Origin of the sequence: Sulfitobacter sp. SK012, assembly GCF_003352085.1 — a bacterium.
Classification (GTDB): domain Bacteria; phylum Pseudomonadota; class Alphaproteobacteria; order Rhodobacterales; family Rhodobacteraceae; genus Sulfitobacter.
The window spans coordinates 2688902-2746226 of sequence record NZ_CP025804.1 but is presented as its reverse complement, the minus strand read 5'-3'; the positions used below and the strand labels follow the sequence as shown (position 1 = coordinate 2746226).

The following is a 57325-nucleotide window of genomic DNA, read 5'->3' as shown; positions in this document are numbered from 1 at the left end:
GCGAAAACTGTAATTTTCGGCCCCGTCAGGTTTGCTGCTGGCCCCATAGCCGCGCAAATCGGCCGCAATCACCGTAAAATGCTCGGCTAGGATCGGCGCGATGGCGTGCCACATGGCATGGGTTTGCGGAAATCCGTGCAGCAGCAGAACCGCCGGGCCACTGCCACCACGCGCATAGGCGATCTGTTGGCCGTTCGCATCGGCCACATGGCCCGAAAAGCCAGGGATGATCGTCGCCGTCATCTTATGTCACAGCGTCGAGAATCCGTGCCCAGCTGCGGATGCCTTTGTGAAAACTCTCAACGTCGTATTTTTCATTCGGTGAGTGGATTTGGTCGTCATCCTTGCCGAAGCCTACCAGCATTGGTTCGGTGCCCAATATGGTCTGGAAATGACCTCCGATCGGGATTGAACCGCCGCAGCCCACATAGGCTGCCGGGATGCCCCATTCTTCGCTGAGCGCTTTGCGTGCGGCCTCAAACATTGGGTCGGATGTTTCAACCGCGGATGCGCCGCTGGCACCGTGGCCTTTCCATTCGGCGGTGCAATCTGGTGGCAACATGCCCTCAACCATCGCACGGAAACTTTCGCGGATCGCAGGGGCGTTTTGGTTGCCCACAAGGCGAAAGCTGATCTTCGCATGGGCCTTTGAGGGCAAAACCGTTTTGAACCCGTCGCCCTCATAGCCACCCCAAATGCCGTTCACATCACAGGTAGGCCGCGACCAGATCATCTCTAGTGGCGTGCGGTCCTGTTCGCCGGCGGGATGCGAAAGACCCACATCGCCAAGGAATTTGGCGTGATCAAACGAAAGTCCCTGCCACTGTGCCTCAAGATCATCGGGCAGGTCAGGGACGTCGTCGTAGAAACCGGGCACGGTCACGCGCCCTTGATCGTCATGCAGGGACGCAATGATGCGTGTCAAAACGCGAATGGGGTTCATCGCAATGCCACCATACATGCCCGAATGGAGGTCCTTATCAGGTGCTGTGATGGTCAACTCTTCGCCCAACAACCCGCGCAGCATGGTGACGATGGCGGGTGTGCGGCTTTCAAAAAGGCCGGTGTCACAAATCAGAGCGATGTCTGATTTCAACTCTTCAGCGTTATCTTTCATGAAAGGCACCAAGGACGGCGAACCTGATTCTTCTTCGCCCTCAAAAAAGAACGTAATGCGGCACGGCCAATCGCCTTTAACAGCCTTCCATGCGCGCAATGCCTCGATAAACGTCATCAACTGGCCTTTGTCATCGGATGATCCACGCCCCCGGATAACGCGGCCCGCTTTTGTGTCCTCAATCTGCGGATCAAACGGGTCACAATCCCAGAGGTTCAGCGGATCGACCGGTTGAACATCATAGTGACCGTAAAAAAGCAGATGCGGTTTGCCGTTTTCCGGGCCCACATGGCCCACAACCATCGGATGACCCGGGGTAGGGCGCTTTTCCGCGTCGATGCCCAGTGTGGCAAGGTCAGCCACCAGCCAATCGGCTGCGCTGTCGCAATCGCCCTTGAAGGCAGGATCGGTTGAGATCGACTTGATGCGCAGCAGGTCTAGCAGGCGCTCCAACGCATGGGGCAGGTCATCGTCAATCTGGGATAAAACGGCATCAAGGGACATCTGTTGCGCTCCGGTACAAGTTATTTCCGGCACATTATCAGTGCGCAGTGGGGTGTCCAGAGCGACGCGTTACGCGCTGCGTGACAAAAGTGTTGTGCCTCCAAAAACGATAACCGTTTCAACCACTAGAATGCCCAGACACGTCAACGACAGGCCGCCGTGACGAAGCAACAAAAGCTCGGTTGCGACCGCGACGGTTAATCCCGCTGCAATGACACTGGCGGGCATGGTGGCTGGTGTCACGGAGTGGCGTCTTGGCCCCGCATTGGCAAAGGTGAGGCTGAGGAAAAGTATCGTCAAAAGGCTGAGGGCAGCAAAACTTGCATATATCTGTAGCATGATAATGGGTCCTAAAATTATGGGGCAGCAGACGCCCCGAATCGTGAAATGGGTAGAATTTGGCGCGTTACGGGTAAAAACTTGGCGCTGCACCGGAAGGATAGGCAAAGCGTTTGATACCCCTGATCGCGAGGGCATTTCCGGTGATTTTGAGTAAATTCAGGGGAGTAAGCCCTTGGTTAGTTAGCGCCATAATGGTCTCAGTTTGCAAAGGGGGGGGGGGCAAAAATCTGCGCCCAGATAAAATAACATCAGATAAAATACGCCGTGAAAAATACAGCGTTGGAAAGTTTGAATACCATAAGGTTAACACAAAATTCGCTACGGCGAAGTAAGGAATTCCTTAGCCCTAGACCTAAATCACTAGCCTGTGACAACTTGCGCCGGCTAAAGGCATTGAACGAACTGCCAGCGTTCTGTAATCATTCTAAGGACTCGATAGGTTTTGCGCCCTGCGCGTATGCCGACCACAGACCGGAGACTGGCCGTGAATTACACAGAAAAGCTTGATCAGGCGATTGCACGGTTGCACGACGAAGGGCGCTACCGGACGTTCATCGATATCGAGCGGCGCAACGGTCAATTCCCGCATGCGGTACGCACGCGCCCTGATGGCTCTGAACAAGACATCACCGTTTGGTGTGGCAACGACTATCTCGGCATGGGGCAACACCCCGTTGTGCTTGAAGCGATGCACGAGGCGATTGAGGCCACGGGCGCAGGTTCGGGCGGAACACGCAACATTTCCGGCACAACCGTCTATCACAAGCGGCTCGAGGCAGAGCTGGCGGATTTGCATGGCAAGGAAGGCGCACTGCTGTTTACATCGGCCTATATTGCCAATGACGCGACTCTCAGCACGCTGCCTAAGCTCTTTCCGGGGCTGATTATTTATTCTGACGAACGCAACCACGCCAGCATGATCGAAGGGGTCCGCCGCAATGGCGGGGCCAAGCGGATTTTCCGGCACAATGATCTAGAGCACCTGCGCGAATTGCTTGCTGCGGATGATCCTGATGCGCCCAAGGTTATTGCGTTCGAATCGATCTATTCTATGGATGGCGATTTTGGACCGATCGAAGCCATTTGTGACCTCGCGGAAGAGTTTGGCGCACTGACATATATCGACGAAGTGCACGCCGTGGGCATGTACGGACCGCGTGGGGCAGGGGTCGCAGAACGCGACCGCCTGATGCACCGCCTTGATATTATCAACGGCACTTTGGCCAAGGCATTTGGCGTCATGGGCGGCTATATCGCCGCGTCAGCCAAGATGTGTGACGCAATTCGGTCCTATGCGCCGGGCTTTATCTTTACCACGTCCTTACCACCTGCTGTGGCGGCCGGTGCGGCGGCATCTGTTGCCTTTCTGAAGGGTGCGCATGAACTGCGCCATGAGCATCAAACCCAAGCCAAGGTTTTGAAACTGCGCCTAAAAGGATTGGGGCTTCCTATTATCGATCACGGCAGCCACATCGTGCCAGTGATGGTTGGCAACCCAATCCACACCAAGCTGTTGTCGGATATGCTGCTTGAAGAGCATGGCATTTACGTCCAGCCGATTAACTATCCAACCGTACCCAAGGGTACGGAGCGGTTGCGCTTTACCCCCTCGCCAGTACACGGCCCGCGGGAAATGGATGCGCTGGTGCGCGCAATGGATGGCTTGTGGTCGCATTGTGCGCTGAATCGCGCCGAAGAGGCTGGATGACCTACTAACTGTCGTCAATCGCATTGCTTTATGCTATCGATGAGGGAACAAGAGGCCGAGGTCGAATCGAGGCAGGGTTCGAGAATTGGCGCGATGGCAGGTAAGTGAGTGGGATTTTGGCATGATCGGGCGTTGGTCCTCCAAAAGTAGTGAAGAAAATGATGTCGAACCAAAGGGTTTCGACGCATTTGAATTGCGCCTTGGGGATGTTATGCGCGGCGAACGCGCTACATTGGGCAAATCGCTGCTCGACGTTCAGCGCGAATTGCGTATCAAAGCCTCCTATATCGCCGCCATCGAAAACGCGGACCCTGACGCCTTTGACACACCCGGATTTATCGCAGGTTATGTGCGCTCCTATGCGCGTTATCTTGGCATGGACCCCGATGTTGCATTTTCAACGTTCTGCACCGAATCCGGTTTTTCTGTTGCGCACGGCATGTCCGCCGAAGCGTCGGTGATTAAGAAACCAACGCGCGAACAGCGTTTGGCGAGAAACGGCGAGACTGACATTTTCTCGCGCCCCTCAACACCGTTTGTCCCCTCAGGTGACAGCCTGATGAGCCGCATCGAGCCTTCTGCCATCGGATCGTCAGTTGTTTTGCTGGCGTTGATTGGTGCCATTGGGTTTGGTGGCTGGTCCGTGCTGAAAGAAGTCCAGCGCGTTCAGGTATCGCCCGTCGATCAGACGCCAGTTGTGCTTTCAGATCTGGATCCGCTTGACGGTGCATTGGCCGCAACGCCTGAATCTGGTGTTGAGTCTGGTGTTGAGACAGACACGAATATTGCGTTTAATGCCCCACGCGTTGAAGCGCTGGATCGTCTCTACCGCCCGCAGGCATTGGATATTCCTGTGCTTGTCGCCCGTGACGCGGCCATCTCGACCCTCGATCCCCGTACGAGCGGTGTTTTTAGAACGCCGACGCCAACGGCTCCTGGCATTGCCATTGCTGGGGTAGATCAGATTGGTGCACCAGATGTTGGCGATTTTCTGACCGCTCAACTGAATGGCACCGCATCGACAACGACGGCTGGCCCTCCGGGCGTTGCCGTACCGCAGGTTCTTGAAGGCGCGGCCCCTGCTGTGCAGATCGTCGCCACCGGCGAGACATGGGTGCGTGTACGTGCCGCTGACGGTACCAACCTATTCGAGAGCGTGATGCAAAAGGGCGATACCTACAACGTGCCCTCGCTCGAAGAGCCACCGACCCTGCGCACCGGCCAAAGCGGCGCGGTCTATTTTGTTATGAATGGTCAGTACTTTGGCCCCGCGGGCGACAATGGCAGCATCACGTCGAACGTGCCTTTGCAGGAACAACAGCTGGCTGAGTTGTACCAGCCTGCTATGCCGGCTGATGATAGCGCGTTGGCGACACTGGTCGCTGAATTGCAAAGCACCACATTGTCGCAAGACGACAATTAAGCCGCGCTAAGCCTTCCCATCCCATTGCGACCAGATGCTTGGATGACTAGGTTCGCCTTAACGCTGACCCTCGTGACAAAGGTGCCGACATGTCGCTGAACCACATCCGCCCCTGGCGCAATATTTACCGCCGCAAATCCCGCCAAATCATGGTGGGCAATGTCCCTGTTGGGGGAGATGCGCCGATAACGGTCCAGACAATGACCAATACACTCACGACAGATGTCAAAGGTACAATCGCGCAGGTACAGGCCGCAGCGGATGCAGGCGCAGACATTGTGCGCATTTCGGTGCCCGACGAGGCATCGTCAAAGGCGCTGAAATTGATCGTTCCCGAAGTGTCCGTTCCCATCGTGGCGGACATCCATTTCCACTACAAACGCGGCATCGAAGCGGCAGAGGCGGGCGCGGCTTGCCTGCGGATCAATCCCGGCAACATCGGGGATGAAAAACGCGTCAAAGAAGTTATCAGAGCTGCGCGCGACAACAATTGTTCGATCCGCATTGGCGTGAATGCTGGCAGTTTGGAAAAACACCTGCTGGAAAAATACGCTGAGCCGTGTCCTGATGCGATGGTGGAATCTGGCCTTGATCACATCAAAATCCTTCAGGACAACGATTTTCACGAATTCAAGATCAGCTGCAAAGCATCTGACGTGTTTATGGCCGCAGCCGCCTATCAAGCACTGGCAGAAGCCACAGATGCGCCCATACACCTTGGCATTACCGAAGCAGGCGGTTTGATCAGCGGAACGGTCAAATCGGCCATTGGCATGGGCAATCTGCTGTGGATGGGGATTGGCGATACGATCCGTGTCAGCCTGTCCGCCGATCCGGTCGAAGAGGTCAAGATGGGGTTTGAAATCCTCAAGTCGCTGGGTCTGCGACATCGCGGCGTCAACATCATCTCATGCCCATCCTGCGCACGGCAGGGATTTGACGTCATCAAGACCGTCGAGGCATTGGAAAAGCGGCTTGAGCATATCAAGACGCCCATGAGTCTGTCGATCATCGGCTGTGTGGTCAACGGGCCGGGCGAAGCGCTGATGACGGATGTAGGTTTCACTGGCGGTGGCGCCGGGGCTGGCATGGTCTATCTGGCTGGCAAGCAGAGCCATAAGCTGAGCAATGAAGGCATGATCGAACATATCGTCGAACAGGTCGAAGCCCGCGCTGCAGTCATCGATGCACAAACGAAAGAAGCGGCGGAGTAACCCGCCGCTTTGCTTTAGCGCCACATCGCAAGATATTGTTTAGTTACGCTTTTCGGCGATCAATGCTTGCATCTGATCGTAGGGCAAGTAGCCGCGCAGCATCTCGTCTTGTAGTACAAAAGTTGGCGTGCCCGAAATCGCCAGCTTAGAAGCCAGCGCGCGGGTCGCGGTGATCTCGGCTGAGACTTCATCGCTGTTCATGTGTGCCTCGATCGCGTCTGCATCCAACTCAAAGGTTGTCGCAAGACGGCGCAGAGCAGGCAGCGTCACATCACCGTTAAAGGCCATCAGCGCATCGTTCATTGCCTTGTAGCTGTCACCGCCCGCAAGTTGCTTGGTGGCCACCGCAAAACGGGACGCGAGTACTGATTGCTCGCCCAAAATAGGCAGTTCCTTGACGATCAGTTTGATGTTGCCGTCGGTCGCCAAGAGCTTTGTCACTTCGTTATGCGCGCGTTTGCAGTACGGGCAACGGTAATCCATGAACTCAACGAGCACGATGTCGCCATCCGGATTGCCACCCACAAAGGAATACCCGTCGTCAAAAATATCCGCGGCATTGTCGGTCACCAGCGTCACGTCGGCTTGCAAGGCGGTTTCGGCCTCGCGGTTTTGCAAAACTTCAATGGCTTCGCGGATCACTTCGGGATTATCCAGAAGATAGGCGCGGACCTCGGCGCGAAACTGTGCGCGTTCCGCGTCAGAATATTCCTTGAGTGCTTGTGCTGTGGCGGGCAAGGCCAGCGTCAGGACAAGGGCTGTGCTTACAGCAAATTGACCAAAAAAGGGACGGTTCAACATAAGGCTCACTTTCGTTTTGCAGCGCGTTCAGAGGCAATCAACACATCCTGCGCCCGTTGCCAAGGGCCGGAGCCGCGTGGCAACGGCCCGCTCGCGCGTTTGGCATGGGTACCGGCATCTTTCAGACGACCCGAAAAGACTTTAGGCGTACCGCCCAGTCTCTGTGGGTTGGCACCGGCGGCTTTCATATAGCGTACACCAGATTGATCCGCCGAAGCTTCTTCGGGCCGGGCATTGGCAATATGTGGAGCTTCACGGGTAATATCCTGTTGCAGCATCGGCGCTGAGCTGAGTTTGTTGACCAGCCCATAGTGAATGAAGATAGCATCATTGCGAATGACAAAGGCGTTGGGTGAACTGTCACTAACCAGCAAAACCTTGACCTGGTTGGGGTTCAGACCCACAGCTCCCGACACCGGGGCCGCGATCTGTTTCAATGCAAATTCAATATCCGCATCACGAAGCAGCCCGACCGCCTGCGCAGGCTGGGCCAACACCAGCAAGAGCAGCAGTGCAGGGATTGACGCCAAGAGCCGCATACGGTGAAAGATCATGACAGACATTTAGGAGAAGCCCGTTGCGCATTTCAACCCGTTCTGCTGTCGATCCCTTCATTGTGATGGATGTAATGCAGGCTGCTGCTGCTGCCGAAGCTGCGGGGCGACACATTATCCACATGGAGGTTGGGCAACCCGGCACCGGCGCACCAAAAGGCGCGCGTGATGCGCTGACCCGCACGATGGAAGAAGGCCCGCTTGGCTATACCGTCGCGCTGGGTTTACCAGCCCTGCGCGCGCGCATCGCGCAGATGTATGGGGATTGGTACAACGTCGATCTTGATCCTGCCCGCATTGTGATAACGCCTGGGTCCTCAGGTGCGTTTATCCTCGCTTTTACGGCGCTTTTTGATACCGGTGACCGTGTTGGCATTGGCGCGCCGGGCTATCCCAGCTACCGCCAGATTTTGCGGGCACTTGCCCTGAAACCTATTGATCTGCCCGCCATGGCCGAGAACCGTTATCAACCTGTGCCACAAGATTTTGCCGCGATGGACCTTGCGGGGCTCTTGGTCGCGTCGCCTGCCAACCCGACGGGCACAATGCTGGACCGACCCGCCATGACGGCACTTATCGAGGCATGTCAGGGGCAGGGGGCCTCGTTTATCTCAGACGAGATTTATCACGGTGTCGAATACGAGAAGAAGGCCGTGAGCGCGCTTGAGATCACCAATGATGCCTATGTCATCAACTCTTTCTCCAAGTATTTCTCAATGACGGGCTGGCGCGTGGGGTGGATGGTTGTGCCCGAAGATCATGTGCGGGTGGTTGAGCGGATCACTCAAAATATGTTCATCTGCGCGCCGCACGCCAGTCAGGTTGCCGCCCTCGCTGCGATGGATTGCGAAGAAGAACTGCAGACCAATATGGATGTGTACCGCAAAAACCGCGCGCTGATGCTCGACGGGCTACCGGATGCCGGATTTGACCGGATCGCGCCGCCTGATGGGGCGTTTTACGTCTATGCTGATGTGAGCGAAATCACTGATGACAGCCGTTTGTTGGCGGCCGAAATCCTCGAAAAAGCGGGCGTCGCGGTGACGCCAGGCCTCGATTTTGATCCCGCAAGAGGGCATACTACGCTACGGTTTTCTTATGCGCGCAGCACTGCGGACATCTCGGAAGGGCTTGAACGGCTCAAGACATTTATGGCCTGCCGCTGACCCTCTGGTTCGTGCGCGGCGTTCCTGATATGCACGGCGTAACAGCCCCCAGAAAACGAAGGGCAGAGCGGTAGCATGCGGCATATATTGATCTTATTTTTGCTGGTTTTTGGGCCAGCCAACACCGTGTCGGCCCAAGAGCTGACGGCCTTGGCGCGTGTGGATTCCGCCCCAAGCATGATCGAAGACGGCTGGTTTGGCCGTACCCATCTGACGCTGCACTTAAGCCAAGGCGTGCCGTTCCGGGTCTTCATGCTGGATGAGCCGCCTCGGCTTGTGGTCGATTTTCGCGAGGCCGATTGGCGCGGTGTCAATGCCAGCGACATCCTGACAGAACCGGGGCGCATCACCGCGTTGCGCTTTGGTGCGTTTCAACCCGGTTGGTCACGTTTGGTCGCCGATTTGTCTGAGCCAATGCTGCCCGAAGTGATCGCAATGCCTGTGGGCCGCGACGACGGGCGTGCGATCCTTGAAATCACGCTCAAAACCACAGACCAAGCTGCATTCAGCGCGCGTGCGGGCACACCCAAGGACCAAGGCTGGACAGAAGCGATCGTTGCGCCGCCAGCGCAGCCTGACGCCAAGCAAGACCGGTTTACCGTCGTGCTAGACCCCGGACATGGCGGCATTGATCCCGGTGCGGAACGTGGCGATGTGGTCGAAAAGGACCTGATGTTGTCGTTCGCCCGCGCCTTGGCCGACACCTTGCGCCGCGACGAAATCGAAGTTGTCCTGACCCGCGATGCGGATATTTTTGTGGCGCTGGAGCATCGCGTGGCATTGGCCCATCAAGCGCAGGGCGATTTGTTCATTTCCCTGCACGCCGACAGCCTGAGCCAAGGCGGGGCAAAGGGGGCCACAGTTTATATTCTATCGGACCAAGCGAGCGATGCGGCGACCGAACACCTTGCGTCGCGCCACAATCGATCTGACATTATCGCCGGCTCTGATTTGACTGGCTCGGACGATCAGGTGGCCAGCGTGCTGTTGGATTTGGCCCGGCAAGAAACCGAGCCGCGTTCAGCCATGCTCGCAGACACCTTGGCCAAGTCCATGGCCGAGGCTGGTGGGCCAATGAACCGCCGACCTCTGCGCCGCGCCGGGTTTTCGGTGCTGAAATCTGCGGACATCCCATCGGTGCTGCTTGAACTAGGTTTTCTAAGCTCAAAACGAGACCTCACAAACCTGCGCGACCCTGTTTGGCGCGCGATTATGGTTGCGGCCCTTGCGGATGGGATTCGGTCTTGGCGCGATGCAGATGCGGCACGCGCGGCTCTTGTGCGCCAATAAGCCGCGCATTGGGCGGTAATCCGCACCATTTGCGCAGCCTTGTGTTTTGACCATGCCGTCGCATCGGCGTATAGAAAACCCAACTCTCAGACATTCAAAGGTCGTGATCTAGTGTTCCGTTTTATCCTGTCTTTCTTCGGTGGTATCTTTACCACCATCACCATGAGCATCGGCGCAATCGCGTTGACCATTGGTGCGGTTTTTTGGATGTACGGTCGGGATTTGCCGAGCCACGAAGTGCTGAGCCAATACACGCCCCCCACAATCAGCCGAATTTACTCTGGCCAGGGTCGTTTGATCGACGAATTCGCCAAGGAACGCCGCCTTTTTGCACCAGCAGATACGATCCCTGCGCTGGTCAAACAGGCTTTTATTTCGGCTGAGGACAAGAATTTCTACACCCACGAAGGCTATGATCTTCGCGGTATCGGTGCCGCGGCCTTTGACGCGGTGCAAAGCCGGGGCAAAGACGTGCGCGGTGCTTCGACGATTACTCAGCAGGTGATGAAAAACTTCTTGCTGGATGGCAGCCGTCAAGCTGAACGAAAGATCAAAGAAATAATCCTCGCGGCGCGGGTTGAGCAAGCGATGACCAAGGAAAAAATTCTTGAGCTCTACCTCAATGAGATTTTCCTCGGACAGAACTCCTATGGTGTGGCTGCGGCGTCGCAGACATATTTCAACAAAAATCTGTCTGAACTAGCCCCCCATGAGGCCGCATTCCTTGCGTCGCTGCCCAAGGCACCGTCAGATTATCATCCCGTTCGCCAGAAGGAACGCCTGGTTAACCGTCGGAACTTTGTTCTGCGCGAGATGATGGAAAACGGCTATCTTGATGAGGCCGTGTATGAGGCCGAGCGCAATGCACCTCTGCTATCGGTCCAAAATGGTGATTTTGAGAGCTTCAAATCATCGCTGCCGCCACGTGATTACTTTACGGATGAAATTCGCCGTCAACTGTCTGTCGACTTTGGCGAGGGCGAGTTCTTTACCGGTGGTCTGACCGTGCGCGCGACAATCGATAATGAGATGCAGCCGATTGCGGCGCACGCGCTGCAACTCCAACTCGAGCAATACGACCGAGGACAGGGTATCTGGCGCGGTACGCGCCTGAAGATCCCTGCCGAAGAGCTGGTGGATGAGGCAACATGGCGTGAGGCGCTGGCAAACCTGCGTGTACCCCGCGATATTTCGCTAGAATCCAAGTGGTATCCTGCGGTCGTGCTTGAGATTGGTGCCAATGAGGCACGTATCGGGATCGAGAATATAGACAACGCAGAGGGCGGCAACTGGATCCCTGCAAAGGACGTGCAGTGGGCCCGCAAACGTCTGGAAAACGGCAAGCTGGCCAAACGCGCAAAGGTCGCGGGCGATTTGGTTGCCGTAGGCGATGTGGTGCTGGTGCGCCGTATGGTTGCCGACGACGACGGCAGTTTCATCCGCTGGACATTGCGTCAGGTGCCCGAAGTGCAGGGCGGCTTTGTCGCGATGGACGTCGACACTGGCCGCGTGATCGCCATGCAGGGCGGGTTTTCGTATCAGGCCAGTGTGTTCAACCGCGCCACGCAGGCGAAACGCCAACCCGGATCAAGCTTTAAGCCGTTCGTCTATGCTTCTGCGCTCGACAGTGGCTATACGCCCGCGACAATCGTTGTGGACGCGCCCATTGAAATCAACACACCGCAAGGCGTGTGGCGGCCTAAAAACGCGTCTAACCGTTTTTATGGACCAGCGCCACTTCGGACCGGTATTGAACAATCTCGGAACCTGATGACGATCCGTTTGGCCCAAGAAGTCGGCATGGATGTGGTCGGTGGGTACGCGGAACGCTTTGGTGTTTATGATGATCTGTCACCTGTGCTCGCAAACGCGCTTGGCTCCCAAGAAACCACGCTTTATCAGATGGTTGCAGCCTATGCCATGTTCGCAAATGGGGGCGAGCGGGTTGAGCCGACGCTGGTGGACCGGGTGCAGGACCGCTATGGCCGCACGGTTTACAAGCATGACCAGCGCATATGCAACGACTGCAAACTCACATCGCTTGCACCTGGGCTTGCGCCGCGCGTTATCTCGAACCGCGAGCAGGTCATGGACCCAATTACGGCCTATCAGTTGACGTCAATGATGCGCGGCGTGGTTGAGCGTGGCACGGCCCGCAAGGCTGTGAACCTGCCTGTGCCAATCGCTGGCAAGACCGGGACGACCAATGATGAAAAGGACGCATGGTTTGTTGGCTTTTCGTCCAACATCGTTGCGGGTTGCTACATTGGATATGACACGCCGCGCCCGATGGGCCGGGGGGCTGGGGGCGGCGCGCTTTGCGCACCGGTATTCCAACGGTTTATGTCTCAGGCGATTACAAAATATGGTGGTGGCGAATTCGAAGTGCCCGAAGGATGCGCATTCATTAACATCGACCGCTTCTCTGGATCACGTTTGAGCGAAACTGCAAGCGGCCCGAATGTTGTGTCTGAGTGTTTCCGCGACGGCGAGTTCATCAACTTTGGTATTACTTTTGACGGCGGCTTTGCGATGGGTGCGGATTTGCCCTTGGTTGATGGCGTCGGCCTCGTGAGCAAAGAAGTCACCACATCAACCGGCCAAAAGGCAACCGTTGGCCCCAAAGCCAGCTTTGGCTCGCTCAGCTCTGGCGGTCTTTACTAGAACTAGTCGACCAGTTTCTGGTCGAGGCCTAGCGGGTTGAGATACTCTTGGACCAAAGATCGTTCGATCTCTGGCAAAGTATCATCGAAATATCGGAATGTTCGGATGTCACGCAGTTGCGACACTGGTCTGGTACCTTTGGCCTCCTGATCGACATAGCGGGCGAAATCACCTGTGAACTTTTCTACCGCATGGTCGAGCTTTTTGGTGTCGATTTCTTCTCTTCCGGCAGTAAGAAAATCGATCACATCAGCTACTGATTTATGCGGATTAGTATAGAGATTTCCGTAGCTCAGTGCATGCACGCGACAACTCGAGGGCAGGTTCGGATCAAGGCACCATTTGAACACGAAACCCTTCCAGTACTCGAGGGCTTTGGGCAGAAACATCTGCCAGTGCTCGCGGGTGTCCTGTAGCTGTTTGTGGTGAACTTGAAATTCAAAAAACGATTGTACGGACTCAAGTGGATGCCGGTATTGTACCAGATACTGTGCTGCCGGCGTGATTGGTATGCCAGTGTTGCCTTTCATGAGGTCAAAGTCGTGATCCTTGACATAGTTTGCCTCGGCGACAACATCATTCGTGTCGGTGTGAGCCTTCCCGAAGATTAGGCGAGGTCCAAAGTAAGCCTTGCTCATATTGCGCAAAAAACGATGGCCGGATCGAGGGTAGCATGGGTTCAGGGTGCGCAGGATTGGGGGCATGGACTTTCCGTGTTTCGGCTATGCCCGTTCAGCGGGCTATCACGTTGGTGATAGCGGCAAACACGGGCTCCGTCCAACGCTCAACTGGCGTGTTTTCCCTGCCTGCGCCGGGCCGTCCCGTCGCTTGCGGCGCGGTGTCCGTCGCGGTATAGAGCGGGGCCGCGCAGGCTCACTCGCGCGGTGGTCAAAAAGAGGACTGAAATGCGCGCAGAGGCCCAGAACACCGCCGACCAGATCGGGAAGTCGCTTGAGCTTTTGGCGCAACGCCTGAACGTCGAGACGGCCACCTACCGGCTTGAAGAATTCAATGCCCGCGTCGAGGACCCCAAACTGTGGGATGATCCTGAGGCTGCGCAAAAACTGATGCGCGATCGTCAAGCGCTGGTTGACGCAATCGCCACCTATGATGGCATCAAACAAGAGCTGTCTGACAACGTTGAGCTGATCGAGATGGGCGAGATGGAGGACGACTACGAGGTTGTCTCCGAAGCCGAAGCTGCGCTGAAAAAGCTCTCGGTCAAGGCTGCACAAAAGGAACTGGAAGCGCTGCTTGACGGTGAAGCGGACGCCAATGATACGTTTCTTGAGATCAACTCCGGGGCAGGCGGCACGGAAAGCTGCGATTGGGCCAGTATGCTCGCGCGGATGTATATCCGTTGGGCTGAGAAAAAAGGCTATTCCGTTGAGCTGCAATCCGAGAGTGCTGGTGAAGAAGCGGGCATTAAATCGGCTTCGTATAAAATTAGTGGGCATAATGCCTATGGTTGGTTGAAATCGGAATCTGGTGTGCACCGTTTGGTTCGAATTTCACCGTTTGATTCCGCAGCGAAGCGGCACACGTCTTTTACCTCCGTAAAGGTGTATCCGGTGGTGGATGACAACATCGAGATTGAGGTGAACCAATCCGATATCCGTATCGATACCTACCGCTCATCCGGTGCGGGCGGCCAGCACGTCAACACAACAGATTCCGCGGTCCGCATTACCCACCACCCGACCGGCATCGTTGTGACCAGTTCGGAAAAGTCGCAGCACCAAAACCGCGATATCGCGATGAAGGCCCTGAAATCTCGTCTTTACCAGATCGAGCTCGATAAGCGCTCAGCGATGGTGAACGAGGTGCATGAAAACGCCGGTGACGCGGGCTGGGGCAACCAGATCCGGTCATATGTGTTGCAACCGTACCAGATGGTCAAAGACCTGCGCACCAATTACGAGACGTCTGATACCAAAGGCGTTCTCGACGGTGATCTGGACGGTTTGATGGGGGCGACATTGGCGCTGGCCGTGTCAGGAAAAAGCCGCGCTGAAGCGCAAGGCAACTAACGGTAGGGGGCCCGCGCCGGGTCCAACGGGGCTTCACGGCCCGCATCAATCAATTCTTGCCGTAGTTTGCCGGTATCTGGATGGTTCATTTCCAGCGCAAAGACATGCGCATGGGTCAGAAAAAATGCTTTGGCCTGCATATCATCTGCGTGTTCAGCAGCTTTGCCATAAAGCCTAACCAAAGCGGCGGTATCACCGGCTGCATGTGCGGCCAGCAGCTGCGCATCGAGTGCGCTCACTCCGCCGCCTGAGGGGGCGCACGATGACGCTGCAGTTGTGCCGCGACCCAGTCGTGGAAAAGATGCGTGGGCCCGTCCATCGCAGGTGAAAACCGCCCGCCGTCAAACTGTGGACCGTGGCGTCCGCGCTGCATTCCCTCAACCACAAAGATATCTTCGGCAAAGACCTCTTTCCACTGCTCAGTGTTGCGCGCCCGCAAATCCGCGTCCGTTTGAGGGTGCGCATAATACAAGTGGATATTCTCAGCCGTCCGGTCCGGCCCTTCCGGGACAAGCACGATGGCAAAGGTATGATCGCGGTGCACACCCAGCAAAACATTGGGATAGGCAGTGATGTATTCGGCCGCTGTGTCCCATTTTGCATCAAGGCCCTCAAAATCGGGAAACCGGACACCGTCCGCACCGGTCAACTGGCGGTAAACAAGCGTGCCTTGGCCCGAATAGCTGCCGGGCGCTTCGATGTGATAATGATCCTCCAGCCGCGAATAGCTGTTCAGGCCCGGATGCACCCATGGCAGATGATAGCTTTCGCAGTAATTCTCGACGGCAAGCTTCCAGTTGCAATTGACCTCAAGCTCAAACCGACTGTCTGGTCCGCCATGATAGATAGGTTTGTCGAACTCGGCCCACCTGGCAATCAGATCGGCATTTACGACCTCAAATGAAGGAGCCGTACCCGAGACGTTGATCCAGATCACATCCATCCAAATATGGCTGCGGATTTCAATGAGACCCAAAAGCGCGCGGTCTATCCCTTCATGGGTGTTTCGACCGGGCCCGCCCACATGAGGCGTGCTGACCAGACGGCCGTCCGTTGAATAACACCAACTGTGGTAGGGGCACCGGATCGCACCTTCGATCTTGCGCGGGGTGTCCACGAGGATCATGCCCCGGTGACGGCAGGTGTTTTGAAAAACCCGGATTTCGCCCGCCTTATCGCGAACCATCAGCAGCGGTATACTCAGGAATGTGACAGGCACTGCATCGCCAATGTCAGGAACATCAGCGCCGACACCAAGCCCAGCCCAATTATCAAAAAGCACTGCCTGACGTTCTTCGTCAAAGACATTTGGGTCAATGTAATGGGCATTTGGCAGGCCATTCGCCTGCGCCAAGGGGCGGCGTACGTGGCTTAGATCAGAGGGGGCGTGGTCCATGTTGCTCTCCTGAAGACAGGTTGAGCGTAGCACAGGCCGTTGAGTTCAAGATATCCGCGAGCGACCCGATTTTGTTGCGGGCGACATCAGGTGATCTGGTTAGGAAAATGAGGTGTCGGGGCGTAACAGCCGATTGTGGAAGGGCATCAGGTCTTCCTTGGGAATAAAGCCGGTGTTGCGCGCCGCGGGCAAAACATCGGACATTTTAGTGCCAATGTACTCATATACCAACCGCGTGGCCCGCACGCCGCCCACCGTTTCAGGGACGGTACGAGTTACATAGCCAAGCCAATAGTTGTTCTCAAACGACGGCACCTGATTGAGGTAGTTGAAAGAGCACGTCATCGCATTCAGCCGCGAAACCAAGATCACCAATCCGGATTCTTGGCGCATGACCAGCCCCCGAAATTCGCGTGATGCGGCGTCAGTTGGCAATCCCTGCATCTCCATGGCTGCCTTTGTCTCATAGCCGCGCATATAGGTGTTGGCACCGGACCTCTTGATTTGTACGAGGCCCGCCACAAAGGTTCCGTGATCTACAAAACTGCGGCGTGAAAACCGGTAGAACCCGCTGGGAAACATCTCTTCGGGGATAGATTTCACACCAGAGCCTACGAAATCGCGCAAGAACGGGTTCTCGATAGGGTCATCACCGCCACCAATCTGGTCGATTGGTTCCAATAATACCCGCGCATCGACGCCAAAAAACACACAAATGCGGTCCAATACATCGGGCCGCGGAAAGCTCTCTCCGGACAGGTATCGGTTAAACTGTGTCCGGTTGATCCCCAGTTGCCGCGCCAAATCGGAAACGGAAGCATATTTAGCGCCAAGAGTGCGCAAGTTTGCGCCGAACATATTACGCAGTTGGGCAGGGGTCCGCTGAGGTATCGACATTTATTCGAACAATAGCTCCGTTTTGGTCTGGCTAGCCAGTCAGTGTGGTGTCAACAGCAACAAAAAACCGCATTTGATGCTAATTGACGTCAGTTGTGATCGTAACTGTGTCATTTCGTACTTTGCTCCGACACAAATTGCAAGCGGACGTAGCACAATAGGGATGTCGCAACACGCTAAGGTATTGTTAGCAATTAGAGGTAGAAACTTATTTGGTGGGCATGTCATGTTTGGTGTAGTTCTCTGGAGCGACGTAGAGGACCGAAAAGCGGTTTTCTGGTGTGAAGATCATGGGGATTTGGCGTTTTATCAGGAGGTGGAAAGCCCATTGATAAACGGCGATTTTTTCGATGCAGGGGATATGGTGCACTTTGACGTTTTTGTGCACCAACGGTTGCGCAAAGCCAGCAACGCGCATCTCGTTCAAGAAGGTGCCTGCGAGGGGCTGCCAAATGATCTACGGGGCACTGCCGTGAAAGAGCCGCCGTTGACGCGGCCTCATCACCAAGCGTCCGCAACAGTCTTGCCTTTTGTGCCACCGGCGCGAATGCACGCCGACAGCGAAAACCGCCTAAAGGCCTAGCGGCTACGTGCCGTCACTCGCCTCGGGGCAGGGCGGCAACGCCGGTTCGTGCAACTTCGGACAGGCCCAAGGGGCGCATCAGATCGGCAAAAGCATCGATTTTCTCAGGCGCGCCTGTGATTTCAAACACAAAACTGTTGAGCGTGCTGTCGACAACATTGGCGCGAAAAATATCTGCCATCCGTAGCGCCTCGACACGTTTGTCGCCTGTGCCCGTTACCTTGAACATCGCCAACTCGCGTTCAACGCTGGCACCTTCAACGGTAAGATCATGCACATCATACACGGACACAATCCGGCCAAGCTGAGCCTTGATTTGCTCAATTACTTGCGGCGTGCCTGATGTCACGATGGTGATGCGGCTTAGATGTCCTGCCTGGTCCACTTCGGCCACGGTCAGGCTGTCGATGTTATAGCCGCGGCCAGAAAAAAGCCCAATCACACGTGCCAGCACACCCGGCTCGTTTTCCACCAGCACTGCGAGGGTGTGCCGCTCGATCACGTCGGAAAAGTTTGGCTTTAGGTTATAGGCAGAATGGGACGTCGCCCCTTTTTTCAGTTTTAGCGCTGACATGCGTTACTTCCTTCTAAATCTTGCGCCAGAAATCCCTTGGATCCCCGGCCGTTTTCTGATGCGAAAACGGGTTAAACCAGCACTGAACCTTTGGCGTCGATCACACCTTGGGTATCGGCCTCGCCCAGCAGCATCTCGTTATGTGCCTTGCCTGATGGGATCATCGGAAAGCAGTTCTCGTGCTTTTCGACGCAGCAATCAAAGATCACCGGGCCATCGTGGTTCAACATTTCCATGATCGCATCGTCCAGATCCGCTGGGTCTGAACACAAAATACCCTTTGCACCAAACGCTTCGGCCAATTTCACGAAATCGGGCAATGCTTCGGACCAGCTTTGGGAATACCGTTCGCCATGCAGCAATTCCTGCCACTGGCGTACCATGCCCAGACGTTCGTTGTTCAGGATGAACTGTTTGACTGGCAGGCCGTATTGCATGGCCGTACCCATTTCTTGCATGTTCATCAGCCAGGATGCTTCTCCGGCCACGTTGATCACAAGGCTGTCGCGATGCGCCATTTGCACGCCGATGCTGGCTGGAAAGCCGTACCCCATCGTGCCCAAACCGCCAGATGTCATCCAGCGGTTCGGATCCTCGAACCCAAGGTATTGCGCAGCCCACATTTGGTGCTGGCCAACTTCGGTGGTGATATAGCGATCATAGTCTTTGGTCAGAGCCTCTAGCCGCGAAAGCGCGTATTGCGGTCTGATGATCTTGCCTTCTTGCTTGAACTTCAAGCAATCAACCGCTTGCCACTCTTCGATCTGTTTCCACCATTTGGCCAAGCCTTCGCCGTTGGTTTTGCGACCGCGCGACTTCCAAACCTTCAACAGGTCTTCAAGCACGTGACCCACATCGCCAACGATCGGAATATCGACGCGGATGACCTTGTTGATGGACGACGGATCAATATCGATATGGGCTTTGATCGAATTGGGGCTGAAGCTGTCGATGACACCGGTAATGCGGTCGTCAAACCGGGCACCGATGTTGATCATCAAATCGCAGTCATGCATCGCCATGTTGGCCTCATAAAGACCGTGCATGCCCAACATCCCAAGCCATTTGTCGCCCGACGCCGGATAGGATCCCAGACCCATCAACGTTGAAGTGATCGGAAAGCCGGTGGCCTGAACCAATTCACGCAAGAGCTGGCTGGCACCGGGGCCCGAGTTGATCACGCCGCCACCTGTATAGAACAACGGGCGCTTGGCTTTTTCCATCGCAGCCACCAGTTCGGTGATTTCTTCCATGTCGCCTTTGACCTTGGGTTGATACCGCGAGGTCGAAGGTTTCTTTGGCGTATAGGTGCCGGTGGCGAACTGTACGTCCTTAGGAATATCTACCAACACGGGGCCAGGCCGACCCGAAATGGCCACATGAAACGCCTCGTGGATCACGCCAGACAGCAGGTCGGTTTCTTTAACCAGCCAATTGTGCTTGGTGCAGGGGCGGGTGATGCCAACGGTGTCGGCCTCCTGAAAGGCGTCTGAGCCGATCATAAATGTGGGCACTTGGCCGGTCAGCACGACAATCGGAATACTATCGAGCAAGGCATCCGTCAGGCCGGTCACCGCATTGGTGGCACCGGGCCCGGAGGTCACAAGGCACACACCCGGTTTGCCGGTTGAGCGCGCATAGCCTTCGGCGGCATGCACCGCACCTTGTTCGTGACGCACCAAAACATGCTGAATGCTGTTTTGCTGGAAAATGGCATCATAGATCGGCAAGACAGCCCCGCCGGGATATCCGAATACGGTGTCGACGCCCTGATCAATTAGGGCCTGCACGATCATCTGCGCTCCGGTCATTTGGCGGCTCATTGTCTTGTCCTTCTTCTTTTGACGTGTCGTATATTGGTTCGGTTAGAGAGTGGCAGATTGATCGGCGCATAAAAAAGCCCCCGGTTTTGGCGGGGGCGCATGGGGACTGAAAGGGTCAACCGTTACCGGCCCATGCGCTTTCTTTCTACAATGACGACGAGGCACAACATGCCGAAAATCTCCGTTAAAGTCAGCTGGACATTATGATCGTAGCTGCGCACCGTCAACAGGCAATTGAATGAAAAAAGTGTCTCACGGAAGGTTTTTTGTGAACTAAAGTTGCGCGAGATTGCGGTATTTTGGTTTTATCGGAAAATATCAACCAGTTTTTGCCCGTTTTTGAACCACACAATCTGCTCAGGATCACAGTTGGCCGCGCTTGCGGTAATTCCTAGGCTTTTAGAGGTGGAACGGGACATATCGAGTGAATTGCCTCGTGCTTAGGAAATCAGGGCCATATCGCCGCGCGCGGCTTGCGCCAAAGTCTGGATTTCTTCTGCAAGTGATTTGAATTCTTGCGCAATCACGATCAGTCCCTTGCCGACATCGCCAGCGCGCGTGGCTTCGACACTGGCGTTCAATGATACCAATCGTACATGTTTGCCAATCCGCTCCAGCCGGTACAAGCGTTCTGACAGCGCCTTTGCGGCCTGCGTCGCACTTGCCAGCTCTAGGTCGTGTCGCATCTGGAAGTCGCTCCAAAGGGCATCGGCCATATGTGTAACAGCATCAAAGTATACATCCCGCGCAAAATTCATGTGCCGTTGGAAGCAGGCGTATTGGGTGCTGGTTTTCTGCTCAGTGACCCACAGCAGATCTTTATTCAAAGGCTCCATCGCGGTGATGATCTCTAAAACTTCGGGCTTTTGTTGCGCTACGCTGTGGACCCAACGGCTAAGCGCAGGGGTTGCTCCGGGTAAAAGAGCACCATGGGTTAGGGTGGCATTGACCTTGGTGATCGTGGCGATTTCGTCGTGCAAGATAGCCAAATAGCGGTCGCGGTCGATCTGAAGGGTTTGTTGGCCGGGTTCTTGGGCACGCAAAAGGCTACTAAAAAGCCCCAATCGTACAGCGCGCGCGCGCAACGTGGCTACCATATCGATGGCGCGGCGAATGGACTCGGATGCTTTGTGATCGAATTCATCAGATTTGTTAGGGGGCGCGCAGATGTCCATGGTTGGGTAAAATGCAGATAAACCACTAAGAAACTGTTAGGCGGTTAAAAACTGCTGCCGGTGCCCTGTAACACGCCATGTTCAAGCGCATATCTTGTCAGCCCGGCGGTGCTTGAAATACCCAATTTGCGTTTGATGTTCTTGCGGTGCGTCTCGACGGTGCGAACCGAGATATCAAGCGTGTGCGCAACCTGCTTGTTTGATTGACCCTGTGCCAGTTGCAGCAAGATGGTTTGCTCGCGCCCTGTCAAAGCCTCGCGGGCACCGCTTTCTTTGGGCTCGAGCGACCCTTGTGCGCCTGTGCATAGATAACGTTCCCCAGCCATGACAGTGTCGATGGCAAGCTTGATTTCATCGGTCGGAACATCCTTTAGGATATAGCCCATTGCCCCATGGCTGAGTGCTGAGGCGATATATTCGGGATTATCGTGCATGGTCAGGATCACAACGCGGGTGCCGGGACGGCGTTCCAGAACAATCTCTGTCGCGCCCAATCCGCCAAGTTCCGGCATGTTGAGGTCCATCAAGATCACATCAGGGTCCAGCGCCTCCAACTGATCGACCATCGCGCGACCATTGGTAAGCGTGCCGGTGACCTCAACGTCGTCATAGCTTTCTAGAATGGACTGGATGCCCTCTGCGACCATGGGGTGGTCGTCAACGATCACAATGCGGATCTTATCGGTCATGCAGTGGTCTTTCCTGTGCTTTGTCGCGCATTGGCCCTGCGGGCGTCGGCAGGGTCGGGGGGCAGCATATGGCTTAAAGGGACGGTCGCTTCAATAGAGGTGCCTATTCCGGAAACCGGGCGCAGTAGCAGCGTACCGCCCAGTTGCTCCATACGTTCTTGCATATTGCGCAAGCCTAGACCGGGTGTATGACGGCGCGCATCAAAGCCGCTGCCGTTGTCGGAGATCTGCAAACTGGCCCCGTGCCGATGCCCGCGCAGCGTGACGTCGACATGGGTTGCAGAAGCATGCCGCTCAATATTGGTCAGCGCTTCCTGGGCAATACGGTAGAGTGCGATCTTGGCCTCGTTGTCCAACCGGTTGCGAAACACGGCCGTCTCGTAGGTGCATTTGATGTTGGTGCGTGTCGCGAAATCTTCGGTGAGCGTTTTGAGCGCGGGGCCAAGCCCCAGATCATCCAATACACCCGGGCGCAGATCGCGGCTTATGCGGCGGACTTCGGAAATGGCCTCGCCCAAAGTGGCGATCCCTTTGCCCAAAGGCTCTGCCGCACTGCCGTCGCCCCGGTCGAGCCTACGCCGCGCATTATCCAGCGCATAGCGCACGCCCACCAGTATTTGGCTGATCCCGTCATGGAGTTCGCGCGCCACGCGGCCACGTTCCTCTTCTTGGGCATCAAACACCCGCTGCGTGAGTTTCTTGAGCTTGGCATCCGCAAGACGACGTTCGCGTAAATTGATGACCATCCCTGTGCCGAACACGGCCAGAAGGGCGGCCAACGTGATCGCGCCAATATAGACGAATGTCCGCTGGACCCGCGCCTCAACGTCCGCACGCGCTGTGGCTACCGAAGCCAGCACGTCATCGATGAAAACGCCCGTGCCAACCACCCACTGCCAGTCTTGCAGCCCAGTAACATAGGCAATCATCCGCGCCTCTTCACCGGTAGAGGGCTTGGGCCATAAAAAGCTGTGATACCCCGCGCCGTTGCGTGCTGTCTGGATCAAAGCATCGACAACAGGGGTGCCTTCACTATCAGTTTGCCCAGCCCAGTTTAGGTTGATGCGCGCGGTTTCACGCGGGCTGACCAACACTGTGCCGTCATAGTCATAGACAAAGAACTGCCCATCATCGCCATAGATCATGGCCGCCAAAATCTGCGCCACCGCGCGCTTGGCGGCGATGTCCTCAGGCGCAGCAGAGCCATAGATGAAATAGAACCCGTTTCGCGCTTGGGTCACATAGTTGCGCAACTCGGCTTTCTTGGCCTCAATCAGCTGCGTCTCTAATGCTCGGATTTCTTCTTGGGCCACGGCACGGCTTTGCACGGCGACCAATGCAGCGATTGCCGCCACGGCCGCGATCAGCGGGACAGTGGCCAGCAAGGTCAGCTTTTGGGCATAGCTGGGCACAAAAAGAGAAAGCAAACGGCGCATCTCGATTCGATACGCGTAATTGGGCGCGAATCAAAGGGCAGGGACCCAATGTGGGGTGAAATTACGGCCAATCACCCCCTGATTTGCCTGTTTTACCTTTTAAAAACAGAATCAAACACTGATCTAAGCAGTACTAGGTATTTTAAATCCCACAGACGCCGTTAGGGTGAGCGAACTTGAAACGACCCGCGCGCACGAAGCGCAAAAGGCGGGCGCATCTATCCGGGAGGAATACTTATATGGATCGTCGTTCATTTTTGAAGACATCTGCAATCGGCGGCACAGCCGCAGCTACCACGACTTTGGCGGCACCAGCGTATGCACAAGGCAAGCGCACACTGACAATGGTTACATCATGGCCACGCGGTTTTGCCGTTCTGGACGATGCGGCCAGCTACCTCAACACGATGGTCAACGAAATGTCTGACGGCACGCTGACAATCGACAAAAAAGCCCCCGGTGAGTTGGTCGGCGCGTTCGAAGTTTTCGACGCCGTATCTTCTGGTCAGGCTGACATGTACCACTCTGCCGATTACTATTTCATCGGTCAGCACCCAGCCTATGCTTATTACACTGCGGTACCTTTTGGCGGTACAGCACAAGAGCTGACAAACTGGTACCACCACGGTGGCGGCCATGAGTTGCACAACGAGCTGGGCGAGATCTTCAACCTGAAGTCCTTCCTTGCGGGTAACTCCGGTTCACAGTCTGGTGGTTGGTTCCGCAATGAGATCAACTCTGCGGCAGACTTCAACGGTCTGAAATTCCGTATGCCTGGTCTTGGCGGTAAAGTACTGGGTAAACTGGGCGCTTCCGTTCAGAACATCCCGGGCGGCGAATTGTACCAAGCGCTTTCTTCTGGCGCGCTGGACGGTCTGGAGTGGGTTGGTCCATTTGCGGACGAACGCGCCGGCTTCCAAGAAGTCGCAAAAGTCTACTACACAGCGGGCTTCCACGAGCCAGGCTCCGGTCTTGCCGCCGCCGTTAACCTTGATGTCTTCAACGAGCTGTCCACAGCGCACCAGAAGATCATCGAATATGCAGCGATGGCGACAACACACACACAGCTGGCAGAAACGCTTGCAAACAACGGTGCCGCACTTGGCCGCCTGCAGCAGCAGGGTGTGAAAACCATGCAGTTCTCTGACGATGTCTGGGATGCATTTGGTAAAGCTTCTGCTGAAGTCATGGACGAAAACATGGGTGACGAACTGTTTGCACGTACACGTGAGAGCTTTGAAACGTCGCTCACATCTTCCGCCGAATGGCTGTCCAAGTCCGACGCATTCTACGTCGAGCAGCGCGAGCGTGTGCGCAACAAGGGCTAAGCCCAAATCGTTTCAAGGGCCGCGCATCATGCCGCGGCCCTTGATCCACATATAAGATACGACAGTGCAGATGCTGGAAAACGGCACAAACTCAAGTACCTAACGCGCGCGACTTGCGTGACCCGGGGAGGGGACACATGGCAGACGAGATCGTATGTTCGGGATTTTTCCGTGCAGCTGAGGGCGCAAAGCTCAGCTGCCTCGATAAATTCCAAGATAGTGGCTTTGTCCAATTTGTGACGGGCAATGTATTGGAAGCGTTCTACAATTTCTTCGCGGCGCTGTTTAATCCGGGCATGTGGCTAAATTGGTCTGACTCTCAATCCATGATGCGCTTTATCTACTATGGCGGCTCGGTTGAGCTGTTTTTTGTTTTGACCGTAGCGCTCGTGATCCTCACGATCGTTGGTATCCGCAAGCGCGAGGTCATGTGGGGCGTTGTGCGTGGGCTTGAAGGGTTCGCCAATGGCATGGGGCGTCTGTTTGCATGGGCGGGCCTGATCATGGTGGTCCAGCAAATTATCATCGTGTTCATGCAACGGATTTTCACCCGCCCTGACATCTCCATCGGGTTTGGTATTCCACTGCAGTTTGACATCAGCTGGTTCGCCGAAGAACTAAAACTTTTCAACGCGTTGGTGGTCTGTCTTTGTGTGAGCTACACCTTTGTTCAAGGCGGCCACGTACGTGTGGACCTGTTTTACGCGGGGGCAAAGTTCCGCACCAAAAAAATCGTGGATATGTTCGGTGCACTTTTCTTCATGTTGCCCTTCGCGATTATAACGTGGATGTACGGTTGGTATTTTCTTTGGCGCCATCTGGTGACGCCGAACCCATCCGCCTCTGACAGTCTGGACCTTTTGTTGCGCAAAGCACGTCTGCTGAAATGGAACGTGGAGACGATTGGCTTCTCGCCAAACGGGTTCAACGGCTACTTCCTGTTCAAAGTCTTGCTTTGCATGTTCTGTATAATGGTGATGCTGCAAGCGATTGCTCTGTTTTACCGCTCGTACTGCGAGCTTCGCGAAGGCGAAGACAGCGCAGGTAAATATCTCGACAAGGACACCCTTGGCGAAGGCGAAGAAGCCTATGAGGGAGCACACTGATGTTTTTTGGTCTGGACGGGGTCGAAATAGGCCTGATTATCGTCTTTGCTTGCCTCTTTGGCGGCATTCTATCTGGCTTTCCAGTGGCGTTTGCCATTGGTGGTGCAGGTATCATCTCATTCGGTATCATTGCCGGGTTGGACAGCGCAGGTCTGCTTATCCACCAAGCAATTGACACGTCCTCGGACGCCTACCGCGCGCTGATCAATTCAGGGATCAAAGAAGATACGGTATCGCTGTTTCGATACCCCGATTTGCCTCAAATAGGTGAGCCGGTATTCCCGTCAGGCTGGGAAGTCGCTCTTGATCGTAACGTATCGTTCATTGTGAACCGCATGAACGAACGGGTGTTGGCAGGCCAGTCCATCGAGACATTGTTGGCCGTGTTGATGTTTGTTCTGATGGGCATCACGCTGGAGCGCTCCAAGATTGCGAATGACCTGCTGACCACGATGGCCAAAGTGTTCGGGCCTCTGCCCGGCGGTCTTGCCGTTTCGGTGGTGGTTGTGGGTGCATTTCTTGCCGCCTCAACGGGTATTGTGGGTGCCACAGTTGTTACCATGGGCTTGCTTGCTTTGCCTACAATGTTGCGCAGCAATTACTCGCCTGAATTGGCGACTGGTGTGATCGCGGCGTCTGGCACTTTGGGTCAGATTATTCCGCCCTCCATCGTGATCGTTCTGCTGGGCACGCTCGCGGGTGATTTATACTCATCTGCACAAGAGGCGCGCGCGTCCTCGCTAGGCTGTACCGATGCGTTGACCTATCTAGGAGAACCAGCGGTTGTTTCGGTTGGCACCTTGTTCCAGGCGGCCTTGTTGCCCGGTATCATGCTTGCTTTACTCTATGCGCTTTATGCCTTTGGCTATGCACTGTTAAATCCTGAGCGTGCACCCGCGGTGCCGATGGGCTCTACCAATTCCGAACCTGTGACGCGCTCAGAAGCATTCACATGGTTTGTTGGCGCGCCTGTGCTGATCATTGTTGGTACAATCATCCTCGGCAATCTCGGTTTTGTTGGCTCCCAAGATACGCGGATTTCCAGCTTTACCGATATTGGCCAAAGCGCTGATCTGCGCACTAACGTGGGCGATGATTGCAAAGCCGCGATGATAGATCTGCACGGCCAAGAACGCTGGGACCTCGCGGTTGCTGAGCAAAAGGTGATCGATGATGCGGGCGGTTTGGTGGCGAGTGAGAGGCTCACCGAAGAGCAATACGCGCAAGCCCAGGCAGATAAGATCAACTTTGCGGCCCCCGTCGGTACAGGCATTGCGATCATGATGATCCTGTTGAGCCTGATCCTGACAACGGCGCGGGGTGTGTCACCATCTTCTGAAGTGAGGCCCCTGATCATCGGTGGCATTGGTGTTGTGCTGTTGTTGTTGGTCGATATCTTGCTGGTTTCGGCGAACACAACGCCGGGCACCATGGTGGTGTTGATGGCGTTGCCGTTTGCTGCCGTGATGTACGGCGTTATCTATGCGGCCAAACTTTGCGCCGCGAATGAACTTATCCGCGTGGTCTTTCCACCACTGGTGTTGATCGTGGCCGTGCTGGGGTCGATCCTTGGCGGGATCACCAACCCGACCCCAGCGGCGGCACTTGGGGCAGGCGGGGCGATCATGCTGGCGGCCTACCGCAAGCTCAAGGATCTGGACCGTTCACCCAAGGTGATCCTCTGGTCCACCCTAGCAATCGTGATCAGCATTCTTGTGGGGGTGAACTTTGATCTGCGCATAAACCAAGACGGGGTGAGCTTTGAATCATGGGTCGCATTCTTTGTGGCCTATGGTGCGTATCTCTACGCTGTGTTCGGTCTGCTGTTCGCCTGCTGGATCCTCTTTACCTCTGGCATCCTGACACCAGTGGTGCGTGAAACGGCCAAGGTAACCTCGATGGTGTTCACCATCCTGATCGGCTCGCAGCTGTTGAACCTTGTGGTCATCAGCTTTGGCGGGGAACACTACATCCAGCAGTTCCTCAAGTCCTTCGACAATGAACTCACCGTCTTTTTGATCGTGATGTTGGTGTTGTTCTTCTTGGGCTTTGTGCTCGATTTCCTTGAGATCATCTACATCGTGATCCCGATCGTCGGCCCGGTCATCTATGGCGGTACGTTCGATCCCAAATGGGTCACGATCATGATAGCGGTGAACCTGCAAACATCGTTCCTGACACCGCCCTTTGGCTTTGCGCTCTTTTACTTGCGCGGTGTTGCGCCGCCAAGTGTCACCACTGCGCATATCTACCGTGGCATCATCCCGTTTGTGCTGATCCAAGTGGCTGGGCTCGCGATCTTGTGGTCGTTCCCGTCCATCGTGACCATCATTCCGGATTTGATCCCGAATTGATTTGATCTACCCGATCCATCTGATCCAAGTGAGAGGCCGCCTGACGGGCGGCCTCATTCTTTTGTGAAGATCTCCAAGTTTGGCGGCAATTAATCCGCTGGTGCGCCGCGCAAGCCGGCTCGGACCCAATGCGAGCCAAGCGCCGAACGCGCCTCTTCAAGGGGGGAACATCCCACCACCCGGTCGTGAAAATTTTAGGAAAAGCTTAGCGGTTTGGACGCGCCAAATCGGGCAAAGATATATTCGCCACTTGTTCTGCAATGGGATCATTGCTCAAGGGGTGCACCTTTGCTTGGAATTCTTCTGGGTTGCGCATCTTTTGCCAACTTCCGCCCATATAGACCTCGAGGCCTGAGAACTTGGCCTTGTAGCCCATCTTTTGGCTGCCTGGGACCCAATAGCCAAGGTAGACATAGGGCAGTCCTGCAGCGCGGGCGATTTCAATGTGATCAAGGATGATATAATTGCCCAACCCGTCGCTCGGCCGGTCAGGGGTGTAGAATGAATACACCATACTCACCCCGTCCCCCAGAACATCTGTCAGGCAGACACCCACCAGTTCATCTGTCTCGGCATCCGTATATTCAATCACTCGGCTGCGGATCGGCGTCTCTTCGACCATCGCGGCGAATTCGAACACATCCATATCCGCCATGCCGCCATCCGCGTGGCGGCTGTCGAGGTAGCGACGAAAGAGAGTGTATTGGTCTTCAGTGGCCCAAGGTGACGTCGCACTGCGCGTCAGACCGGCATTGCGCCGGATGGTGCGGCGCTGGCTTTTGGTCGGTGCAAACGCGCTGACATCGATCCGGGCCGACAAACAGGCGGCACAATCGGTGCACGATGGTCGGTAAAGTACATTTTGGCTGCGTCTAAACCCTTGGCCCGATAGGCTGTCGTTCAAACGCGCGGCGTTTTCGCCCTGTAGGGCGGTGAACAGCTTACGCTCCATCCGTCCTTCAAGGTAAGGACAAGGCTGTGGAGCCGTCACATAAAATTGCGGAGCTATGGGAAGTGAATGGCGCATTAGAATCCGTCTATAATGCCCAAAGCATAACAAGGCGGTTGCAACGCGCCAAGCTCTGATTTGCCGCGCTGTGCCTTAACCTTGTGCGCGGCGGTTCATCGCAACCGTCCCCAATGCCAGATCGCTCAGGCCTTGGCGGCGCTCGGTTGTGCACATCAGTACAATCGACACCAGTTGTAGGATCGGTAGTGCCATCGAGATCGAATAGCCCAACGTGTGAAAGAAAGCTTTTGGTAAATCAAAGGGGCGGTCGTCGCTGTCGCGCAGCTCAATCGCCATGAGCCACATACCCGGTGTCGCTGACATCCGCGAGATAGATATGACGCGATAAGCAAAGCCGACAACCAGCATCAGAAAGGGGAAAAAGAACAACCCCGTAAAGGCCGTGAAAGGGATAATCACAAGGCAGAGCAGCACGATAAGCACCATGTCGAGGACCCAAGCGAAAAAACGCTTGGTCGGTACATTTTCGTAGAATTGCGGCTGATCAATAGGGTCTGGGGACACGGGGGTAGGGCTCCGGTGTAGGTGGGCGTCACAAGGCCCCCCGTTTTGATACGGGAGGCCGGCGTTTTCAAGATGGTTTAGGCCGTTGCGGCATCGTCATTGCGCTTGGCACGTTCGTCCATGAACTGATCAAACTCAGACTTGTCCTTGGCTTCACGCAGGCGCTCAAGGAAGCTCTCGAAGTTGTTCTGCTCTTCTTCAAGGCGGCGCAACGTGTCGGCTTTGTAGGTGTCAAAAGCCTTGTTGCCGGTTGGGCGTGCCGCTGAGAATGTAGCACGGGTGCGGCGGGCGCAGGACGAGGATGAGAACATGCGTTTGCTCCAGATCATATATAGCATAAGGGCGAGGCCGACTGGCCAGAAGAAGATGTAACCAAGTACCATTGCGGCAATCCAGGCACTTTTGCCTTTGTCATCCAGCCAGTTTTCAGCGCGTGAAAACCAGCCTCCGCGAGGGGTGTAGCCAGCATTTTGTGTCAGTGTAGACATGTTTGTAGCCTTTCTGTTGGCGGTTCAGTTTTTCTGAGGAAAGGCTGTTAATGTAAATGCCCTTCACATCAACCAATATTGGGATTGGAAGGGCATTCGACAAGTGGTTATGTGAAGGTAATTTACATTAACTCTGAATTGGTAGTAAATTCAGATAGTTGCGCGTTAGAAATTTCTGACATTTTCGCCGGTTCAAGCCCGAAAACATGGTGCGGCGTGCCTGCAGCAGCCCAAATTTGAGCAAATCCGAGCAATTTGGCGTCCATCCATTTGCGTGTGTCACCGATGTGACCCACCGGCGATACGCCGCCGATGGCAAAGCCCGTTTGCTCACGTACGTCTGTCGCTTGCGCTTTGCCTAACGGTTCTCCTGCGAGGGCCGCCGCAAGTTCGAGATCAACTTGCGCGCCTCCACAGGTAATGAATAGGACAACGTCGCCCGACGTTTCACCGCGCAGGACAATCGACTTGGCGATCTGATCTACATCGCAGCCAAGGGCCGCAGCGGCGTCGGCTGCCGTCCGAGCCATCGCTGTCTCTCGAATGTCAGGGCAGATCCCCGCGGCTTCAAGGGCCGCACGTACACGTTTCAAACTTTTGCTCATGGCCGTTAACCTGCATATCGAGCAGGATGTGTGCAAGCCCATTGACGCCCCCCGGCACAGCCCGCAATGCTAACTTCATGACTGACGTTGCCCTTTCCCGCGCGCTGACCCGCTGTCCGCGTATTTTTAACAAGGCCCGTGCCGAAGACGCGCAGGTCCTTGCCGCCGGGTTTGATCCTGCTTTGCACGATGCCATAATCGGGATGGCCTCGACGTCACCTTATCTTATGCAGCTGTTGACGAAGGAAATCGCGTGGCTTGAGGCCGCTGTGAATGCACCCAAAACGGCGCTGGCGTCCCAGATCGCCGCCTTGCCCGAAGTGCCCCCAGATCAGTTGGCCAACACCTTGCGCCAAGGCAAACGACGCATGGCGTTGCTCACGGCACTCGCCGATTTGGGCGGCGCATGGTCGCTTGCTGAAGTGACTGGTGCCCTGACGGATTATGCGGATGCAGCTTGCGGCGCGGCCCTGCGCGCAGGTGTGGCGGCACAAATTAAGCGCGGCAAACTACCTGGCATGACCGAGGATGACCTCGAACAGGCAGGCGGCATGGTTGTGCTCGCGATGGGGAAAATGGGCGCGCACGAGCTGAATTATTCGTCTGATATCGACTTGATTTGCCTCTTTGACGAAACTCGCTTTGAGCACGCTGATTTTCACGATGCCCGTGCCGCCTTGATCAAAGCAACCCGCACGATGAGTGGCTTGCTGAGCGATCTGACCGCTGAAGGCTATGTCTTTCGGACTGATCTGCGCTTGCGCCCTGACCCTGCTGTCACGCCGGTTTGTCTGGGGATGGAAGCCGCGGAGCGTTATTACGAGAGCCTTGGCCGCACATGGGAACGCGCCGCGTATATCAAAGCGCGGCCCTGTGCTGGCGATATCGCAGCGGGAGATCGGTTCTTGGAGGGGTTGCGGCCCTTCGTTTGGCGCCGGCATCTGGATTTCGCCGCCATCCAAGACGCCCATGATATGCGCCTCGCGATCCGTGAGCACAAAGGTCTTGGCGGTCCGATCACGCTGCCGGGCCATAACATGAAGCTGGGACGGGGCGGCATACGCGAAATAGAGTTTTTCACGCAAACCCGGCAATTGATTGCAGGCGGGCGCGATGCGGAGTTGCGCGTGCGTGGCACCGTGCAAGGACTGTCGGTTCTTGCCGCCAAGGATTGGGTGCCGGACACGACAAGCCTTGAGTTGGCAGATCACTATACGTTTCACCGCACGGTCGAGCACCGTATGCAGATGGTTCAGGACGCACAGACCCACCAACTTCCCAAGACGGATGAAGGCTTTGATCGGCTGGCGGCGATGATGGACCGTGACGTTACAGAGCTGCGCACCGAACTGACAGAGCGGCTCGGGGCGGTGCACGGGCTGACCGAAGGCTTTTTTGCTGCCTCGCGCGCCACACCCGAAGCCGAGCCACCCGAACATGTCTTTGACGCTGCGGTTCTGGACCGGTGGCCAAGTTATCCCGCGCTGCGCAGCGAGCGTGGCTCTGCCATTTTTGAACGGTTAAAACCCACGCTGTTGGCCAAGCTGGCCGAAGCCGGAAAACCCGCCGAAGCATTGCTGGCATTTGACGGTTTTCTCGCAGGATTGCCCGCCGGGGTGCAACTTTTTTCATTATTGCGTGCCAATCCTCAACTTTCGGATTTGCTGATTGATATTGTCACGGCTTCTCCGGCCTTGGCCACGTATCTTGCGCGCAATGCTGCCGTCCTAGACGCCGTTATCGGTGGGGATTTCTTTTCTGAATGGCCGGGGCAGGCGACCCTGACGGAAAACCTCACAACCCGCTTAGAAGCCGAGCAGGATTACGAAAGCCAGCTTGATAGTGCTCGTGTTTGGGCCCGCGAATGGCATTTCCGTATCGGGGTTCACCACCTGCGGGGGCTGACTGATGCGCAGGCGGCTGGGGTGCAATACAGCGACTTGGCGCGTGCTGTCCTTGCAGCGATCTGGCCAGTTGTGATTACTGAATTTTCCAGACGCTTTGGACCTCCTCCGGGGCAGGGTGCTGTGATCCTTGGTATGGGTTCACTGGGTGCTGGGCAATTGACGGCAACCTCTGACTTGGATGTGATTGTCATTTATGACCCGGCGGATGTAGAGGCCTCGACCGGTCCGCGCTCGCTGCCTTCGCGGCAATATTATGCGCGCCTGACGCAAGCGATGATCACGGCAATGACTGCACCTATGTCGCAAGGTCGGCTTTATGAGGTCGACATGCGCTTGCGCCCGTCCGGCACCAAAGGACCGGTAGCAACGAGCTTTTCGTCCTTTTGCAACTACCAACAATCCGAAGCTTGGGTGTGGGAGCATCTTGCCTTGACCCGTGCGCAGGTGGTTGCTGGGCCGGATGCACTTGCCAAACAGGTCGAGGCTTTCCGTTTAGAACTTTTGTCGCAAAAGCGCAATCCGGTGCATATCCTGTCTGAAACGGCTCAGATGCGCGAACGGATCGCGGCCGCGAAATCCCCCGCCGGGGTACTGGATGCCAAGATTGGCCCGGGCCGCTTGCAAGATATTGAGCTGTTCGCCCAAGCCGCAACGCTGATCGCTGGGGCCGCAACACGCGACATTCCATCTGGGATCGCAGCAGCAGAATCATCCGGGCTGTTAGGACCAAAGGATACTGAAGCGCTGCAGCACGCTTATACCCAAGCTTGGGCGCTTCAATCGGTGTCGCGCCTGCTGTCTGCGACGCCGTTGGAGGCGCAGAATTTGGGCCAAGCGGCACGGTCGTTTATCATTCGCGCATTGTCCGAAACGCCTGAAAGCGACACGCTGGCTGATCTGGAGGCGCTGTTGAGCCAGAGGTTTGACGCCGCCGCACAGATCATTACGTCAGCGTTAGGCGCGCCTAAGCAGGAGAATGAACCGTGAGCAAAGGCGATGCGGAAGACCCCAAAGGCCTCATTTTTGAAGCCTACCAGATTGAGGGCATCACGAAACCCGAATGCCGGACGATATTTCTTGATTGGGCACTCAGCTTGCCGTCTGAGTTTGACACCACCGCGACGATCCGGGTGCTGTTGGCGCGTTATGGCACGAGCGGCGATCACCCGATGAATGACGTGCTGTCCGAAGGATTGATCAGCATCGCAACACCGCGCCGCCGGGGCGGTTGGCGAAGCCGCGCACGGGACTAAATCCACTACCATTGGGGGAAAAAGCCCCTAAATGGTCCTGTGAATTTCATGCAATTGCCTAAGTGCAGCCTTATTTCACCCTCAACGTGAATCTCAGAAAAAAACATACGGGGCCGCTTTGAACAGCCCCAGAGGAGAGTTGAGATGATGCGTATGAAATTGATTGCAGCCCTTACTGTTGGTGTCGCTCTGTCCGCTTGTGGAAGCGTAGATTTTGCCAGCCGCAACGCGCCTTTTGAAGTACATAATGCGCCAAGCCTGGCCTTTGCAGACAACAACACAACAACAATTCAAGGCCCGTATGAGGCCGGTACAGCGCAGGCGTACCAGACAGCACCCACAGAGCCGACGGAAATGCCGGTCCAAATCCTGAACCGCGTGAGCGTGCAGCAAGTTAACGTGCTTGTACCGCAAAGCCTGCGCGTCTCGGAAGCAAACCGCTATTACCCCAGCGGTGATATCGTGTGGCGTGAAGACCCCATCGGTAACCGCCACGCTCAAGTCCAGCAGATCTTTCAAAATGCACTGGCCGCTGGAACCCAAAATCTGGATGGCGATGTGCCTGTCGTAATCGATGTCGTGGTCGAGCGTTTTCACGCCCTGACCGAAAAAGCCCGCTATACCGTTGGCGGCGTACACTCGATCCGCTTTAACATGGTGATCCGCGATGCCGAAACCGGGCAGGCGCTTTCGGCCCCACGGGTTGTTCGCGCTGATCTGGACGGTTTTGGTGGCCAGCAGGCGATCAACGCAGAAGCCCGTGGCGTGACCCAGAAAGTGCGCATCAGCAACCATCTTGCGGAAGTCATTCGCCAAGAATTGTCGCGCCCCGAAGGCTATGTAAACGCCAATCTCGGTTTCTTTCAGGCCGTCAACAAAATCTAACCTTTTGTTTGACGAACGAAACCCATAGGAGGGGCGCTATGACAATAGCGCCCTTTTCAACGTCTCACCCTCTTCCTGTAGTCCGGCTTCGGCCCAAGACGAATGCCCGTGCCATCCGGCATGGCGCGCCTTGGGTCTATGCCAATGAGCTGGTCACCGACCGCCGCACTAAAGGGCTGGTCCCCGGTGCGATAGCGCTCCTTGAAGATGAACTGCGCCAACCTTTGGGTGTGGTGACGGTCAACAACAATTCCAAGATCATCGCGCGGATGATGGATCAAGATCCAGAAGCCGTAATCGATCAAGCGTGGATGGCTAAACGCCTGGCCCGCGCCTTGGACCTGCGTAACAAGCTTTATGATGCGCCATACTACCGGTTGGTACATGCCGAAGCTGACGGCCTGCCGGGCGTTATTATTGACCGCTTTGGCGATACCTGCGTGATCCAACCCAATGCAGCATGGTCTGATGCGTTAATTGAACCGCTGACGGCCGCGTTGATCGAGGTGACTGGGGTCACTTGCGTGCTCAAGAACGCCGCTGGCCGCACCCGCAGCCTTGAGGGGCTTGATGATGTCAGCTCCGTCTTGGCCGGCACCGTACCCGATGGGCCAGTGCCTGTACCGATGAATGGCGCAATCTACATGGCCGATCTGACAGGTGGCCAGAAAACGGGCCTGTTTTATGACCAACGCCCCAACCACGCGTTTACAGCGTCGCTTTCACGCGGTGCGCGGGTGCTGGACGTGTTTGCGCATGTCGGTGGCTTTGGCCTTGCCGCTGTTGCAAATGGCGCGGTGAGCACGGTTTGCGTTGATGGTTCTGCCCCAGCGCTTGAGCTTGCCAGCCAAGGTGCGGCAGCCATGGGCGTGTCGGATCAACTGACAATCCGTCAAGGCGATGCATTCGATATGCTTGCCAAATTGCGGGCCGAAGAGGAGCAATTTGACGTGGTGGTCTGCGATCCTCCAGCTTTTGCACCTGCCAAACCTTCGTTAGAAGCAGGCTTACGCGCCTATGAACGCGTCGCACGTCTCGCAGCTCCACTTGTTGCGGAAAACGGTATTCTGGTTCTGTGTTCCTGTTCGCATGCTGCTGATATGACGCAATTCCGTGGCGCATGTGTGCGCGGCATTGGCCGTGCGGGTCGGCATGCAACGTTGATCCACACCGGATCTGCCGGTGCCGATCATCCACAACTGCCGCAGCTGGCAGAATCGGGCTACCTTAAATCGCTGTTCTTCCGGATCTGACGTGAAAGTTCTGCTAGACGCATGTGTGCTTTACCCCACGGTGATGCGCGAAATGCTCTTGGGCGTCGCGGCGCAGGGGGCATATACCCCGCTCTGGTCACCGCGCATCCTCGAAGAATGGGCCCGTGCCGCACGCAAGATCGGCCCAGAAGGCGAAATTCAGGCACGCGGCGAAGTTGCGCGCATTTCTGCGGCGTTTCCCAAGGCAGCGATTGAACCCGGCGAGGGGGTGCTCAGACGGCTTTGGTTGCCCGATCCAAATGACATTCATGTGCTGGGGGCCGCGATAACGGGCTATGCGGATGTGATCGTCACCATGAACGCCAAAGATTTTCCGCGCAATATATTGGCCGAAGAGGGCGTGTCGCGCGCAGACCCCGATGCCTTTTTATTCGGCCATTGGCAAGCCAGCCCTGAGGCTGTGCAAAGTGTGGCTGATAGCGTTTTGGCAGAGGCGCAACGGTTATCCGGACTTCCTTGGGAAATGCGTCGGTTGCTGAAAAAGGCGCGCCTTCCGAGATTAGCCAAGGCGCTGAGCAACAAGAATTAGAACTTCGGGTACAACATAAGTAGCGCCGCGTAACCTATTGAATTATTTATCCCATTTCGACTGAAGGGTCGTTAGTGCCGCAATGCGCTCGTCCGTCTTGGGGTGACTTAGTAACCAAGCTGGCGCGCGCCCGTGGTTGCTCTGTGTCAGGGCTTCAAGCTTTTCAAATAGCGAAATCTGTGGGGCCACGCCGATCCCGGCCTTGGTCAAAAGGGCTGCGGCATACGCGTCCGCTTCATATTCATCGCTGCGTGAAAGCTTTGCTGCCAGCAGCGTTGTTAGCGTATTGGCGATCCACATTCCGATCCCCGGAATAATCCGGCTTAGGATCATGCCAAGCGCCATACGCATCGCATTCTGTCCCGAAAAATCGATCATCCTTCGCCGTGAATGACCCAAGGCGACATGTCCCAACTCGTGGGCGATAACACTGGCAAGTTCTTCTGCGGTTACTTCGCCGGCGCGAAATTTGTTATAAAAGCCGCGCGTGATGAAAATCCGCCCATCAGGTGCCGCAAGGCCGTTTACCGGCTCAATCTCATAAATATGGACTTTGATCCGGTCTAGATCCAGCGCGCGCGCCATCTTGTTGCTCATCTCATTAAGCTTGGGGTCCACAAGCACGGTGGATTTTTCATCAAGCTCCTTGGCTGTACGCCAGGCCGAAAAGCGGTACATTGCTACGCCGTAGGCGATTGCCAGCAGGATGGGAAGGACGCGTATCATGTATGTTATATGGGTCCGTAAGGGGGGCAGGGCAAGCGATTGCCCCACCTCTTTTTAACGTTAGCCAAACTAGAGATTAGACAAGTTTGGCATCCATGGTGATTTCTGCGGTCATCAGCTTTGAGATCGGGCAGTTTTCTTTGGCTGTTTGAGCGGCCTCTGCGAACTGCTCCTCTGTGGCGTTTGGGATTTTCGCCGTTACGTCCAAATGGATTTTTGGGATCGAAAAACCACCGTCACTTTGCTCCAGATATACTGTCGCCGTAGTTTCGATGCTATCAGCGACCAGATCATGGCCACCCAGCACCATCGACAGCGCCATTGAGAAACAAGACGCATGTGCCGCCCCAATCAGCTCTTCTGGGTTTGTGCCAGCGCCGCCTTCAAACCGGGTGTTAAATCCGTAAGGTTGGTTGTCCAAAACGCCTGTTTGCGTCGACACTTGGCCTTTGCCAGTCTTTAGATCGCCTGACCATTTGGCAGAGCCCGTTTTTTTGATCGCCATCTGAATTTCCTCTCATTGATTTCAAGGGTATCGTATCGCGAAAAAGACAACATTTCCGGCCGCTTACCGGGTCAGCGCCTTCATTCCGCGCGACAAACCTTCCAAGGTCATGGGAACCATTGCATCAGCCCCAAAAATCTCGCGGATCATCGCGATGGACTGGGTGTATTCCCAGTATTTTTCCGGGATCGGGTTGATCCATAAATTACTTTGCCACTGGTCTTGCGCGCGGGTCAACCACGTCGCTCCTGCTTCGGCGTTCCAATGCTCGCTGGCACCACCAGCGTAAGCGATCTCATAAGGTGACATCGACGCATCACCCACAAAAATGCACTTATAATCGGGCCCATAGGTGCGAAGTACTTCGTGGGTTGGCAGTTGCGCATCCCAGCGGCGCCGGTTGTCGCGCCATACGCCTTCGTACAGGCAGTTATGAAAATAGAAATATTCCAGATGCTTGAATTCTGCGCGCGCGGCAGAAAAAAGCTCTTCGACCACTTTGATATGCGGGTCCATGGATCCGCCAACATCAAGGAACAATAGAACCTTCACAGCATTGCGCCGCTCCGGCCTGGTTTTCACATCGAGATATCCGTGTTCGGCCGTGGCGCGGATGGTGCCGCCCAGATCAAACTCTTCTTGCGCGCCATCACGTGCCCAACGGCGCAGACGTTTTAGCGCAACCTTGATGTTGCGCGTTCCCAATTCAACGCTGTCGTCAAAATTGCGAAACTCGCGTTTGTCCCAAACCTTGACCGCGCGCTGGTGGCGCGAGCCGTCCTGACCGATCCGCACTCCTTCGGGGTTATAGCCATAAGCCCCAAACGGCGAGGTACCCGCCGTGCCGACCCATTTGCTGCCGCCCTGATGCCGGCCTTTTTGCTCTTCGAGACGTTTCTTCAGCGTCTCCATCAGCTTATCAAACCCACCAGCGGCCTGAATTTCGGCCATTTCTTCGGGGCTTAGGTGCTTTTCGGCCATTTTCTCTAGCCATTCGCGGGGTAATTCAACGGCCTCAAGCACATCTTCCAATTGGATATTTTCGATCCCCTTGAACGCGGCGGCAAAAGCCTGGTCGAATTTGTCGATGTTGCGCTCGTCCTTCACCATCGCGACCCGCGCGAGGTAATAAAACGCATCAACGTCGTAGGTCACAATGCCAGCGGCCATTCCATCAAGGAATGCGAGGAATTCGCGCAAAGAAACGGGTAGTTTATGTCGGCGTAGCTGATCAAAAAAGGGGAGGAACATGTGCGTCCCCTCAGCTGGTCAGACGGTCAATGATTACGGTTGCGAACATGCCGACAATGACAAAAGCAAGGCCGTAACCGGCCGCGTATTGCGCGATATCCTTGCGGTTGCCGCGCCTGCGTTTTGCGGTTGTCCCGCCAATAATCGCCCCAAGAAGTGCAGCCGCAATTACGATCATTGCAATGTCCTATTTATCCTTTGCGCGGGTTCAGCGAGGCGACCTCGTTGAGTTTTGCCCGCACAGCCCAATCAGGTCCAAAGCCGTAGCGCGCCCATCCCAGACTGTCCAGTCTGACCGAACTGGCCTCAAGCGGTCTGGTTTGCAGTTCAAGCGCTTCGGCGCGCAACATCATCAGTGTGGCAAGCAGCGCGGCGTTTTCAGCTTTGCGCGCGGCTTGTGTATGTGGGGCAATCAGCCGCAGCGCGCCGTCCCCATCGCCTTGCGAAACGGCCTGTGCCGCCAATTGGGTGGCAACATAAGAACGGTGCAGGCTGGTTTCGGGGGCGGCCTTGTAAACACGATCAGCCGTTCGAAAATGGCTGTGTGCTGCGACAGAGTCGCTTGATTGCAGCACTCGGCCCATGGCGTAATGCGAAAAAGCGAGCCGGTGATCCGTCCATCCCTCGGCTTCAGCAATTTGGATCGCGCGCGCGGCCGAATTGCGTCGGTTGGCGCTGGATGTCTGAGGTCCCAGCGCTTTTTCGATCGCTTGTTTCCATGCTTGCGGTGTTGGGCCCACGCGTAGCGCTGCAACACGCGCGCCGCCAGGGTTCATCCGGGCCAAAATGCCGGGCAGGGCAGCTGCCACTGCGTTGCGGTCCATACCGGTGCGCAGTTCTGGCGCATACGTAATCCGCAGCATCAGCATGTCAAAGCCGGTCAGAACGGTATGAACATTGTCATCGTTGAAAACCGAATTCGGCAACCGGTACAAATCGTTGAGCGGTCCCAGCGCTTGGGCCAGTTCTTCGTGCAGGCAATCGCGCGCCTCTTGGGGGCTGACATCACTAGGAAGGAAAATCGCGAGCTTTTTGCGTTCGCGCAGCAGCGCCCAGTTGGTTTTGTCCTTGCGCCGGGCTTTTCGGTATTCGCGCAATGATGACACGTTAGGGGCCACAAAACAGGCCGCATTGGGGAGTATTTTGCGGATTTCATCTCGAGTGACTGCTTGAATGGTGATGTTGGCTGGCCCACGGGAGGACTGGGTGATTGCAATGCCGGCCTCGTTGCGCAGCCGTTCCAGTAGGCGGGTTAAATCATGCTGCATCGTTGGGAGCGGTGTGCCGGTGACCGTGACAGAAATCGGCCCTTCAAAGCGGGTAAAGACGGGCAGGGCGCGCCCGTTTTCCAATGAAAATGACAGATCCAGAAAATCACGCGCCAAATCGCTGTTGGCACGCGGAGAAATCCGATGCGCCTCGCCCGCAAACACTTTGACCGGTGGCAGAGAGGTTTCTGCAATAACTGCGCGCCGCGTCACGCCCGTTTCAGCTGAAGGCACACAGGCTGCCAGCAACATCACAAATGACAGCGCCATACGCCCCTTCATCGTGCGGTGACCTTGCGGTCAGGCCACGTCATCGAAGCTGCGCACCGCGCAAAAATCGAGCGCATAACCCGCGCCGGGAGAATAATCATAGAGCCTGCCTTTTCGCCTCTGTCAGAGGTCTATCGCCTCCGTACTCTCCCAGCTTAGGGGCGAATCTAGGAAAAACAACGACAAAACCGGCAGTTGGCGGATGCGTGCCCTATCGTTGCCCCCGTGCCATAAAGGCGAGCCGCTCAAAAAGATGCACGTCCTGCTCGTTCTTCAACAGCGCCCCATGAAGCTTGGGCAATGCGGTCTTTCCATCATGCTTGAGGTCTTCAGCATCCATGTCCTCTGCCAAGAGCAGCTTGAGCCAATCAAGTACTTCGGATGTCGACGGCTTTTTCTTGAGCCCTTGTTGTTCACGAATATCGTAAAACTGGGTCAAGGCAGTGGTGAGCAGGTCTTGTTTGATGTTCGGATGGTGCACGGCCACGATCTGCTTGAGCGTCTCCATCTCTGGAAAGCGAATGTAGTGGAAAAAGCAGCGGCGCAAAAACGCGTCCGGCAGCTCTTTTTCATTGTTAGAGGTGATGATGACGATAGGGCGGTGCACGGCTTTGACCATCTCGCCGGTCTCGTAAACGTAGAATTCCATCTTATCGAGTTCTTGCAGCAAGTCGTTGGGGAATTCGATATCGGCCTTGTCGATTTCGTCGATCAGCAGCACAACTTTGCCCGTCGCCTCAAACGCCTGCCATAGCTTGCCTTTGCGAATGTAGTTGGACACATCATGTACGCGCTCTTCGCCCAACTGGCTGTCGCGCAGACGACTTACGGCATCATATTCATAGAGTCCTTGTTGCGCCCTTGTGGTGGATTTGATGTTCCATTCAATCATAGGTAGTCCAAGCGCGGAGGAGACCTGACGCGCCAATTCCGTCTTGCCGGTGCCAGGTTCGCCTTTGACGAGTAAAGGGCGCTCCAGCGTAACAGCAGCGTTGACAGCTATCTTGAGGTCATCTGTGGCGACATAGTCATCTGTGCCTTGGAATTTCATAACGGTTTCAATCTCCTGTGAGGCGACGTTGCTTTCCGTCTTTTAGCCATATTACGCACCAATTGTGTAGTGACAATCGCTGGGGCCTAGGTTAGACGCAGCCTCAAGTAAGAGATAGCGAAGGGACAGGTCCTCGTGTCAGATTTGAAGTACGCTAAGGGGAAAAAAATGAAGCAGGAAGTGTTTCTGCCGGATGATTACGTCCCGGCCGATGACGAGCCGTTCATGAATGATCGGCAAATCGAATATTTTCGCCGCAAGCTGCTCAACTGGAAGGTTGAACTGCAAGCCGGCAGTCGTGATACGATCGAAGCATTGCAGGACGGTACCCGCAATATTCCCGATGTCACGGACCGCGCAAGCGAAGAAACGGACCGCGCACTTGAGTTGCGGACACGGGATCGCCAACGCAAATTGGTCAGTAAAATTGACAGCGCACTGCGCCGCATCGACGAAGATGAATTCGGCTTTTGCTCAGTAACTGGCGATCCGATTTCACTCAAGCGTCTTGATGCCCGGCCCATCGCCACGATGAGCCTAGAGGCCCAAGAAAAGCACGAGCGCCGCGAAAAAGTACACCGCGACGACTGATCGCGCTTTGAAGAACAGAAAGAAGCGCCGTAGTGAAAACTGCGGCGTTTTTTCGTAAGCAAAAGCAGGATGCTATGAAAATCAGCAATGCGATTGTGATTGGTGCCGGTGTGGCGGGGCTCGCGACTGCCACGGCGCTGGCGCGGCAAGGCATTGCGGTGACGGTGCTTGAACAAGCAGACGCCATCCGTGAAATCGGTGCAGGCTTGCAAATCAGCCCCAATGGCCTTGCTGTTCTGCGCGCACTTGGGCTGACCCGCGTGTTGGCAGCTTACCATCCCGTTACCGCGCAGGCTGTGGTTCTGCGTGCTTTTGACCAGCCGGATTCAGGCCCCGTCGCGCGGCTGGACCTGAGCCGGTACAGCGCCGAGCACCGCTATCTTTTTGTGCACCGCGCTGATCTGATCGCTTGCCTGCAAAATGCCGCACGCCAGGCCAATGTCAGTTTTGAGATGAACGCTCATGTCGCCCGCGTTATCCCCGGTGCGATGCCAACCTTGCACATGGACGATGGGTCCACCCGCAAAGCAGAGCTGATCGTGGGGGCTGACGGTATCCGTTCAGTCGCGCGCGGCGTGTTGAACGGGGCAGATGCGGCAACATTCTCAGGTCAGGTGGCATGGCGCGCGGTTGTTCCAAACAGTGTCGATCACCCAGATGTGGCGCAGGTGACGATGGGGCCGGGGCGCCATTTGGTGAGCTATCCTTTGCGCGGTGGCAAGTTGGTTAATCTGGTTGCCGTGGAAGAGTGCAAAGAGTGGGCCGCAGAAGGCTGGATGCAGGCGGACGAGCCCGAAAACCTACGCGCTGCCTTTGCAGATTTTGGCGGTATGCCGGCTAAAATGCTGAACGCTGTGCGCGACGTGACTTTGTGGGGCCTGCATCATCATCCCGTAGCGCAACAGTGGACCGCGCAGGGCGTGGCGCTTGTTGGGGATGCAGCACACCCCACGCTGCCGTTTTTGGCGCAAGGGGCCAATATGGCGCTCGAAGATGCGTGGGTGCTGGCTGATTGCATCACAAAGGGCCTGCCGCTTGAAATCTATCAGTCGCGCCGCCACAAACGCGTCACCCGTGTCATTCGTACGGCCAAGGGCAACGCGCGGCGCTATCACTTGCGCCCCGGTCCGGTCCGCTGGGCCGCGCATACCGGCCTTCGGCTGGGCAGCACGTTTGCACCGGGGGTGATGCTGGGCGCGTTTGATTGGCTCTATAAGACCGACGTCACGAAATAGGCCGCCACAAATGCGGCGGCCCAGTCTCGTTACGCTTTGGCGCGCTGCACCATGCCAAAAAGATCACGGGGATCATCGGGATCGGCCAGCAAATCCAGCGGGTGAAAATACTCCGTCCCGCGGATCTGATCGCGCACATAGCGCAAGGCGGAAAAATCTTCGATTGCAAAGCCGACGCTGTCGAAAAGAGTAATCTGCTTGTCGTCGGTGCGCCCCTTGGCCTTGCCGGTCAGGACTTCCCAAATCTCGGTCACGGGATGGTCGGCTTCCAGCTGTTGGATTTCGCCCTCAACGCGGGTTTGCTCAGGGTATTCTACAAAGATGCCCGCGCGGTGCAGGATCGCGGGTGCAAGCTCGGTCTTGCCCGGGCAATCGCCACCAATGGCGTTGATGTGCACACCGGCCCCGACCATGTTGTCGGTTAAGATCGTGGCATATTGCTTGTCCGCCGTGCAGGTCGTGATGATCTGTGCACCCAGCATCGCATCCTCAGCAGAGGTGCATTGCACGACCTTAAGCCCATGGCCTGCAAGGTTTTCAGCACATTTCGCAGTGGCCGCTGGGTCAATGTCATAAAGCCGTACTTCGTCAATGCCGACGATGGCTTTCATTGCAAGGCTCTGGAATTCGGACTGCGCGCCATTTCCGATCATCGCCATGACATGGGCGCCTTTGGGGGCCAGCGTCCGCGCCACCAAAGCTGACGTCGCCGCCGTGCGCAGCGCCGTCAGAATGGTCATCTCGGAAAGTAAAACAGGGTATCCCGTGGCCACATCGGACAAAAGACCAAAGGCGGTGACCGTCTGCAAGCCGTCTGCGGTGTTATCAGGGTGGCCGTTCACATATTTGAAACCGTAGACGTCCCCATCAGAGGTCGGCATCAGCTCAATCACGCCAACATCAGAATGGCTGGCGACGCGCGGTGTCTTGTCGAACTGCTCCCAGCGTTTGAAATCTGTCTCAATGGCGTCGCAAATCCCGCGCAGCATCGGCTCAATCCCGACGTGGTGAATAAGCTTCATCATGTGATCAACGGATACGAAGGGCACGAGGGCCTTGGCGGATGGGCTGTTCATGTTCAGGTCTTTCTAAATTCGGGGAGTTTCCGGGGCTGTACGAAAATGAGGCCGCCGGATCAAAAGCGCGTTTTGGGGAAGGGGGGGTTAAAACGCCCTTGTTGGACGATCAAAGACACTGCGGCCTAGGGCCGACGCGGCAAGATCCACCATCAGCTGTGCAGTGCGGCCGCGCTCATCTAAAAATGGGTTCAACTCGACCAGATCCAGCGCTGTCATGAGACCACTGTCATAGAGCATCTCCATTACCAGATGACCTTCGCGGACCGTCGCGCCGCCCGGCACCGTGGTCCCGACCGCAGGCGCAACTGCGGGATCCAGAAAATCTACATCCAGCGACACATGCAGCAGGCCATTTGCGGCGGTGACTTTTTCCAAGAACTCAGTCAGCGGGCGGGCGATGCCGGTCTCGTCAATCTCGCGCATATCGACACGCTGGATTTTGGTTTCCTGCAATGCTGCGCGCTCCGCTGCATCTACAGAACGCAGTCCAATGATGGCAATGTTTTCTTGGGGTAAATCATAGGGCAGGGCCGGGAACCCATCAAATCCTTCTCGCCCCGTTACATAGCCCAAGGGTGTGCCATGAAGATTGCCACTGTCGGTGCTTTGGGGCGTGTGGAAATCGCTATGCGCATCAAGCCAGAGGACAAACAGCGGGCGACCCATCCGTTTTGCATGGCGCATTGAGCCCAGTACAGACCCCAATGCCAGCGCATGATCGCCGCCCATCACAATAGGCAAACCGTCATCAAGGGCGGTGTCGTTGGCATCTGCTAACGCTTCGGTCCAACCGATCGTTTCAACCAAAGCGTGGAGTTTGGCATGCGGGGTTTCAACAAAGGGGGCCGGTGCGACGTTGCCGCGGTCTTGGACGGTGTGGCCCAAATCAATCAAAGCTTCGGCCAGACCGGCAGTGCGGTAGGCGTCCGGACCCATCAGGCAGCCCCGACGGCGTTTGCCGCTGTCCATAGGTGCGCCGATCAAAATGCAATTGCGGTGTGTCACAACAAATCTCCAACTTGGTTTTTATCTTGATACGCGTCAAAAGGAGTGTATGAATAGATATATTTTTGATCAAAATGGTCAAAAGATATGCAAAATGGATAGCCAAAATGGACGAAACGGACGAACGGCTGATTTCTGCGCTACGTCATGATGCGCGGGCACCTTTGTCCACGCTTGCTGCCAATCTGACGTTGTCGCGCGCGACAGTGCGCGCTCGGATTGCGCGGCTTCAGGCGCGCGGCGATATTGTGGGCTTTACCGTGGTGACGCGTGCCGATGTGGCGCGTGATCCGGTGCGCGGGCTGATGATGATCGGTATTGAAGGGCGCGGCGCCGACCGCATCACACGCGTTCTTTCTGGCATGCCAGAGCTGCGCGCGGTTCATTCGACCAATGGCCGCTGGGACGTGATCGTAGAAATTGGTACCGAAACACTTGCGCAATTTGATGTCGTACTAAGCCGCATCCGCAAATTAGATGGTGTGACGACAAGTGAAACCAGCTTGCTTCTGAGTACGCGTAAATCGGGAACAGTCTAACGGCGGGCGGCTGCGATCCACAATCCAGCTAGGATCAGCGACAACACCATGTTCCATCCCGCCATGCTAAGGCCGGCCATTTGCCACGCGATGTCGTCGCAACGTACCAGCGGAGCGTCCATAATTTGGCTCAAAAGCTCATCCGCGCTAAGGCCGCCGATGGCACCGGATGTGCAGGTGGTTGGACCTTCCCACCAGCCTTGTTCAACCCCGGTGTGATACAGCCCGATATTTGCGCTCACGAGTGCTGCGATGGCACCGATCCATGCCAATTGTACGCGGTTCAGGACAAGTGCCAAAACCCCAATGGCGATTGCCACCGCATGCGGCCAACGTTGCCACAAGCACAGCTTGCACGGGGCCATGCCGCCCAAATGTTGAAAGCCGAATGCCCCCAGCAGCAGGGCCGCGGAACCCAAAGTTGCCAGTATGATCAGGATGCGCGGGTTCATAAGTACTTCACCACGATGAAGCCGCCGATGAGAAAGGCAAGGAATACGGTAAACACGATTCCCAAACGACGTTCGATAAAGTCGCGGATCGGTGCGCCAAACTTCCAGAGCAGACCTGCGACAATGAAGAACCGCAAGCCACGGGCAAGAATTGATGTGGTGATGAACACGCCCAGCGGCATTCCCGTCCAACCTGACATGATGGTGATGACCTTGTAGGGAAAGGGCGTAATGCCTGCGCCCAGAACCGCCCAAAATCCCAGATCGTTGAAACGGGTCGAGAACTCTTCCATTGCGTGCTCTTTACCCAGCGAGCTTAGAATCGGTTGCCCCAGCGTGTCAAAAGCCAGTGCGCCGATGGCATAGCCCAGCATTCCACCCAGAACAGACGCGACAAGCGCAACGCCTGCAATCAGAAACGCACGATTGGGTGCGGCTAAGATCATAGGGATCATAATGATGTCTGGCGGTATCGGAAAAAAGGAGCTTTCCACAAATGCGACAAGCGCCAGAACCCACAGTGCATGCGGGTGATCTGCAAGACTAAGCGTCCAATCATAGAGACGGCGGATCATGTGGGCGCTCCTTGGAATAAACTGCGGAAGGGACACCACCATTATGGCATCGGGTCAAGGGAATTTGCGCTTGATACGGCTCGCGTTGCGCGCTACATGCGTCGCGTGGCCCGAGTGGCGGAATGGTAGACGCAGGGGATTCAAAATCCCCCGCCGCGAGGCGTGCCGGTTCGAGTCCGGCCTTGGGTACCAAGGTTTACGAGGTGTCGGTGGTGTAGGTGAATTGCTTACTCCCACCGACACCCACCTACTTTTCTTTACATGTTCCGCGCCCACGCTGATTTACGCCCGCTTGTAGGCGTGTCGGTCAGTATCTTTTCGGTAAAGTTTCACAGCCTGGTCTACCCCGAGTTTAACTTCGGCATCCGGCGCAGGGGGTTATTGCAGGCCGTTTACATTTAAGTAAACGGAGTAGAGCGAACTGGTTCCCGCGATGAACAAACGATTGAGCTTGGGTCCACCAAAACACAAATTACCGACCATTTCGGGGATGTGGATTTTGCCAATCAGCTGACCGCTTTGTGAGATGCAATGGATGCCGTCTGCCGCGGAGGCCCAAATGCGCCTGTCCACATCAAGCCGAAACCCATCAAATACGCCATTTGTGCAATCCGCAAATACCTTGCTTGCACCAACTAATTTTCCGTCGGATTTTACGGTCAACGCGCGAATATGCGCAGGTCCGTCGGGATCGTGCGTCACACCGGTATCAGATACAAACAGAACCGCTTCATCAGCACTGAAGGCCAGCCCGTTGGGTTTCACAAAATCAGTTGCCACTGCGGTGACAACGCCATCGACAGGATCAACGCGGTAGACATGGCACCCGGCTTGTTCGGGCTCTGCACGGTCGCCTTCATAGTCCATCATGATGCCGTAGGAGGGATCGGTGAACCAGATGGAGCCATCGGATTTCACGACCACATCATTGGGTGAATTGAGCGGCTTTCCCTTATGGCGGTCCGCAATGACCGTGACAGATCCATCGTGTTCCGTCCGCGTCACGCGACGGGTCAAATGCTCGCAAGAGATCAATCTGCCTTGCCCGTCAACAGTATTGCCATTGGTGTTGTTGGACGGCTGGCGGAAAGTTGAAACGGACCCGTCAGTTTCGTCCCACCGCATCATCCTGTTGTTGGGAATGTCAGACCAGACAAGATAGCGTCCCGCAGGAAACCAGGCGGGGCCCTCTGACCACCGTGCACCTGTCCAAAGCCGTTCGACCCGCGCATGCCCGATGATGCAGTTGTTGAAAGACGGGTCCAATGCCTCAAATCCTGTGCCTTCTAACAAGCCGTACATCTTATGTCCTTTTCTATGTGTGTGCGGCGCAAGCAGGGTTCCACCTGCGCTGCGCCAGTTTTGTGGTATGTTCCGCGACCAGTCAGGATGTTTGCAATTCGGGGTGCAACAGGGCCGCAGGAAAATCCTGATATGAAACAGGACGCAACCAGCGAACGATCGCCAAGGTCCCAACAGACGTTGCCCGGACGTCGGTGCTGGCGGGGAAGGGCCCACCGTGCATCATCGCTGAACAAACTTCGACACCGGTCGGGAAACCGTTGCACAACAATCGGCCTGCTTTTTCTTCCAGAACGACGGCCAGTTCGCGGGCCACATCCATATCGGCGTCGTCCATTTGTAGCGTGGCCGTTAGCTGACCTTCCAAGGCTTCGGCGACTGCCTTCATCTGATCGACGTCGTTACATTCGACCAATATCCCAGCCGCCCCAAAGACTTCGTGTTGCAAAGCGGGCGTCGCCATCCATGTTGCGGCATCAATTTTGAACACAGCGGGCAGGGCATGGCGGGGGGTGTCCGAGCGCCCACAAGATGAGATTTCCTCCATCAGGTCCGCCAAACCCAAAACCCCTTTTTGGTAAGCATCATGTATCCCATCCGTAAGCATCTTTTGCTCTGGAGCGTCCTTCAGGGCCGCCAAAGTCGCATCTGCAAATTTGTCAAAATGGGCACCACGCACCCCGACGATGATACCGGGATTGGTACAGAATTGACCTGCACCCATCGTGAGCGATCCAGCCCAGCCAGCACCAAGGGCAGCGCCGCGCGCTTCAATCGCATGCGGAAGCAGGAACACTGGGTTTACGCTCCCAAGCTCACCATAAAAAGGGATCGGCAAGGGGCGGGCGTGGCACAAATCAAACAGCGCTCTGCCGCCACCATATGATCCCGTGAAACCAACCGCACGAATTTCAGGGTGTTGAACCAGCGCCGCACCGATGACGCGACCTGGCCCTTGGAGGATTTGGAAGGTGCCCGCAGGCATGCCACAGATTTCGATCGCTTTAGCAATGGCTTGTCCCACCAGTTCGGCGGTGCCTGCATGTGCTTCGTGGCCTTTTACAATAACAGGGCAACCTGCGGCTAAAGCGCTGGCTGTGTCGCCTCCTGCCGTAGAAAATGCCAATGGGAAGTTAGAGGCACCAAACACCACAACTGGACCAATTGGCCGGTGCGTCAAACGGAGGTCAGAACGCGGCAGAGGGGCGCGATCTGGCAGTGCTTCATCGATCCGGACATCAAGATGTTCGTCCTTTTCGATCAGGTCCGCGAACATGCGCAGCTGACCCATTGTCCGACCTCTTTCACCATTCAGCCGGGCCTCTGGCAGGCCAGATTCGGCGCAACCTGTCTTGGTGATTTCTTCGCCCAGCAGATCGATCTGCTCAGCAATCGTGCGTAAGAACGCTGCGCGATCACCGCGTGAGACACTGGCGTAAGCACGAAAATCACGGCGCGCAGCATTACAGGCCGCATCAACCTGTGCGGTTGTCGCCTGTGCGAAAGCCATACCGTCTAGATCGGCGCTGACCCGCGTTTTGTCTGATCCCTGCCATGCGCCATCGATTAGATTTTTACCTGTGAGCATTGGTTATTTTCCCCATTTCAAAACAATTGGATCAAGCGGTTTGATCAAGCTTAGCAAACGCGCGCGAATTTCAGGATGCAGCGGTTCAATCGGATGGCGGCAGAACTCGGATTTGATCACGCCACCTTCGACCATCGCAGCCTTTGTTGAACGCCAACCGCACTGCCGGTTCTCGTGGTTGATAGCCATTGCAACACGACCGTAAGCCGCTGTTGCACCTTCCATATCGCCTGCGTTGTGCAACTCGATCACCGGCTTGATCTGATCCACAATCATGCCCGAGGTCATAGAACCCGTGGCACCGGCATCCAAATCAGCCAGCAATGTTATGGCTTCTTCACCATCAAATGGCCCTTCAATCGCCGCGCCTCCTGTGGCGATCAGTGCGCGCAATTTATTTGCGGCCATTGGGCACTCGATCTTGAAGAGCTTCACCATGTCGATCTCGTGGGCCATTTTGACCAAGAGCGGCACAGGCAAATCAACGCCAGACAAAGGGGCGTCTTGGATCATGATAGGGATGCCAACCTCGCCAACGGCTTGGAACTGCTCAAAAGTTTGCTGTGCAGTCCCTTTTAACAATGCGCCATGATAGGGCGGCATTAACATCACAATGTCAGCGCCAAGGTCTTTTGCAAACTGCGCACGCTCCACCGCGATTTGGGTGGCATAGTGACTGATCGTAACAATCACCGGCACACGCCCCGCGATATGCTCAACCGAGAGCCGGGCAAGCGTTTCGCGTTCTGCGTCCGAAATCAAAAACTGCTCTGAGAAATTGGCGAGGATGCAGATGCCATCCGCGCCTTGATCGATGATGCAATCAAGCACCCGTTTCATGCCCTCTAGATCAAGCGACCCGTCGGGATTGAAAGGTGTCGGTGCGACAGGCCAAATGCCTCTGTAAACAGCGCTCATCTGCTTTATTCCTCGATATCAAAGTTGTGTAGGTGCTTGTCGGAGATGGTGATGCCCAGCCCCGGAATATTGTCATCCAACTGCAGGAAACCGTCCACGGCTTCGGGATCACCTTCGAAGATATAATAGAACAACTCATTGCCTACCTCGACGTCAAAGACGGGGAAATACTCGGCGATTGGACAGTTCACATTGGCCATTGTCAGGTGATAATTGTGCATTTGGCCTGCATGCGGGATGACGGGGATTTGGTAGGCCTCAGCGATCGCATTGATCTTTTGGGCTGCCGTAATTCCGCCGACACGGTTCGTATCATATTGCAAAACACTGACGGCTTTTTTCTCGAGTAACTGCTGGCACCCCATGACGGAGAATTCATGTTCTCCGCCCGAGATCGGAATGATCCCCATCGCGTTCAGTTCGGCGTAGCCGTTAACATCGTCTGCAATAACAGGTTCTTCCAGCCAGCGCGGCTCGAACTTGGCCAGCTTGGGAAGCATGCGTTTGGCGTAATCAAGGTTCCAACCCATGTAGCATTCAAGCATCAAATCCACGTCATAACCCAGCACTTCGCGCAGGGCTTCGACCCGTTTGATGTTTTCGCGCATGCCTTTCATGCCGTCCTTGGGCCCAAAGCCAAAGCGGGTTTTGAACCCTTGGTAGCCGTGCTTTTGCGCCTCTTCGGCCTCAGCTTGCATGGATTCAATCGAACCCGAATATAGCTTTGAATAATAAACTGGGATCTTCTCTTTGGTGCGCCCGCCTAAGAGTTTGAATACCGGCTTATTCGTGAGTTTGCCCATCAAGTCCCAAATCGCCAGATCAATCGCAGACATCGCTGTCATACCAATGCCTTTGCGGCCCCAAGCATGGGAACGCCGGTACATCTTGTCCCAGATATAGGCGTAATCGAACGGGTCTTCCCCGATGACCATCGGCGCGTACCAATCATCAATGGCCTTCTTAACAACGGTAGGCGCGAGGGCCGCATTGCCAATGCCGATGGTGCCGTCATCTGTTTCGATCTCGCAGGTTAACCACTGGTGAAACCGGAAGGATGACATTGCGTCACCTTTATCCCACAACGCATCAGAAGCATTAGTGCAAAAGTTGCCCGATGGCGGCACGGTCGGACCTTTCCAGTTCCAGACGCGCGTGCGGATTGATTTGATTTTGGTCATAGCTGTGTCTCCTGGGATCGTTCGGCGTGGTGCGTCTTGGCCATGCGCACCAACAGATTAAAGGCCTGTCGTGTTGCGCTGACGTTGGCTTTGTTCTGGCCTGCGATATCAAAGGCGGTGCCGTGGGCAGGGGTTGCCGCAGGAATGGGCAAACCGCCCGCAACGGTCACACCCCGCTCAAACCCCAACAGCTTAATCGCGATTTGGCCCTGATCGTGGTACATCGTGACAACCGCATCCACTTCGCCACGTTTTGCTTTCAAAAATACGGTGTCAGACGGCCAAGGTCCTGTAACATTCATCTGCTTAGCCTGCGCTTTGGCAATCGCGGGTTCCAGAATGTCGATCTCTTCGCGACCAAATTTACCGTTGTCACCAGCATGTGGGTTAAGGGCTGCGACAGCAATTGATGGCCGTGATTTTCCCGCCCGAAGCAAAGTCTCATTCGCGAGGTTTATTGCTTTCAGAATGGCTTCTTGGGTGATGTTTTCGGCGACCTCTTTCAAGCCGATATGGCTGGTGACGCGCGTTGTCATCATGTCATCAAGGACATTGAGCTCGCTGTGATAGCCTTCATAACCAAGGTAGCGGGCCATATACCTGTGCTCGTCCTCGGCATTCAAACCTGCGCTGGTCATCGAAGCCTTGTTAAACGGCGCGAACAAGATCCCATCAACCAAGCCCGCTTGCGCAAGGTCCATGGCCTTGTCAAGGCACCGCAACGACGAACGCCCACCGGCTTCTGTCACTGTCGAAATCTGAATTTCGTCAGCAGAAATCGTTTCTAGATCAAGGTGATGCACACCTTCTTGGGCGGCTAGCTCGGCCTCAGTAATTGGGGTCAACGGAACCGGCAAATCAGCCTGCTGCGCGCCTTGTTCCCACAAGTGGCTGTCGCCGACCAAAACGATGTTGGCGGCCTCCGTAACACCCGTATCATTCAACAGCTTTGCGATCAGTTCAGGGCCGATCCCCGAAGGGTCCCCTGGTACAATTGCGATACGTGGTTTGCTCATGACAAGCCCTTCCAATGGTTAGAAAATCCGTCTGGTAAAATCACCATGACATCGGGTTCTTTGCCGGTTTCAAAGGTCTGCACGACCTCAAAAGTATCAAGGCTAAAGCGCTGAACTTGCTCGCAATCAATCGCGATGTAAGCAAAATCTTGCTCTGCATCCAAGCACAGCGCGAGCGGATTTGCAGGTGTATCCTGACGGTGCAATTCCTCGCCGGTTTCTTCGTCAAACACGCTGAACGATCCGCCAAGATGGTTCATCGTCACCAAGCGATTGCGTTTTGTATCGTGGTAAATGCGGCAAGGATCATTTGGCGTTGGAAACGAGCGGATCACCTTCAAAGTCTCGGTATCGATCATCGTCACAGTGTTTGAGATCCGGTTTGTCGTATAAAGCAACTTCTCGTCGGCGCGCATTGCCCGGCCCTCGGGTTTTTCTCCTGTCTTGATTGAAACAGGTGCAACGCTTGGATCGTATGGTTTGAACATAGTCACGTCGCCGGACGTCAGGTTCATGGAATATGCCGTTTCCCCGTCCGCGGTCAGTGCAAAGAGGTGAGATTTGGTGCCGCCCGTCGGCGTGATGTGGTCCCAACCTTGATCAAAGGCCCGGGGGTTTTCTTTGATCAGCAGATGCGCGGTCCATTCCGATAGAACATACAGACGGCCTTTCGCATCGAGGTCAATTCCATGAGGTCTGGCATGCTCGCCAAGATCATATGTATGCACGATCTGTTGCTTGCGGATGTCAATCACGATCACAGAGCGGCCGTCAGTGCCGTCGATGCCAGAATTCTGAACGCCGTAATGGCCGACATACGCATACTCAAATGCATCATCGACAACGAATTCATGAGGGTAGTCTGGCAATTCAACACGGCCCTGTCGGGCACCCGTTTCAATATCATACCAGCTTACACAGTGACTGCATTTTTCGATAAGCATCATCGATTGTGCCAAGAGAACCTCCAAAAAAAATCAATCTTGGTTTCGTCGGATTGCTTCAAACCCGCTATCACCAAGCCATTGTTGTGAATGTGCAAGGCCCAGCAACGCCGGGCCTTGCAGTGGTTTTATCGCTTCAATGCGCCAACGCCGGAGAAGCGGAAGGCTTCTGTTTCCAACGCGTTCAACTCGTCAGCTGACATTTGATCATGTGCGACAGTGATGCGGCCCAAGAAGACCAAAGGCAGTTCATCGCCTCGGTTTTCCAGATCTGCTTTGATGGCTTCGGCTGTTGCCGCGCCAACATCATCGCCCATGCGCATAGGTGTCGCGTCTAGATCGCCACGACGGATCGCATCCAACTCAAGGCCTGTGCCACCCCAACCGGTCGAGAAGATATCTTTGGTTTTCTCGGCCGCTACCTGTGCCTCAACGCTGCCCATTGCCATCGCGGTGTTGGCATTATGGATGACTTTGGCTTCTGGATAGGCTTGGAGGATCAGGCTTGTGCCTTCGTATCCACCTTCGGTCTGGTATTCGCCGTAGTGTTCGTAGGCGACGCTCCAGTTACCTTTTTCCATAACGCATTCCTTGAAATCACCTGAACGTTGGTTGTCGGTGATGCCTGGAATACCGCGGTTCATGGCCATAGTGACATCATTGCCCAAACGGCCAAGCATGTAGTCACACATGGTCAAAGCGCCTGCGGCAGAGGAGAAGTCAAACCAAGCTGCTGGTTGCGTTGCCAAATACTTGAGCGGCGTGTGGAAAGCCCAAACATAGGTGCTAAAGCCGTCGTTTCCGGACAGTTTTTCAATGTTATCGCCTTGAATGGCGAGCTCGGATGGTCCGAAGATCACATAGTCGTACAGATCTGCGTCTTGCTCGACTTGGTTGGCGTATGTCGCTTGCAAAGAATGCTCGACCTGACGGCTCGCAAACTCGGTTGTTTCATACGCGATACCCAACTGCTCAAGCCGTTTGGTCATCGCAAGATAGTTGCGCGCCCAAAAGTCTGAAGTATCTGCAGAAGGGTAGATCAGAGCAATCTGAACAGGATTATCTATCGAGCCGGTGAACGGTATGGCTTCTGCGCCAACCGCAGCTTGCAACGCTTCAAGTTTACCATCGGCGTTAACTTCGCCCGGCAGCCAGTGATCGCGGTCCGCAATCCCGGCCATCTCTTTAAGTGGCAAATGTCCATCTGCCATCGCCATACCAGCGCAGAGCACTGTTGTTGTAAGTAAAGTTGTCGTAAAGGCTTTCATCGTGGTTCCTCCCTATTGATGAAATGGTGGTGTCACACGGTGCGCCGAGGATCCTACCTCCCGGCGCACCACTTTTTATCTCTTAACCGCTGGGTGTTGGGTCAACTGCAAGCAGCGATCCCAAGACCAGCAACAGGGCCAAAAGGCCAAGGATGCCTAGAACAAATCGAAGCATCTTTTTGCCTTCAGGTGTGCTCAGGCCCGATAGCAACCCTTTGGCACCATCGCGGTCTTTCTTTTGCATCCAAGTGTACAGCGCGACCGAACTCACGATGACGACGCCAGAGGCGACGGATTGCCAAAAGAACTCGATACGCAAAGTGACCAGCGCGTTGATCATCATTGACAGCAAAAGCACGCCAGCAAATGATCCAATGATGGACGCCCGTCCGCCAAATAGTGATGTGCCACCCACAACCACGGCCGCGATAACGTGAAGGTTGAAGTAGGGCGCTGATGTCGCCTGCACGGCGTTCAATTTGCCGGTCAACATAAGGCCAGCAAGTGCTGCAGTCGCGCCCATCAAAACATACGCATAGATCTTGTGTCTGTTAACGGAAATCCCCGTCATTTCAGCGGCTTCAGGGTTGGACCCGATGGCAACCGTGTAGCGGCCAAAGTAGGTCTTTTTCAGCAGCCAATATCCCCCGATCATTGTCGCGATCCCGATGACGACAGGAATAGGTAGAAATCCAGGGATTTGGCCACGGCCGATGTCCGTCAAAAGGTCCGGGAACCTTGCGAGAACCAGCCCCTTGGCAAGAACCAAAGCAAAACCACGATAAACAAGGTCCATTGCCAAAGTACCAATCAAGTCAGGCACCTTTAGCTTTGTGATAACCAAGCCGTTGATTAGACCCATGGTGGCTCCCAACATGATCGCAATCGGAATAGCGACCCAGGCAGGAAAGCCATATTGCTTGATCAAAAAGGCCATCACGATAGCACTGAGGGCCGCGATGGAGCCGATCGACAAATCGATGCCACGCTGCGTGATGACAAAAGTCATCGCCATTGCCATTGGCATATAAAGCGCCGCGTCGATCAAGATTAGCTTCATGTTGCTGATGCGGAAATAGCGGGCGGGTTCGACCGCGCCCATGAACAAAAGGATGGCAAGGATCATGACCATGGGGCCAATGATTGCCAGATAGGGCTCGATCCGTTCGCCAAAGCTGCGCGGCGGAAGGTTTGTTGTTGTAGTTGTCATTGTATTTCCCTCAGGCTGCTTCTTCAGCGCCAACGATCAGACCGAGCACTTCTTGCTGGCTGCTTTCAGACGTCTTGACGACACCGGCACATTGGCCGCGCCGTTGAACATGGACGCGATCAGAAACCTGAAAGACGTCATCCAGCGAGTGGCTGATCAAGATAACGGCCAGCCCCTGCGCCTTGAGCGCCTCGATCAATTTCAAAGTACGTGCTGTTTCTTGTGGGCCGAGGGCCGCAGTCGGCTCGTCCATGACCAGCACCCGAAGCCCTTCGGTATAGACCGCGCGGGCAATAGCCACAGCTTGGCGTTGACCGCCAGACAGGCTTTCGGTCGCGGCATCCATGGAACGAAGTGTCAGGCCAAGGCGTTCAAACAACACACGCTCGGTCTCGGATCGCATCTTTTTGTTGTCGAGGACTGGAATGCCAAAAAAGCTCTTGGTCAGTTCATTGCCCAAAAACATGTTGGCGGCTGGATCAAGATGATCAGCCAAAGCAAGCGTTTGATAAACCGCATCGATACCTTTTGCGATGGCATCGGAGTGGTTGGTCATCTCCAGTGTTTCACCGCCAACCATGATCTGGCCTTCGGAAGGTTGATACACGCCTGTCAGAATTTTGATCAGTGTGGATTTGCCCGCACCGTTATCCCCAACAATTGCGAGAACTTCGCCAGCGTATGCATCAAGGTCGACATCGG

At 55.6% G+C, this 57325-nt stretch carries 56 protein-coding genes and 1 tRNA gene (2 of these 57 cut by a window edge); 20 read left to right on the top strand and 37 right to left on the bottom strand.

The genetic code is table 11. The features are described from left to right. The 3 genes from C1J03_RS13395 to C1J03_RS25350 all read right to left on the bottom strand — a co-directional run. On the bottom strand, positions 1–243 hold the 5' portion of the coding sequence (locus tag C1J03_RS13395; protein ID WP_174234466.1) for an alpha/beta fold hydrolase. 633 nt of this gene lie to the left of the window's left edge; only the first 243 of its 876 coding nucleotides appear in the window; the start codon lies at positions 241–243; its stop codon lies beyond the left edge, outside the window. Position 244: 1 nt separating this feature from the next. After that, positions 245–1621: a M20/M25/M40 family metallo-hydrolase gene (locus C1J03_RS13390; RefSeq protein ID WP_114887056.1), complete on the bottom strand. Its 1377-nt coding sequence runs from the start codon at positions 1619–1621 to the stop codon at positions 245–247. Between the two features lie 69 nt (positions 1622–1690). After that, positions 1691–1960 (bottom strand): hypothetical protein, encoded by a 270-nt coding sequence (locus C1J03_RS25350; RefSeq protein WP_162798536.1) that lies wholly within the window; start codon positions 1958–1960, stop codon positions 1691–1693. Between the two features lie 487 nt (positions 1961–2447). Here C1J03_RS25350 and hemA point away from each other — a divergent pair, with 487 nt between their 5' ends. The 3 genes from hemA to ispG all read left to right on the top strand — a co-directional run bounded on the left by hemA (position 2448) and on the right by ispG (position 6308). Continuing rightward, on the top strand, positions 2448–3671 hold the full coding sequence (gene hemA / locus C1J03_RS13380; RefSeq protein WP_114889001.1) for a 5-aminolevulinate synthase: 1224 nt from the start codon (positions 2448–2450) through the stop codon (positions 3669–3671). Positions 3672–3792: 121 nt separating this feature from the next. Further along, positions 3793–5094 carry a helix-turn-helix domain-containing protein gene (locus C1J03_RS13375; protein WP_114887054.1) on the top strand — a complete coding sequence of 434 codons (1302 nt, stop codon included), beginning with the start codon at positions 3793–3795 and terminating at the stop codon, positions 5092–5094. A gap of 89 nt (positions 5095–5183) precedes the next feature. Further along, positions 5184–6308: a flavodoxin-dependent (E)-4-hydroxy-3-methylbut-2-enyl-diphosphate synthase gene (ispG, locus tag C1J03_RS13370; protein WP_114887053.1), complete on the top strand. Its 1125-nt coding sequence runs from the start codon at positions 5184–5186 to the stop codon at positions 6306–6308. A gap of 39 nt (positions 6309–6347) precedes the next feature. Here ispG and C1J03_RS13365 read toward each other — a convergent pair whose 3' ends face one another. Both C1J03_RS13365 and C1J03_RS13360 read right to left on the bottom strand, forming a co-directional pair. Next, positions 6348–7109 (bottom strand): DsbA family protein, encoded by a 762-nt coding sequence (locus tag C1J03_RS13365; RefSeq protein WP_114887052.1) that lies wholly within the window; start codon positions 7107–7109, stop codon positions 6348–6350. A gap of 5 nt (positions 7110–7114) precedes the next feature. Beyond that, entirely contained in the window at positions 7115–7672 is a 558-nt protein-coding gene (locus C1J03_RS13360; protein ID WP_114887051.1) for a hypothetical protein, read from the bottom strand. 14 nt (positions 7673–7686) lie between these two features. On the opposite strand from C1J03_RS13360, the gene C1J03_RS13355 reads away from it, so the two are divergent. The 3 genes from C1J03_RS13355 to C1J03_RS13345 all read left to right on the top strand — a co-directional run bounded on the left by C1J03_RS13355 (position 7687) and on the right by C1J03_RS13345 (position 12783). After that, positions 7687–8829, top strand: a complete 1143-nt coding sequence (locus C1J03_RS13355) for a pyridoxal phosphate-dependent aminotransferase (protein ID WP_114887050.1) — start codon at positions 7687–7689, stop codon at positions 8827–8829. A 75-nt stretch (positions 8830–8904) separates the two neighbouring features. Then, complete coding sequence (locus C1J03_RS13350; RefSeq protein WP_114887049.1) at positions 8905–10119, top strand: N-acetylmuramoyl-L-alanine amidase; 1215 nt, start codon at positions 8905–8907, stop codon at positions 10117–10119. Positions 10120–10230: 111 nt separating this feature from the next. Beyond that, positions 10231–12783: a penicillin-binding protein 1A gene (locus tag C1J03_RS13345; RefSeq protein WP_114887048.1), complete on the top strand. Its 2553-nt coding sequence runs from the start codon at positions 10231–10233 to the stop codon at positions 12781–12783. A gap of 2 nt (positions 12784–12785) precedes the next feature. Here the strand turns inward: C1J03_RS13345 and C1J03_RS13340 are convergent, their stop codons facing one another. Then, complete coding sequence (locus C1J03_RS13340) at positions 12786–13487, bottom strand: hypothetical protein (protein ID WP_162798535.1); 702 nt, start codon at positions 13485–13487, stop codon at positions 12786–12788. 201 nt (positions 13488–13688) lie between these two features. Here C1J03_RS13340 and prfB point away from each other — a divergent pair, with 201 nt between their 5' ends. After that, positions 13689–14813, top strand: a complete 1125-nt coding sequence (gene prfB, locus C1J03_RS13335) for a peptide chain release factor 2 (RefSeq protein WP_114887046.1) — start codon at positions 13689–13691, stop codon at positions 14811–14813. Here prfB and C1J03_RS13330 read toward each other — a convergent pair. The 3 genes from C1J03_RS13330 to C1J03_RS13320 all read right to left on the bottom strand — a co-directional run bounded on the left by C1J03_RS13330 (position 14810) and on the right by C1J03_RS13320 (position 17106). Continuing rightward, a complete protein-coding gene (locus tag C1J03_RS13330) occupies positions 14810–15052 on the bottom strand; it encodes a hypothetical protein (RefSeq protein ID WP_114887045.1) in 243 nt (80 codons plus the stop codon). The genes prfB and C1J03_RS13330 overlap by 4 nt on opposite strands. Beyond that, positions 15049–16209, bottom strand: coding sequence for an aromatic ring-hydroxylating oxygenase subunit alpha (locus C1J03_RS13325; protein WP_114887044.1), 1161 nt, complete (start codon positions 16207–16209; stop codon positions 15049–15051). Before C1J03_RS13325 ends, C1J03_RS13330 begins: the two co-directional genes overlap by 4 nt. A gap of 99 nt (positions 16210–16308) precedes the next feature. Beyond that, complete coding sequence (locus tag C1J03_RS13320; RefSeq protein WP_114887043.1) at positions 16309–17106, bottom strand: helix-turn-helix domain-containing protein; 798 nt, start codon at positions 17104–17106, stop codon at positions 16309–16311. A 226-nt stretch (positions 17107–17332) separates the two neighbouring features. Between C1J03_RS13320 and C1J03_RS13315 the strand changes: the two genes are divergently transcribed. After that, the gene (locus C1J03_RS13315; RefSeq protein WP_114887042.1) at positions 17333–17689 is read left to right on the top strand and encodes a hypothetical protein; all 357 of its coding nucleotides are present in this window, start codon (positions 17333–17335) and stop codon (positions 17687–17689) included. Between the two features lie 13 nt (positions 17690–17702). On the opposite strand, the gene ilvN is transcribed toward C1J03_RS13315, so the two are convergent. From ilvN to C1J03_RS13290, 5 genes are all read right to left on the bottom strand, one after another. Beyond that, the gene (gene ilvN, locus C1J03_RS13310) at positions 17703–18263 is read right to left on the bottom strand and encodes an acetolactate synthase small subunit (protein ID WP_114887041.1); all 561 of its coding nucleotides are present in this window, start codon (positions 18261–18263) and stop codon (positions 17703–17705) included. A 71-nt stretch (positions 18264–18334) separates the two neighbouring features. After that, positions 18335–20086: an acetolactate synthase 3 large subunit gene (locus C1J03_RS13305; protein WP_114887040.1), complete on the bottom strand. Its 1752-nt coding sequence runs from the start codon at positions 20084–20086 to the stop codon at positions 18335–18337. A 440-nt stretch (positions 20087–20526) separates the two neighbouring features. Beyond that, entirely contained in the window at positions 20527–21261 is a 735-nt protein-coding gene (locus tag C1J03_RS25970) for a methyl-accepting chemotaxis protein (RefSeq protein ID WP_114887039.1), read from the bottom strand. A 44-nt stretch (positions 21262–21305) separates the two neighbouring features. Beyond that, complete coding sequence (locus tag C1J03_RS13295) at positions 21306–21950, bottom strand: response regulator transcription factor (protein ID WP_114887038.1); 645 nt, start codon at positions 21948–21950, stop codon at positions 21306–21308. After that, on the bottom strand, positions 21947–23386 hold the full coding sequence (locus C1J03_RS13290) for a cache domain-containing protein (RefSeq protein ID WP_114887037.1): 1440 nt from the start codon (positions 23384–23386) through the stop codon (positions 21947–21949). The genes C1J03_RS13295 and C1J03_RS13290 overlap by 4 nt, the downstream gene beginning before the upstream one ends. 239 nt (positions 23387–23625) lie before the next feature. Between C1J03_RS13290 and C1J03_RS13285 the strand changes: the two genes are divergently transcribed. The 3 genes from C1J03_RS13285 to C1J03_RS13275 all read left to right on the top strand — a co-directional run bounded on the left by C1J03_RS13285 (position 23626) and on the right by C1J03_RS13275 (position 28174). Beyond that, complete coding sequence (locus C1J03_RS13285; RefSeq protein ID WP_114887036.1) at positions 23626–24714, top strand: TRAP transporter substrate-binding protein; 1089 nt, start codon at positions 23626–23628, stop codon at positions 24712–24714. A gap of 137 nt (positions 24715–24851) precedes the next feature. Beyond that, a complete protein-coding gene (locus C1J03_RS13280) occupies positions 24852–25820 on the top strand; it encodes a TRAP transporter small permease subunit (protein WP_114887035.1) in 969 nt (322 codons plus the stop codon). Further along, entirely contained in the window at positions 25820–28174 is a 2355-nt protein-coding gene (locus C1J03_RS13275; protein ID WP_114887034.1) for a TRAP transporter large permease, read from the top strand. The genes C1J03_RS13280 and C1J03_RS13275 overlap by 1 nt, the downstream gene beginning before the upstream one ends. 205 nt (positions 28175–28379) lie before the next feature. Here the strand turns inward: C1J03_RS13275 and C1J03_RS13270 are convergent, their stop codons facing one another. From C1J03_RS13270 to C1J03_RS13255, 4 genes are all read right to left on the bottom strand, one after another. Next, a complete protein-coding gene (locus tag C1J03_RS13270; protein WP_114887033.1) occupies positions 28380–29201 on the bottom strand; it encodes an arginyltransferase in 822 nt (273 codons plus the stop codon). A gap of 75 nt (positions 29202–29276) precedes the next feature. Further along, positions 29277–29708 carry an RDD family protein gene (locus C1J03_RS13265; protein ID WP_254694040.1) on the bottom strand — a complete coding sequence of 144 codons (432 nt, stop codon included), beginning with the start codon at positions 29706–29708 and terminating at the stop codon, positions 29277–29279. Between the two features lie 77 nt (positions 29709–29785). Continuing rightward, complete coding sequence (locus C1J03_RS13260) at positions 29786–30196, bottom strand: DUF2852 domain-containing protein (protein WP_114887032.1); 411 nt, start codon at positions 30194–30196, stop codon at positions 29786–29788. Positions 30197–30318: 122 nt separating this feature from the next. Next, positions 30319–30801 (bottom strand): YbaK/EbsC family protein, encoded by a 483-nt coding sequence (locus C1J03_RS13255; protein WP_114887031.1) that lies wholly within the window; start codon positions 30799–30801, stop codon positions 30319–30321. Positions 30802–30878: 77 nt separating this feature from the next. Here C1J03_RS13255 and C1J03_RS13250 point away from each other — a divergent pair, with 77 nt between their 5' ends. The 5 genes from C1J03_RS13250 (at position 30879) to C1J03_RS13230 (ending at position 36649) form a co-directional block, all read left to right on the top strand. Then, on the top strand, positions 30879–33695 hold the full coding sequence (locus C1J03_RS13250) for a bifunctional [glutamine synthetase] adenylyltransferase/[glutamine synthetase]-adenylyl-L-tyrosine phosphorylase (RefSeq protein ID WP_114887030.1): 2817 nt from the start codon (positions 30879–30881) through the stop codon (positions 33693–33695). Beyond that, positions 33692–33961, top strand: a complete 270-nt coding sequence (locus tag C1J03_RS13245; protein ID WP_114887029.1) for a hypothetical protein — start codon at positions 33692–33694, stop codon at positions 33959–33961. The genes C1J03_RS13250 and C1J03_RS13245 overlap by 4 nt, the downstream gene beginning before the upstream one ends. Before the next feature lie 144 nt (positions 33962–34105). Next, positions 34106–34846, top strand: coding sequence for a DUF6778 family protein (locus C1J03_RS13240; RefSeq protein WP_114887028.1), 741 nt, complete (start codon positions 34106–34108; stop codon positions 34844–34846). A gap of 38 nt (positions 34847–34884) precedes the next feature. Next, positions 34885–36099 (top strand): RSP_2647 family RNA methyltransferase, encoded by a 1215-nt coding sequence (locus C1J03_RS13235; protein WP_114887027.1) that lies wholly within the window; start codon positions 34885–34887, stop codon positions 36097–36099. A gap of 1 nt (position 36100) precedes the next feature. After that, the gene (locus C1J03_RS13230) at positions 36101–36649 is read left to right on the top strand and encodes an RSP_2648 family PIN domain-containing protein (protein ID WP_114887026.1); all 549 of its coding nucleotides are present in this window, start codon (positions 36101–36103) and stop codon (positions 36647–36649) included. A 42-nt stretch (positions 36650–36691) separates the two neighbouring features. Here C1J03_RS13230 and C1J03_RS13225 read toward each other — a convergent pair whose 3' ends face one another. From C1J03_RS13225 to C1J03_RS13200, 6 genes are all read right to left on the bottom strand, one after another. Next, entirely contained in the window at positions 36692–37375 is a 684-nt protein-coding gene (locus C1J03_RS13225) for a M48 family metalloprotease (RefSeq protein WP_114887025.1), read from the bottom strand. Positions 37376–37451: 76 nt separating this feature from the next. Then, positions 37452–37880 carry an OsmC family protein gene (locus C1J03_RS13220; RefSeq protein WP_114887024.1) on the bottom strand — a complete coding sequence of 143 codons (429 nt, stop codon included), beginning with the start codon at positions 37878–37880 and terminating at the stop codon, positions 37452–37454. Between the two features lie 63 nt (positions 37881–37943). Continuing rightward, positions 37944–39131 carry a vWA domain-containing protein gene (locus tag C1J03_RS13215; RefSeq protein ID WP_114887023.1) on the bottom strand — a complete coding sequence of 396 codons (1188 nt, stop codon included), beginning with the start codon at positions 39129–39131 and terminating at the stop codon, positions 37944–37946. A 10-nt stretch (positions 39132–39141) separates the two neighbouring features. Next, the gene (locus tag C1J03_RS13210) at positions 39142–39309 is read right to left on the bottom strand and encodes an apolipoprotein acyltransferase (protein ID WP_114887022.1); all 168 of its coding nucleotides are present in this window, start codon (positions 39307–39309) and stop codon (positions 39142–39144) included. 13 nt (positions 39310–39322) lie between these two features. Beyond that, positions 39323–40669 (bottom strand): DUF2927 domain-containing protein, encoded by a 1347-nt coding sequence (locus tag C1J03_RS13205; RefSeq protein WP_254694039.1) that lies wholly within the window; start codon positions 40667–40669, stop codon positions 39323–39325. 211 nt (positions 40670–40880) lie between these two features. After that, complete coding sequence (locus C1J03_RS13200) at positions 40881–41720, bottom strand: AAA family ATPase (protein ID WP_114887020.1); 840 nt, start codon at positions 41718–41720, stop codon at positions 40881–40883. A gap of 168 nt (positions 41721–41888) precedes the next feature. Here C1J03_RS13200 and dksA point away from each other — a divergent pair, with 168 nt between their 5' ends. Together dksA and C1J03_RS13190 are read left to right on the top strand one after the other, a co-directional pair. Next, a complete protein-coding gene (gene dksA / locus C1J03_RS13195) occupies positions 41889–42311 on the top strand; it encodes an RNA polymerase-binding protein DksA (protein ID WP_114887019.1) in 423 nt (140 codons plus the stop codon). 74 nt (positions 42312–42385) lie between these two features. Then, entirely contained in the window at positions 42386–43546 is a 1161-nt protein-coding gene (locus tag C1J03_RS13190; protein WP_114888999.1) for an FAD-dependent monooxygenase, read from the top strand. Between the two features lie 29 nt (positions 43547–43575). Here C1J03_RS13190 and C1J03_RS13185 read toward each other — a convergent pair whose 3' ends face one another. Further along, positions 43576–44622 (bottom strand): ornithine cyclodeaminase, encoded by a 1047-nt coding sequence (locus tag C1J03_RS13185; RefSeq protein ID WP_114887018.1) that lies wholly within the window; start codon positions 44620–44622, stop codon positions 43576–43578. A gap of 87 nt (positions 44623–44709) precedes the next feature. After that, entirely contained in the window at positions 44710–45630 is a 921-nt protein-coding gene (gene rocF / locus C1J03_RS13180) for an arginase (protein WP_114887017.1), read from the bottom strand. A gap of 107 nt (positions 45631–45737) precedes the next feature. Here rocF and C1J03_RS13175 point away from each other — a divergent pair, with 107 nt between their 5' ends. After that, entirely contained in the window at positions 45738–46169 is a 432-nt protein-coding gene (locus tag C1J03_RS13175) for an Lrp/AsnC family transcriptional regulator (RefSeq protein WP_114888998.1), read from the top strand. Here the strand turns inward: C1J03_RS13175 and C1J03_RS13170 are convergent. Then, positions 46166–46621 (bottom strand): disulfide bond formation protein B, encoded by a 456-nt coding sequence (locus C1J03_RS13170; protein ID WP_114887016.1) that lies wholly within the window; start codon positions 46619–46621, stop codon positions 46166–46168. The genes C1J03_RS13175 and C1J03_RS13170 overlap by 4 nt on opposite strands. Beyond that, positions 46618–47196 (bottom strand): YqaA family protein, encoded by a 579-nt coding sequence (locus C1J03_RS13165; protein ID WP_114887015.1) that lies wholly within the window; start codon positions 47194–47196, stop codon positions 46618–46620. Before C1J03_RS13165 ends, C1J03_RS13170 begins: the two co-directional genes overlap by 4 nt. A 108-nt stretch (positions 47197–47304) precedes the next feature. Between C1J03_RS13165 and C1J03_RS13160 the strand changes: the two genes are divergently transcribed. Further along, positions 47305–47388: transfer RNA gene (locus C1J03_RS13160), tRNA-Leu, on the top strand. A gap of 186 nt (positions 47389–47574) precedes the next feature. On the opposite strand, the gene C1J03_RS13155 is transcribed toward C1J03_RS13160, so the two are convergent. The 9 genes from C1J03_RS13155 to C1J03_RS13115 all read right to left on the bottom strand — a co-directional run. After that, a complete protein-coding gene (locus tag C1J03_RS13155) occupies positions 47575–48498 on the bottom strand; it encodes an SMP-30/gluconolactonase/LRE family protein (RefSeq protein ID WP_114887014.1) in 924 nt (307 codons plus the stop codon). An 82-nt stretch (positions 48499–48580) separates the two neighbouring features. Further along, complete coding sequence (locus tag C1J03_RS13150) at positions 48581–50086, bottom strand: aldehyde dehydrogenase (NADP(+)) (RefSeq protein ID WP_114887013.1); 1506 nt, start codon at positions 50084–50086, stop codon at positions 48581–48583. 3 nt (positions 50087–50089) lie between these two features. Beyond that, the gene (locus C1J03_RS13145) at positions 50090–51004 is read right to left on the bottom strand and encodes a dihydrodipicolinate synthase family protein (protein WP_114887012.1); all 915 of its coding nucleotides are present in this window, start codon (positions 51002–51004) and stop codon (positions 50090–50092) included. Between the two features lie 5 nt (positions 51005–51009). Beyond that, entirely contained in the window at positions 51010–52185 is a 1176-nt protein-coding gene (locus C1J03_RS13140; protein ID WP_114887011.1) for an L-rhamnonate dehydratase, read from the bottom strand. Next, entirely contained in the window at positions 52182–53201 is a 1020-nt protein-coding gene (locus tag C1J03_RS13135; protein ID WP_114887010.1) for a 4-hydroxythreonine-4-phosphate dehydrogenase PdxA, read from the bottom strand. The genes C1J03_RS13140 and C1J03_RS13135 overlap by 4 nt, the downstream gene beginning before the upstream one ends. Continuing rightward, entirely contained in the window at positions 53198–54160 is a 963-nt protein-coding gene (locus C1J03_RS13130; protein WP_114887009.1) for a YncE family protein, read from the bottom strand. The genes C1J03_RS13135 and C1J03_RS13130 overlap by 4 nt, the downstream gene beginning before the upstream one ends. Before the next feature lie 113 nt (positions 54161–54273). Beyond that, on the bottom strand, positions 54274–55413 hold the full coding sequence (locus C1J03_RS13125) for a substrate-binding domain-containing protein (RefSeq protein ID WP_114887008.1): 1140 nt from the start codon (positions 55411–55413) through the stop codon (positions 54274–54276). Between the two features lie 82 nt (positions 55414–55495). Beyond that, positions 55496–56623, bottom strand: coding sequence for an ABC transporter permease (locus tag C1J03_RS13120; RefSeq protein WP_114887007.1), 1128 nt, complete (start codon positions 56621–56623; stop codon positions 55496–55498). A gap of 10 nt (positions 56624–56633) precedes the next feature. Next, on the bottom strand, positions 56634–57325 hold the 3' portion of the coding sequence (locus tag C1J03_RS13115) for an ATP-binding cassette domain-containing protein (protein ID WP_254694038.1). 103 nt of this gene lie beyond the right edge of the window; only the last 692 of its 795 coding nucleotides appear in the window; its start codon lies off the right edge, out of view; the stop codon is at positions 56634–56636.

Coding starts and splice junctions, on each gene's coding strand:
- C1J03_RS13390 (WP_114887056.1), bottom strand. CDS start 1,621: ATGTCCCTTGATGCCGTTTTATCCCAGATTGACGATGACCTGCCCCAT.
- C1J03_RS25350 (WP_162798536.1), bottom strand. CDS start 1,960: ATGCTACAGATATATGCAAGTTTTGCTGCCCTCAGCCTTTTGACGATA.
- C1J03_RS13375 (WP_114887054.1), top strand. CDS start 3,793: ATGATCGGGCGTTGGTCCTCCAAAAGTAGTGAAGAAAATGATGTCGAA.
- ispG (WP_114887053.1), top strand. CDS start 5,184: ATGTCGCTGAACCACATCCGCCCCTGGCGCAATATTTACCGCCGCAAA.
- C1J03_RS13365 (WP_114887052.1), bottom strand. CDS start 7,109: ATGTTGAACCGTCCCTTTTTTGGTCAATTTGCTGTAAGCACAGCCCTT.
- C1J03_RS13360 (WP_114887051.1), bottom strand. CDS start 7,672: ATGTCTGTCATGATCTTTCACCGTATGCGGCTCTTGGCGTCAATCCCT.
- C1J03_RS13350 (WP_114887049.1), top strand. CDS start 8,905: ATGCGGCATATATTGATCTTATTTTTGCTGGTTTTTGGGCCAGCCAAC.
- C1J03_RS13340 (WP_162798535.1), bottom strand. CDS start 13,487: ATGCCCCCAATCCTGCGCACCCTGAACCCATGCTACCCTCGATCCGGC.
- prfB (WP_114887046.1), top strand. CDS start 13,689: ATGCGCGCAGAGGCCCAGAACACCGCCGACCAGATCGGGAAGTCGCTT.
- C1J03_RS13325 (WP_114887044.1), bottom strand. CDS start 16,209: ATGGACCACGCCCCCTCTGATCTAAGCCACGTACGCCGCCCCTTGGCG.
- C1J03_RS13320 (WP_114887043.1), bottom strand. CDS start 17,106: ATGTCGATACCTCAGCGGACCCCTGCCCAACTGCGTAATATGTTCGGC.
- C1J03_RS13315 (WP_114887042.1), top strand. CDS start 17,333: ATGTTTGGTGTAGTTCTCTGGAGCGACGTAGAGGACCGAAAAGCGGTT.
- ilvN (WP_114887041.1), bottom strand. CDS start 18,263: ATGTCAGCGCTAAAACTGAAAAAAGGGGCGACGTCCCATTCTGCCTAT.
- C1J03_RS13305 (WP_114887040.1), bottom strand. CDS start 20,086: ATGAGCCGCCAAATGACCGGAGCGCAGATGATCGTGCAGGCCCTAATT.
- C1J03_RS25970 (WP_114887039.1), bottom strand. CDS start 21,261: ATGGACATCTGCGCGCCCCCTAACAAATCTGATGAATTCGATCACAAA.
- C1J03_RS13295 (WP_114887038.1), bottom strand. CDS start 21,950: ATGACCGATAAGATCCGCATTGTGATCGTTGACGACCACCCCATGGTC.
- C1J03_RS13290 (WP_114887037.1), bottom strand. CDS start 23,386: ATGCGCCGTTTGCTTTCTCTTTTTGTGCCCAGCTATGCCCAAAAGCTG.
- C1J03_RS13285 (WP_114887036.1), top strand. CDS start 23,626: ATGGATCGTCGTTCATTTTTGAAGACATCTGCAATCGGCGGCACAGCC.
- C1J03_RS13280 (WP_114887035.1), top strand. CDS start 24,852: ATGGCAGACGAGATCGTATGTTCGGGATTTTTCCGTGCAGCTGAGGGC.
- C1J03_RS13275 (WP_114887034.1), top strand. CDS start 25,820: ATGTTTTTTGGTCTGGACGGGGTCGAAATAGGCCTGATTATCGTCTTT.
- C1J03_RS13270 (WP_114887033.1), bottom strand. CDS start 29,201: ATGCGCCATTCACTTCCCATAGCTCCGCAATTTTATGTGACGGCTCCA.
- C1J03_RS13260 (WP_114887032.1), bottom strand. CDS start 30,196: ATGTCTACACTGACACAAAATGCTGGCTACACCCCTCGCGGAGGCTGG.
- C1J03_RS13255 (WP_114887031.1), bottom strand. CDS start 30,801: ATGAGCAAAAGTTTGAAACGTGTACGTGCGGCCCTTGAAGCCGCGGGG.
- C1J03_RS13250 (WP_114887030.1), top strand. CDS start 30,879: ATGACTGACGTTGCCCTTTCCCGCGCGCTGACCCGCTGTCCGCGTATT.
- C1J03_RS13240 (WP_114887028.1), top strand. CDS start 34,106: ATGATGCGTATGAAATTGATTGCAGCCCTTACTGTTGGTGTCGCTCTG.
- C1J03_RS13235 (WP_114887027.1), top strand. CDS start 34,885: ATGACAATAGCGCCCTTTTCAACGTCTCACCCTCTTCCTGTAGTCCGG.
- C1J03_RS13225 (WP_114887025.1), bottom strand. CDS start 37,375: ATGATACGCGTCCTTCCCATCCTGCTGGCAATCGCCTACGGCGTAGCA.
- C1J03_RS13220 (WP_114887024.1), bottom strand. CDS start 37,880: ATGGCGATCAAAAAAACGGGCTCTGCCAAATGGTCAGGCGATCTAAAG.
- C1J03_RS13215 (WP_114887023.1), bottom strand. CDS start 39,131: ATGTTCCTCCCCTTTTTTGATCAGCTACGCCGACATAAACTACCCGTT.
- C1J03_RS13210 (WP_114887022.1), bottom strand. CDS start 39,309: ATGATCGTAATTGCGGCTGCACTTCTTGGGGCGATTATTGGCGGGACA.
- C1J03_RS13205 (WP_254694039.1), bottom strand. CDS start 40,669: ATGGCGCTGTCATTTGTGATGTTGCTGGCAGCCTGTGTGCCTTCAGCT.
- C1J03_RS13200 (WP_114887020.1), bottom strand. CDS start 41,720: ATGAAATTCCAAGGCACAGATGACTATGTCGCCACAGATGACCTCAAG.
- dksA (WP_114887019.1), top strand. CDS start 41,889: ATGAAGCAGGAAGTGTTTCTGCCGGATGATTACGTCCCGGCCGATGAC.
- C1J03_RS13190 (WP_114888999.1), top strand. CDS start 42,386: ATGAAAATCAGCAATGCGATTGTGATTGGTGCCGGTGTGGCGGGGCTC.
- C1J03_RS13185 (WP_114887018.1), bottom strand. CDS start 44,622: ATGAACAGCCCATCCGCCAAGGCCCTCGTGCCCTTCGTATCCGTTGAT.
- C1J03_RS13175 (WP_114888998.1), top strand. CDS start 45,738: ATGGACGAAACGGACGAACGGCTGATTTCTGCGCTACGTCATGATGCG.
- C1J03_RS13170 (WP_114887016.1), bottom strand. CDS start 46,621: ATGAACCCGCGCATCCTGATCATACTGGCAACTTTGGGTTCCGCGGCC.
- C1J03_RS13165 (WP_114887015.1), bottom strand. CDS start 47,196: ATGATCCGCCGTCTCTATGATTGGACGCTTAGTCTTGCAGATCACCCG.
- C1J03_RS13155 (WP_114887014.1), bottom strand. CDS start 48,498: ATGTACGGCTTGTTAGAAGGCACAGGATTTGAGGCATTGGACCCGTCT.
- C1J03_RS13150 (WP_114887013.1), bottom strand. CDS start 50,086: ATGCTCACAGGTAAAAATCTAATCGATGGCGCATGGCAGGGATCAGAC.
- C1J03_RS13145 (WP_114887012.1), bottom strand. CDS start 51,004: ATGAGCGCTGTTTACAGAGGCATTTGGCCTGTCGCACCGACACCTTTC.
- C1J03_RS13140 (WP_114887011.1), bottom strand. CDS start 52,185: ATGACCAAAATCAAATCAATCCGCACGCGCGTCTGGAACTGGAAAGGT.
- C1J03_RS13135 (WP_114887010.1), bottom strand. CDS start 53,201: ATGAGCAAACCACGTATCGCAATTGTACCAGGGGACCCTTCGGGGATC.
- C1J03_RS13125 (WP_114887008.1), bottom strand. CDS start 55,413: ATGAAAGCCTTTACGACAACTTTACTTACAACAACAGTGCTCTGCGCT.
- C1J03_RS13120 (WP_114887007.1), bottom strand. CDS start 56,623: ATGACAACTACAACAACAAACCTTCCGCCGCGCAGCTTTGGCGAACGG.